47 protein-coding genes and 2 pseudogenes are annotated in these 57,671 nt (G+C 59.4%); 26 read left to right on the top strand and 23 right to left on the bottom strand.

The features are described from left to right. Positions 1-157 precede the first annotated feature (157 nt). Together QRN38_RS16855 and QRN38_RS16850 are read right to left on the bottom strand one after the other, a co-directional pair. Complete coding sequence (locus QRN38_RS16855; protein WP_005767359.1) at positions 158-1,741, bottom strand: aldehyde dehydrogenase (NADP(+)); 1,584 nt, start codon at positions 1,739-1,741, stop codon at positions 158-160. A gap of 278 nt (positions 1,742-2,019) precedes the next feature. Beyond that, positions 2,020-2,910, bottom strand: coding sequence for a LysR family transcriptional regulator (locus QRN38_RS16850; protein WP_024666361.1), 891 nt, complete (start codon positions 2,908-2,910; stop codon positions 2,020-2,022). Between the two features lie 105 nt (positions 2,911-3,015). On the opposite strand from QRN38_RS16850, the gene QRN38_RS16845 reads away from it, so the two are divergent. The 3 genes and pseudogenes from QRN38_RS16845 (at position 3,016) to QRN38_RS16835 (ending at position 4,562) form a co-directional block, all read left to right on the top strand. Further along, the gene (locus tag QRN38_RS16845) at positions 3,016-3,561 is read left to right on the top strand and encodes a GNAT family N-acetyltransferase (protein WP_057417789.1); all 546 of its coding nucleotides are present in this window, start codon (positions 3,016-3,018) and stop codon (positions 3,559-3,561) included. A 46-nt stretch (positions 3,562-3,607) separates the two neighbouring features. After that, positions 3,608-3,859 (top strand): annotated as a pseudogene (locus tag QRN38_RS16840) (hypothetical protein); the annotation flags it as partial. A 58-nt stretch (positions 3,860-3,917) separates the two neighbouring features. Continuing rightward, on the top strand, positions 3,918-4,562 hold the full coding sequence (locus QRN38_RS16835; RefSeq protein ID WP_005767352.1) for a TetR/AcrR family transcriptional regulator: 645 nt from the start codon (positions 3,918-3,920) through the stop codon (positions 4,560-4,562). A gap of 39 nt (positions 4,563-4,601) precedes the next feature. Here the strand turns inward: QRN38_RS16835 and QRN38_RS16830 are convergent, their stop codons facing one another. Next, a complete protein-coding gene (locus QRN38_RS16830; RefSeq protein WP_005767351.1) occupies positions 4,602-7,343 on the bottom strand; it encodes a beta-glucosidase in 2,742 nt (913 codons plus the stop codon). 495 nt (positions 7,344-7,838) lie between these two features. Between QRN38_RS16830 and QRN38_RS16825 the strand changes: the two genes are divergently transcribed. From QRN38_RS16825 to QRN38_RS16765, 13 genes are all read left to right on the top strand, one after another. Next, entirely contained in the window at positions 7,839-8,066 is a 228-nt protein-coding gene (locus tag QRN38_RS16825) for a hypothetical protein (RefSeq protein WP_057417788.1), read from the top strand. An 83-nt stretch (positions 8,067-8,149) separates the two neighbouring features. Next, positions 8,150-9,874 carry a type II secretion system ATPase GspE gene (gene gspE / locus QRN38_RS16820; RefSeq protein WP_024666356.1) on the top strand — a complete coding sequence of 575 codons (1,725 nt, stop codon included), beginning with the start codon at positions 8,150-8,152 and terminating at the stop codon, positions 9,872-9,874. Beyond that, positions 9,871-11,073, top strand: a complete 1,203-nt coding sequence (gene gspF, locus QRN38_RS16815; protein WP_005767347.1) for a type II secretion system inner membrane protein GspF — start codon at positions 9,871-9,873, stop codon at positions 11,071-11,073. The genes gspE and gspF overlap by 4 nt, the downstream gene beginning before the upstream one ends. A gap of 25 nt (positions 11,074-11,098) precedes the next feature. After that, positions 11,099-11,530, top strand: coding sequence for a type II secretion system major pseudopilin GspG (gene gspG, locus QRN38_RS16810; protein WP_005618920.1), 432 nt, complete (start codon positions 11,099-11,101; stop codon positions 11,528-11,530). Positions 11,531-11,538: 8 nt separating this feature from the next. Next, entirely contained in the window at positions 11,539-11,973 is a 435-nt protein-coding gene (locus tag QRN38_RS16805; protein WP_007246056.1) for a prepilin-type N-terminal cleavage/methylation domain-containing protein, read from the top strand. Then, complete coding sequence (locus tag QRN38_RS16800) at positions 11,973-12,356, top strand: type II secretion system protein (protein WP_024666355.1); 384 nt, start codon at positions 11,973-11,975, stop codon at positions 12,354-12,356. Before QRN38_RS16805 ends, QRN38_RS16800 begins: the two co-directional genes overlap by 1 nt. Continuing rightward, the gene (locus QRN38_RS16795; protein WP_005767344.1) at positions 12,353-12,985 is read left to right on the top strand and encodes a type II secretion system protein GspJ; all 633 of its coding nucleotides are present in this window, start codon (positions 12,353-12,355) and stop codon (positions 12,983-12,985) included. The genes QRN38_RS16800 and QRN38_RS16795 overlap by 4 nt, the downstream gene beginning before the upstream one ends. After that, positions 12,982-13,716, top strand: coding sequence for a general secretion pathway protein GspK (locus QRN38_RS16790; protein ID WP_007246058.1), 735 nt, complete (start codon positions 12,982-12,984; stop codon positions 13,714-13,716). The genes QRN38_RS16795 and QRN38_RS16790 overlap by 4 nt, the downstream gene beginning before the upstream one ends. After that, entirely contained in the window at positions 13,713-14,783 is a 1,071-nt protein-coding gene (locus tag QRN38_RS16785) for a type II secretion system protein GspL (protein WP_057417787.1), read from the top strand. Before QRN38_RS16790 ends, QRN38_RS16785 begins: the two co-directional genes overlap by 4 nt. Further along, the gene (gene gspM, locus QRN38_RS16780) at positions 14,758-15,369 is read left to right on the top strand and encodes a type II secretion system protein GspM (RefSeq protein WP_003381177.1); all 612 of its coding nucleotides are present in this window, start codon (positions 14,758-14,760) and stop codon (positions 15,367-15,369) included. Before QRN38_RS16785 ends, gspM begins: the two co-directional genes overlap by 26 nt. Continuing rightward, the gene (locus QRN38_RS16775) at positions 15,366-15,893 is read left to right on the top strand and encodes a general secretion pathway protein GspN (protein WP_007246060.1); all 528 of its coding nucleotides are present in this window, start codon (positions 15,366-15,368) and stop codon (positions 15,891-15,893) included. The genes gspM and QRN38_RS16775 overlap by 4 nt, the downstream gene beginning before the upstream one ends. Further along, on the top strand, positions 15,893-18,220 hold the full coding sequence (gspD, locus tag QRN38_RS16770; RefSeq protein ID WP_007246061.1) for a type II secretion system secretin GspD: 2,328 nt from the start codon (positions 15,893-15,895) through the stop codon (positions 18,218-18,220). The genes QRN38_RS16775 and gspD overlap by 1 nt, the downstream gene beginning before the upstream one ends. Before the next feature lie 75 nt (positions 18,221-18,295). Continuing rightward, the gene (locus QRN38_RS16765; RefSeq protein WP_044391569.1) at positions 18,296-19,018 is read left to right on the top strand and encodes an alpha/beta hydrolase; all 723 of its coding nucleotides are present in this window, start codon (positions 18,296-18,298) and stop codon (positions 19,016-19,018) included. Between the two features lie 50 nt (positions 19,019-19,068). On the opposite strand, the gene QRN38_RS16760 is transcribed toward QRN38_RS16765, so the two are convergent. The 10 genes from QRN38_RS16760 to pncA form a co-directional block, all read right to left on the bottom strand. Then, a complete protein-coding gene (locus tag QRN38_RS16760) occupies positions 19,069-19,815 on the bottom strand; it encodes a hypothetical protein (RefSeq protein ID WP_024666348.1) in 747 nt (248 codons plus the stop codon). A 224-nt stretch (positions 19,816-20,039) separates the two neighbouring features. Then, on the bottom strand, positions 20,040-21,236 hold the full coding sequence (locus tag QRN38_RS16755; RefSeq protein ID WP_057417786.1) for an MFS transporter: 1,197 nt from the start codon (positions 21,234-21,236) through the stop codon (positions 20,040-20,042). Positions 21,237-21,582: 346 nt separating this feature from the next. After that, positions 21,583-24,618, bottom strand: coding sequence for an efflux RND transporter permease subunit (locus QRN38_RS16750; RefSeq protein ID WP_057417785.1), 3,036 nt, complete (start codon positions 24,616-24,618; stop codon positions 21,583-21,585). Continuing rightward, positions 24,615-25,715, bottom strand: a complete 1,101-nt coding sequence (locus QRN38_RS16745; RefSeq protein ID WP_007246068.1) for an efflux RND transporter periplasmic adaptor subunit — start codon at positions 25,713-25,715, stop codon at positions 24,615-24,617. The genes QRN38_RS16750 and QRN38_RS16745 overlap by 4 nt, the downstream gene beginning before the upstream one ends. Continuing rightward, positions 25,712-26,899 (bottom strand): efflux RND transporter periplasmic adaptor subunit, encoded by a 1,188-nt coding sequence (locus QRN38_RS16740; RefSeq protein ID WP_032621359.1) that lies wholly within the window; start codon positions 26,897-26,899, stop codon positions 25,712-25,714. The genes QRN38_RS16745 and QRN38_RS16740 overlap by 4 nt, the downstream gene beginning before the upstream one ends. Before the next feature lie 98 nt (positions 26,900-26,997). Continuing rightward, complete coding sequence (locus QRN38_RS16735) at positions 26,998-27,924, bottom strand: alpha/beta fold hydrolase (RefSeq protein WP_010205407.1); 927 nt, start codon at positions 27,922-27,924, stop codon at positions 26,998-27,000. 420 nt (positions 27,925-28,344) lie between these two features. Continuing rightward, entirely contained in the window at positions 28,345-29,742 is a 1,398-nt protein-coding gene (locus tag QRN38_RS16730) for a sensor histidine kinase (RefSeq protein ID WP_007246072.1), read from the bottom strand. Then, positions 29,720-30,403 carry a response regulator transcription factor gene (locus QRN38_RS16725; protein ID WP_003381155.1) on the bottom strand — a complete coding sequence of 228 codons (684 nt, stop codon included), beginning with the start codon at positions 30,401-30,403 and terminating at the stop codon, positions 29,720-29,722. Before QRN38_RS16725 ends, QRN38_RS16730 begins: the two co-directional genes overlap by 23 nt. A gap of 86 nt (positions 30,404-30,489) precedes the next feature. Continuing rightward, the gene (locus tag QRN38_RS16720) at positions 30,490-31,425 is read right to left on the bottom strand and encodes a formate/nitrite transporter family protein (protein WP_005767320.1); all 936 of its coding nucleotides are present in this window, start codon (positions 31,423-31,425) and stop codon (positions 30,490-30,492) included. 134 nt (positions 31,426-31,559) lie between these two features. After that, positions 31,560-32,210 carry a bifunctional nicotinamidase/pyrazinamidase gene (gene pncA / locus QRN38_RS16715; RefSeq protein ID WP_005767318.1) on the bottom strand — a complete coding sequence of 217 codons (651 nt, stop codon included), beginning with the start codon at positions 32,208-32,210 and terminating at the stop codon, positions 31,560-31,562. Positions 32,211-32,406: 196 nt separating this feature from the next. On the opposite strand from pncA, the gene QRN38_RS16710 reads away from it, so the two are divergent. Then, entirely contained in the window at positions 32,407-34,542 is a 2,136-nt protein-coding gene (locus QRN38_RS16710; protein ID WP_057417784.1) for a TonB-dependent siderophore receptor, read from the top strand. A gap of 112 nt (positions 34,543-34,654) precedes the next feature. Here QRN38_RS16710 and QRN38_RS16705 read toward each other — a convergent pair whose 3' ends face one another. Both QRN38_RS16705 and QRN38_RS16700 read right to left on the bottom strand, forming a co-directional pair. Continuing rightward, the gene (locus QRN38_RS16705) at positions 34,655-35,905 is read right to left on the bottom strand and encodes a cellulase family glycosylhydrolase (protein ID WP_057417783.1); all 1,251 of its coding nucleotides are present in this window, start codon (positions 35,903-35,905) and stop codon (positions 34,655-34,657) included. Positions 35,906-36,355: 450 nt separating this feature from the next. Next, positions 36,356-37,570, bottom strand: a complete 1,215-nt coding sequence (locus QRN38_RS16700; RefSeq protein WP_011104480.1) for a cellulase family glycosylhydrolase — start codon at positions 37,568-37,570, stop codon at positions 36,356-36,358. 601 nt (positions 37,571-38,171) lie between these two features. On the opposite strand from QRN38_RS16700, the gene QRN38_RS16695 reads away from it, so the two are divergent. Continuing rightward, on the top strand, positions 38,172-39,800 hold the full coding sequence (locus QRN38_RS16695; protein ID WP_057417782.1) for a methyl-accepting chemotaxis protein: 1,629 nt from the start codon (positions 38,172-38,174) through the stop codon (positions 39,798-39,800). Positions 39,801-40,094: 294 nt separating this feature from the next. Here the strand turns inward: QRN38_RS16695 and QRN38_RS16690 are convergent, their stop codons facing one another. Then, on the bottom strand, positions 40,095-41,420 hold the full coding sequence (locus QRN38_RS16690; RefSeq protein ID WP_057417780.1) for an OprD family porin: 1,326 nt from the start codon (positions 41,418-41,420) through the stop codon (positions 40,095-40,097). A 330-nt stretch (positions 41,421-41,750) separates the two neighbouring features. Further along, on the bottom strand, positions 41,751-41,975 hold the full coding sequence (locus QRN38_RS16685) for a hypothetical protein (RefSeq protein ID WP_057417779.1): 225 nt from the start codon (positions 41,973-41,975) through the stop codon (positions 41,751-41,753). Between the two features lie 239 nt (positions 41,976-42,214). Between QRN38_RS16685 and QRN38_RS16680 the strand changes: the two genes are divergently transcribed. Then, positions 42,215-42,544, top strand: a complete 330-nt coding sequence (locus QRN38_RS16680; protein ID WP_005767301.1) for a DUF2790 domain-containing protein — start codon at positions 42,215-42,217, stop codon at positions 42,542-42,544. A gap of 194 nt (positions 42,545-42,738) precedes the next feature. Here the strand turns inward: QRN38_RS16680 and QRN38_RS16675 are convergent, their stop codons facing one another. From QRN38_RS16675 to QRN38_RS16660, 4 genes are all read right to left on the bottom strand, one after another. After that, a complete protein-coding gene (locus QRN38_RS16675) occupies positions 42,739-43,695 on the bottom strand; it encodes a D-2-hydroxyacid dehydrogenase family protein (RefSeq protein ID WP_057417778.1) in 957 nt (318 codons plus the stop codon). Between the two features lie 32 nt (positions 43,696-43,727). Then, positions 43,728-44,381, bottom strand: coding sequence for a DUF1345 domain-containing protein (locus QRN38_RS16670; protein WP_057417777.1), 654 nt, complete (start codon positions 44,379-44,381; stop codon positions 43,728-43,730). 143 nt (positions 44,382-44,524) lie between these two features. After that, positions 44,525-45,877: a glucarate dehydratase gene (gene gudD / locus QRN38_RS16665; protein WP_005767295.1), complete on the bottom strand. Its 1,353-nt coding sequence runs from the start codon at positions 45,875-45,877 to the stop codon at positions 44,525-44,527. Positions 45,878-45,928: 51 nt separating this feature from the next. Beyond that, positions 45,929-47,254: an MFS transporter gene (locus QRN38_RS16660; protein ID WP_057417776.1), complete on the bottom strand. Its 1,326-nt coding sequence runs from the start codon at positions 47,252-47,254 to the stop codon at positions 45,929-45,931. Between the two features lie 469 nt (positions 47,255-47,723). Between QRN38_RS16660 and QRN38_RS16655 the strand changes: the two genes are divergently transcribed. Next, complete coding sequence (locus tag QRN38_RS16655) at positions 47,724-48,437, top strand: FadR/GntR family transcriptional regulator (RefSeq protein ID WP_054090471.1); 714 nt, start codon at positions 47,724-47,726, stop codon at positions 48,435-48,437. Between the two features lie 11 nt (positions 48,438-48,448). On the opposite strand, the gene QRN38_RS16650 is transcribed toward QRN38_RS16655, so the two are convergent. Continuing rightward, positions 48,449-49,540 carry an alpha/beta hydrolase gene (locus QRN38_RS16650; RefSeq protein ID WP_054090479.1) on the bottom strand — a complete coding sequence of 364 codons (1,092 nt, stop codon included), beginning with the start codon at positions 49,538-49,540 and terminating at the stop codon, positions 48,449-48,451. Between the two features lie 228 nt (positions 49,541-49,768). Here QRN38_RS16650 and QRN38_RS16645 point away from each other — a divergent pair, with 228 nt between their 5' ends. The 5 genes and pseudogenes from QRN38_RS16645 to QRN38_RS16630 all read left to right on the top strand — a co-directional run bounded on the left by QRN38_RS16645 (position 49,769) and on the right by QRN38_RS16630 (position 55,284). Further along, complete coding sequence (locus QRN38_RS16645; protein ID WP_057417775.1) at positions 49,769-50,860, top strand: sugar diacid recognition domain-containing protein; 1,092 nt, start codon at positions 49,769-49,771, stop codon at positions 50,858-50,860. 110 nt (positions 50,861-50,970) lie between these two features. Beyond that, positions 50,971-52,110 carry a glycerate kinase gene (locus tag QRN38_RS16640; protein WP_057417774.1) on the top strand — a complete coding sequence of 380 codons (1,140 nt, stop codon included), beginning with the start codon at positions 50,971-50,973 and terminating at the stop codon, positions 52,108-52,110. A 180-nt stretch (positions 52,111-52,290) separates the two neighbouring features. Then, a pseudogene (locus QRN38_RS28335) lies at positions 52,291-53,061 on the top strand (MCP four helix bundle domain-containing protein); the annotation flags it as partial. Beyond that, a complete protein-coding gene (locus tag QRN38_RS28330) occupies positions 53,053-53,916 on the top strand; it encodes a methyl-accepting chemotaxis protein (protein WP_370737340.1) in 864 nt (287 codons plus the stop codon). The pseudogene QRN38_RS28335 and the gene QRN38_RS28330, both read left to right, overlap by 9 nt. Before the next feature lie 123 nt (positions 53,917-54,039). After that, the gene (locus QRN38_RS16630) at positions 54,040-55,284 is read left to right on the top strand and encodes a D-mannose isomerase (protein WP_005767284.1); all 1,245 of its coding nucleotides are present in this window, start codon (positions 54,040-54,042) and stop codon (positions 55,282-55,284) included. Between the two features lie 27 nt (positions 55,285-55,311). Here the strand turns inward: QRN38_RS16630 and QRN38_RS16625 are convergent, their stop codons facing one another. Further along, positions 55,312-56,397 (bottom strand): AbrB family transcriptional regulator, encoded by a 1,086-nt coding sequence (locus tag QRN38_RS16625; protein ID WP_010205738.1) that lies wholly within the window; start codon positions 56,395-56,397, stop codon positions 55,312-55,314. Positions 56,398-56,503: 106 nt separating this feature from the next. Here QRN38_RS16625 and QRN38_RS16620 point away from each other — a divergent pair, with 106 nt between their 5' ends. Continuing rightward, positions 56,504-57,406 carry a LysR family transcriptional regulator gene (locus tag QRN38_RS16620; protein ID WP_005767282.1) on the top strand — a complete coding sequence of 301 codons (903 nt, stop codon included), beginning with the start codon at positions 56,504-56,506 and terminating at the stop codon, positions 57,404-57,406. Positions 57,407-57,671 lie beyond the last annotated feature (265 nt).

Raw genomic sequence — 57,671 nt, 5'->3', positions numbered from 1 at the left:
TATGAACAGCTCATGTTTTGCACTTTCATGGTGCTGTAATCCGAGCAGAAAACCGCCTCGCCATAAGCGACTTCAGGCACAAAAGAGAAATATTTTTCAAAAAAAACGCGACCCTTATGGGGTCGCGCTGCTGTGTTGCCGGTTCAGCTGTTCATCATCACGCGACAGGCTGATCGCTCCACTCGCCATTGACCAGGCGACGCAAGCCCAGCGGGTTGGCGTTCTGCAGGGCAGGTGGCAATTGGCTGTCGGCCAGGTTCTGGTAGCAGACCGGGCGCAGGAAGCGATCGATGGCCAGGGTGCCGACCGACGTGCCGCGTGCATCCGACGTTGCCGGGTATGGGCCGCCGTGGACCATGGCTTCACAGACTTCAACACCGGTCGGGTAGCCGTTGAACAGGATACGGCCGACTTTTTCTTCCAGGATCGGTTGCAGCCAGCTGTATTGGCTGAGGTCTGCAGGTTCGCCGATCACAGTAGCAGTCAACTGCCCGCGCAAGGCTTGCAGGGCGTCTTTCAATTGCGCATCGTCGGCGACTTCGATCACCAGAGTGGTCGGGCCGAAAACTTCCTCCTGCAACAACTGATCGCCATTCAACAACAGGCTGACATCGGCCTTGAACAGTTGGGCCTGAGCCTGTTTGCCTTCCTGTGGCTTGCCGGCCAGGTGAGTGACGCCAGGATGCGCCAGCAGGTGCTCGACGCCTTTGCTGTAGCTGCGCAGGCCACCCGCGTTGAGCATGGTTTGCGGTGCCTGAGCGCCCATCTGTTCGGTCAGTTGCTCCAGAAACGCCGAGAACGCTGGCGAGCGCAGGCCGATGACCACGCCCGGGTTGGTGCAGAACTGGCCGGCACCCATCACCACCGAGCCGGCCAATTCCTTGGCCACGGTTTCGCCGCGCGCCTGCAAAGCGCCAGGCAGCAGCACGACCGGGTTGATGCTCGACATCTCGGCAAATACCGGGATCGGTTGCGGGCGTTCGGCAGCCATTTTGCACAGCGCATTGCCGCCGTTCAGCGAGCCGGTGAAGCCAACGGCCTGAATGGCCGGGTGCTTGACCAGACCTTCGCCAACGCCGTTGCCGAAAATCATGTTGAACACGCCTTTGGGCATGTGCGTGCGCTCGGCGGCGCGGATGATTGCGCTGGCCACCAGATCGGCAGTCGCCATGTGACCGCTGTGCGCCTTGAAGACTACCGGGCAACCGGCTGCCAGTGCAGCGGCGGTGTCGCCACCTGCGGTGGAAAAGGCCAACGGGAAGTTGCTTGCACCGAACACGGCAACCGGGCCGACGCCAATGCGGTACTGACGCAGGTCAACCCGTGGCAGCGGCTTGCGGTCCGGCAGGGCGAGGTCGATGCGCGCACCGACGAAGTCACCGCGACGCAGGACTTTGGAAAACAGACGCATCTGCCCGCTGGTACGCCCGCGCTCACCCTGGATGCGCGCCTGTGGCAGGGCGGTTTCCTGGCAGACGATGGCGACGAAGTCGTCGCCCAACTGGTCAAGTTCATCGGCGATGGCGTCGAGGAAGTCCGCGCGGCGGGCCGGGCTCAGTTGGCGGAATTCAGGAAAGGCGGCTTTGGCGGCCAGCGCGGCGGCGTCGATTTCGCCGTCGGTGGCCTGGTGAAAGCTGTAAGGCAATTCTTCACCCGTGGTGGCATCCAGGCTCTTCTGCAGGCTTTGGCCCAGGGCACTGCGGCCGCCTGCGATGAAGTTCTGGCCGAGAATGTTTGGCATCGGTATCTCCTGTTGTTTGATGTTGGAGGCGGGCGCCGAAGGGATCCGGACCGTGCGCTCCTTATGGGTTGCCGAGTTGCTTTGCGGGGTGGCACTGGTGCGGCGTTTAAAAGCAGGCCGGCAATCATGACGCGTGAATCGGTGGGCAGTCATCGTACAACTTGATTCGCTGCTGACGCAACTGCCAGACAGCGTTTAGCCTTTATGTCGCCACTGCTGTTTATAGCGCATCGGTGATTGTGTGTGGAAACGATCGGCCCCTCAATCTAAGCGTGTCTTCATGACCCTTTGAGGTGCTGCAGCGCATCCAGCACCTGGCGCAGCGCGTTGTTGACTGGCTTGTCCTGCCGTAACGCAATGCCCAGCGTACGGCTCAGCCCCGGTGCCAGAGGCTGAACATACAAGCCGCGCCGATGGTGCGGCGCGGCAACGGCCATGCGCGGCACAATGCTGTAGCCCAGCCCCGCAGCGACCATTTCCTTGATTGCCTCGATGCTGCCCAGTTCCATCACCGGCTTGATGCGAATCCCGGCCTGCGAGAACCACTCATTGATTAGCAGGCGCGTGCTGCTCCCGGCCTCGAACACCACCAGCGGCAGTTCGCTGAGGTGCTCGGGCGTCATGTCCACGGGCATCGGTTGCTGGCTGTTGGCGAAAATCGCCACGAAGGCGTCTTCAAGCAATGGCTTGATGTGCAAGCTGCGGCCGCCGGCGGGCAGGGTGACCAGCGCAAGGTCAAGGCGGTTTTCTTCTACAGCCTTGATAATGCTGTCGGTGTTGCCGGTGCTGACCCGCACCTCCAGCTCGGGAAAGCGCCGACGCAGCGCTTGCAACATGGGCGGCAGCAGATGAATGCAGGCCGTCGCGCCGGTGCCGATGGCCACTTGCCCGGCAACACCGCTGGCGTGACTGGACAGCTCCAGCAGGGCGTCCTCGACCACGGCGTCAATGCGCGCGATATGTTCCAGCAGTGTGTTGCCCGCCGAGGTGGGCTTTAGGCGTTTACCAACGCGCTCAATCAGTTTCAGGTTCAAGCGGGTTTCCAGCTGGCGCACCTGCAAACTGACCGCCGGTTGGGTCAGGTGCAGGTGCTCTGCGGCTGCGGAAAAGCTGCCATGCGCGATGACCAGCGAGAACGTGTGCAGGTGATTGAGGTTCAGTCGTTGCATGGCAAAGTATTTCTTATGCTGTGGATGATAAATCATAGCTTTTTTAATGTTATTGCGAGCGGCATGATTGCAGTCATCTACTGACACCTGCACAAGAGCCCCGCCATGACCCCGACCCTAACCCTAACCCTGCGAGATGCTCGCGACGATGATATGCCTGCCGTCCAGGCGATTTATGCAGGCCACGTTCTGCACGGCATTTCCAGTTTCGAGCTGGAACCGCCCACGCTCGCCGAACTGCTTGAGCGTCGTTCACAGGTACTTGCCAAAGGTCTGCCGTATCTGGTCGCCGAGCGCGCAAAGGAAGTGGTCGGCTATGGCTACGTCACTCCGTATCGGCCTCGTGCGGCCTATCGCTTTACCGTGGAAGATTCGGTGTATGTACGCGACGGCATGGGCGGGCTGGGCATCGGTCAGGCACTGCTGAGCGAGCTGATAAAACGTTGCGAGACAGGCGGCTGGCGGCAGATGATCGCGGTGATCGGCAACAGTGAAAACATCGCCTCGTTGCGTTTGCACGAACGCTTGGGGTTTGGTCGGGTCGGCGTCTTTGAATCTGTAGGATTCAAGCACGGCCGCTGGGTAGACACTGTGCTCATGCAGCGAGCGCTGGGCGACGGCTCGGCCAGCGCGCCAGCCGACCTGGCCTGACGGCTGTGGGCCGCGCGGGCTTGCCAAGGTTTATGCCTGGGTGGCGCTGCGGGCCAGTCTGCCGTTTGCGCTGTTTGGCCCTCGACACTATGCACGCCTGCAGGGCCGGCTGCTGGCGCCTGGCTTTCTGCTGTCTGCCGCCGCGCCATGGTTTTTCGCCTGGGTACGGGAACGTTACGCTGATCGCGGGCTGTTGGGGCTGTCGTTGAGCCTCAGTGTGGTGCTGGTGATAGTTGCACTGTTGCTCCAGCGCTATTGTGAAAAATCCAGAAATTGTCCGACAATCAAGGTTCAATAGCGTTGCCAGCGGCGGCCCGAATGGTTAGGGTACGCGGCTGTTCAAGAAGGAGCCTGATATGACCCGGTACGAACCCACGGAAACGGGTACGCCAGTCACCCGACAGCGACGCGCGCCCAAGGGCGAGAAGCGTCGCGAAGAATTGCTCGATGCCGCGTTGCAGGTGTTTTCCCTTGAGGGTTATACCGGCGCATCGGTGGCCAAAGTGGCGGCGATCGTCGGTATTTCGGTGGCGGGGCTGCTGCATCACTTTCCCAGCAAGATCTCGCTGTTGATGGGTGTGCTGGAGCGGCGTGATGAGGTCAATGGCCGGATTGCCGCCCAAGTGCGTACCGACAACACCTTGACCGGTCTGCTCGGTGGCCTGCGCGCGATCAATCGCTCCAATGCCACGGCGCCTGGTGTGGTGCGTGCCTTTTCGATTCTCAACGCCGAAAGCCTGGTCGACAGCCAGCCCGCGTATGAATGGTTTCAGACGCGCTATGAGCGCATTCATGCGCACTTGCTCGGGCAGTTTTCAGGTTTGGTGGAGCGGGGAGAAGTACGGGCGGATGTGGATCTGGACAAGGTGGTCCAGCAGCTTCTGGCCATGATGGATGGCTTGCAGATTCAGTGGTTACGCTTTCCCGATCAAGTCGATCTGATCGAATGTTTCGATGCCTACATTGCGCAGGTCGATGCAACGGTAAGGGCTCGTCCCTGAGCCTTTGTCTTTCCGTGTTTCAATCATTCAGCGCGAGGCTTACTCGACAGTCTGCTGGAACACACCACCGGTCTTGACCGGTGGCTTCTCGACCAGCACCGAGTTCAGCGCCGAACGTGGCAGCGGGTTGCTGGTAGTGGTCGACAGTTCCTGGCGGAACGAGTTGACCAGCTTGGCGTTCAGGCGAATGTCCTGCGACGAGCCACCCAGCGACAGGTTGAACGTGTCGGCGTCAACCACCCACTGGTTGGTTTTCACGTCGAAGTAGGCCAGCGAGCGGTCATTGAGCTCGATGGTCACGCGCTTGCTTTCACCCGGCTTGAGGAACACCTTCTTGTAGCCTTTGAGTTCCTTGATCGGACGCTCGACTTTCGGGTTCTGCTGGCCAACGTACAGCTGTGCAACTTCCGAACCGCCGACCTTGCCGGTGTTGGTCAGGTCGAAGGACACCTTGATCGGCGTATTGCCCACCGCGACGCCTGGCGTGACTTTGATGTTGCTGTAGCCGAACGTGGTGTACGACAGGCCGTAACCGAACGGGTAAAGCGGCTTGATGCCTTTCTTCTCGTAACCGCGATAACCCAGCATCAGGTCATCCTTGTAATCCATTTCAGCCAGCGTGTTCTGGTTGTCGAATTTCGGGAAGGAGGCGTAGGCCGGGTTGTCTTCGATGTTGCGTTCGATACTGATCGGCAGCTTGCCCGACGGGTTGATCTTGCCGAACAGAATTTCGGCCAGGGCCTGACCACCGTTCTGACCCGGGTAGAAGGCGTGCAGCGCTACCGGAACCTGTTCGATCCAGTCGCTCATCTTCAGGCCGGTACCGCCATACATGGTCACCACGGTGTTCGGGTTGACCTTGGCGATGTTCTGGATCAGTTCGTTCTGGAACTCGGGCAGATCGAAGCTGTGGTCGAAACCTTCACCTTCGTATTCGTTGCTGTTACCCACTGCAACCACAACCGCGTCATAACCGGACAGGTCCTGAGGCGCGTTCAGCGAAGCGGAGCTCAGCTGCACACCGACCAGACCACCCATGGTCGACAGGTAGCCGGCGCGACGCGAGTACTCAAGCTTCACGTCGTAGGACTGGCCTGCTTCCAGATTGATCTTGGCGAACTCTGGAATGGTCGGCGGGATGCTGTTGCCCGGCAATGGCTTGCCGTCACCGTTGTCGATGATTTTCTTGCCGTTGACCCACAGGCGCACAGCGCCGTCGGCACGCACCTTGAACACCTGTTCGCCGCTCTGGGTCGGGGTGATCTTGCCGGTGTAGCGGATCGAGGTCGAAGACGTGTCACCGTTCAGCTCACCAGCGGTCGAGCCTTTGGTGGTGTACGGATCGGACGTTGAGGTGTTGCTCTCGAACGGCAGGTTCTTGTCGTTGGCCCAGTCCAGGTCAACGTGCTGCTCGGTACGGGTGACCGCTGCATCGCCAGACCAGTTGGTGTTGCTGAAGTATTCGACCTTCATGCCCTGAACACTGTTGCCAGCGGCGTCAGTGGTGTTCCAGGCAGAGGTGCTTGGGTCCAGCGACAGGCCATCGATGAACTCGACCTTGGCGTTGGGTGCCATTTGCTGCAGGCCGCTCAACTCGCTGACGTAATGGCTGGCCATGACATTGGCGCTACCGAAACCGGTCGGTGGTGCATATTTGGCCAGGGTGCCGACGACGGCGATTTTCTTGACCTTCTGCTTGTCCAGTGGCAACAGATCGCCCTGGTTTTTCAGCAGCACGATGCCTTCACGCGCAGCATTCAGAGCGACCTTGTTGCTGGTCGAGCTGTTCATGTTGTGGGTGGTCAGCGGTGCCTTGCTGTCGAACTTGTACAGGTAGATCTGCTTGAGGATGCGGCGCACCTTGTCATCGATGGTCGCAGCGCTCAGGTCACCGGCGTCCAGATGCGGCTTGAGCACGGAGCTGTTCATCTGGTAGCCCATCATGTCCAGATCGGTACCGGCGCGGGCAGCTTCAAAGCCGTGCACCACAGCGTTGTAGTCGCTCTGCACGAAGCCTTTGTAGCCCCATTCCTTCTTCAGGATCTGGGCGATCAGGTGCTCGCTTTCGCAGGCGAAATCACCGTTCACTTTCTGGAAGGCGCACATCATCATCGCAACATTGCCGTTTTTCGACGACGACTCGAACGCAGGCAGCGACATTTCACGCAGCACGCGCTCGGGCATCTTCTGGTCAAGATTGAAACGGTTGCTTTCCTGGTCGTTGGCCGCGTAGTGCTTGGCGTTGGCCCACACACCACGGGACTGGATACCGTTGATGACACCCGGTGCCAGGCTGGCGCCCAGGAACGGATCTTCACCGGAAAGGTATTCGAATGCACGGCCGCCGTAAGGCATGCGGTACAGGTTTACACCTGGACCTGTGATGAACTGGTAGCCGCCGGTCGCAGTGTCATAACCCAGAGCACGGCCCAGGTCGATGGCGCGACGCGGGTTGAAGGTGGCTGCCAGGTTAGGGCCGGACGGATAGACCACGCCCTGATCGTTGCCTTCGCTGGTGTAACGCACGCCCACGCCGCCGTCAGCGCCGTGAATCTGCGGAACGCCGTAGTTGGTCAGCGGCTTCACATCCCAGCCGCCGGTGCCGCCGATGTAGGCCAGCTTTTCTTCCATGGTCATTTTCGCCAGGGTCTTTTGCGCGGCTTTTTCAGCGCGGTCTTCACGTCCCTGCTGCACAGTCGGATCAGCGGCGTGCACCTGAGAAACGGCCAGTGCCAGCAAGGCCAGCGCCGAGTGCGCGCCTATCATCTTTCGCTTGTTCATATTGCTCTCCAACATCATTTTAATTAACTGTTTGCCCACGCACTTGCACGGGCCTAACGCGTCGTTATTTACGCTGTAGTACTTAATATTTTCTTCAGGAAACAGTTGTCCGGCTTCGCCTGTTCCCGCCATTTTGCGGTCGCGAATGAAGACTGTTTAGTTACTATTTTCTGCGTTGTTTATTATGTTTTTCTGTTGCCAGAGTGCCACTATTTGGCTATTAAGTGGTGGCACTTTGAGTTCGTAAACCGATACAATTAAGTCGAAAACAGGGCATAAATGTCAAATAAAAGCGTATTTTTCTTTCATTTCGTGTTTTTTCTTTACAGTTGAGGAACTCTCGTTAAACCTACTGGTCGATGGGTTTAAGATTTTTCAGGACGAAGAAAGACAGCTCGCAAGTTGCAAGGCGTGCTGTGCGTTAATTCTTGCCCGGTCTTTATCCGAGTTCTGCGTGTTGCCGAATTCACCCTCTTTTCTTGTGGAGTTATTGTGATGAAATTTTCTGTAATCAGTGCAGGTGTCGTTCTGGGTCTTGCCCTTAGTGGTGCAGTAGTTGCTGCTGAATCGACCGATGACGATGCAACTTCCGGCGCGAGCGATTCGACCGTCATGACTCAGACCCAGGACACAAAAGCCGTGCAAGCTGCGCAAAAACAAAAGACCGAAACCACAAAAGGCGGTCGTCCACAGAACGCAACCCCTCAAAAGCAGTCAAATTGATCGTTTGAAGCCTTTGAGCACAGCGCTCTCCATGCGGAGAGTGCTGTAACATGTCCCTCCGAAGTAGCAAAATGCCCTCATCCATGCCGTCAGTTCCCGTCGATGTTTCCCGTCTCCTCATTCCGGATGCCGAACAGGTGTGCGCCTGGCTGATCGAAAATGCCGGTCTGAAGACGGCCGATCTGGAGCGCGCGCAAAGGTTGCAGCAGGAGTCCGAAGGCACTGAGCTGCTCGGGCTGCTGACCCGGCTCGGCCTGGTGTCTGAATTTGAGCTGGCCCGCGCCTGGGCTGCGTTGTTGCAGGCACCGTTGTTGCTGGCTGACGCCGTGCCACCGCTGCTCGATCCATTGCCGCCGCTGACCGAACGCTTCATGCGCCACTATCAAGTGGTACCCGTGGGCTGGAGCGATCAGGGGCTTCAGGTGCTAAGCGCCAACCCCGGCACGCTGTACCCGTTTCAGGCCATCGCTTATGCCTGCGAAGTGCCGGTGCGCTTGTCCATCGGGCCGCGCAACGAGGTCGAAACCCTGATCGAGCGTTATTACGGGCAGGGCCGCTCAGCGATGGGCACCCTGATCGAGAACCTGGACGACGAGGGTGGTTCGCTGGAAGACATTGAACACCTCAAGGACCTGGCCTCCGAAGCGCCGGTCATTCGTCTGGTCAACCTGATTCTGCAACGTGCGGTCGAGCAGCGCGCTTCCGACATTCATATCGAGCCGTTCGAGAGCCAGTTGAAAGTGCGCTACCGCATCGACGGCGTACTGCATGAAGCCGAAGCGCCACCGTCCAGTTCGTCGGCGGCGGTCATTTCCCGTGTAAAGATCATGGCCCGGCTCGACATCGCCGAGCGCCGATTGCCGCAGGACGGCCGGATCATGCTGCGCATTCAGGGCAAGGAGCTGGACCTGCGGGTGTCCACCGTGCCCACCAGCTTTGGCGAATCGGTTGTGATGCGTCTGCTGGACCGGCAGACCATCAACTTCGATTTCCCGAGCCTGGGTTTCGATGGTGAACGGCTGGATGAATTTCTCGATGTGCTGGAGCGTCCGCACGGCATCCTGCTGGTCACCGGGCCGACGGGTTCAGGCAAGACCACCACTCTTTATACGGCGCTGTCACGGCTCAATACCGCCGAGCGCAAGATCATCACCGTTGAAGACCCGGTGGAGTATCAACTCGAAGGCATCAACCAGATTCAGGTCAAGCCCTCCATTGGCCTGGACTTCGCCGGGGCGCTGCGCTCCATCGTGCGTCAGGACCCGGACGTGATCATGATCGGTGAGATGCGCGACCTGGAAACCTGCCGCATCGCCATTCAGTCTTCGCTGACCGGTCACCTGGTGCTGTCGACCCTGCACACCAACAGCGCGGCGGCGAGTATTACCCGTCTGCTGGACATGGGCGTCGAAAGCTACCTGATCGCCTCGACCGTCAATGGCATTCTGGCTCAGCGACTGGTGCGACGACTGGACCCTGCCACCCGTGAAGCCTTCGATGCGCCGCCGGAGCTGATCGCCGAGCACGGGCTGGAGCGTTTTACCGACGAGCGCCCGATTCGCCTGTACCGACCGCGCGCCGATGCACCGGGCGGCGGTTATCGTGGGCGCAGCGCTATCACCGAGTTGTTGGTGATGAACGAAGAACTGCGCAGCCTGCTGATGCGTCACGCTGACGCGTCCACTCTGGAAGAAGCGGCTCGCCGAGGCGGTTTGCGCACCCTGCATGAAGAGGGCCTGCGCCAGGCAGTGGCCGGGGTGACATCACTGGAGGAAGTGCTGCGCGTGACCCGTGGTGATGGCACATGAGCTTATTCAAGTATCGCGCGCTGGACGCCCAGGGCGCAGCGCAGAACGGCACACTGGAGGCCCGGGATCAGGACGCTGCCATTGCCGCGCTGCAAAAGCGTGGCCTGATGGTCTTGCAGGTCGATGTCGCAGGGCTTGGCGGGCTGCGTCGCGTATTGGGCAGCGGCTTGCTGAACGGCGCGGCGCTGGTCAGCTTCACTCAACAACTCGCGACCCTGCTAGGTGCAGGGCAACCGTTGGAACGATCTCTTGGAATCTTGCTCAAACAGCCTGGACAACCGCAGACCAGGGCGCTGATCGAACGTATCCGCGAACAGGTCAAGGCCGGTAAACCGTTGTCCGTGGCGCTGGAAGAAGAGGGAAGTCAGTTTTCGCCTCTTTATATAAGCATGGTGCGTGCAGGCGAAGCCGGCGGCGCGCTGGAAAGCACCTTGCGTCAGTTGAGCGATTATCTGGAGCGCAGCCAGTTGCTGCGTGGTGAAGTGATCAACGCGCTGATCTACCCGGCCTTTCTGGTGGTCGGCGTACTCGGCTCGCTGGCCCTGCTGCTGGCCTACGTCGTGCCGCAGTTCGTGCCTATTTTCAAGGATCTTGGGGTGCCGATCCCGTTGATCACTGAGGTCATTCTCGACCTCGGACAGTTTCTCGGTGACTACGGCCTGGCGGTATTTGCCAGCCTGATCGCGCTGATCTGGGGCATGGCGATCCGCATGCGCGACCCGCAGCGGCGTGAGCGTCGCGACCGCCGCCTGTTGGGCATCCGGGTGATCGGCCCTTTGCTGCAGCGCATCGAAGCAGCGCGCTTGACCCGGACACTGGGCACCCTGCTGACCAATGGCGTGGCGCTACTGCAGGCATTGGTGATCGCTCGCCAGGTCTGTACCAACCGCGCCTTGCAGGCCCAGGTCGGGCAGGCGGCCGAGTCGGTCAAGGGCGGCGGCACGCTGGCCAGTGCGTTCGGCGCACAGCCTTTGCTGCCTGATCTGGCCCTGCAAATGATCGAAGTCGGCGAACAGGCCGGCGAACTGGACACCATGTTGCTCAAGGTCGCGGACGTATTCGACGTCGAGGCCAAGCGCGGTATCGACCGCATGCTGGCTGCGCTGGTGCCCGCGTTGACGGTGGTCATGGCAGGCATGGTCGCGGTGATCATGCTGGCCATCATGCTGCCGTTGATGAGCCTGACCAGCAATATCTGAATTCACGAACGAGGAAACCATCCCGATGACTTTTAGCCGTACACGCTTCAAACCCGCACGCCGACAGGGCGGTTTCACGCTGTTGGAAATGCTCGCGGTTATCGTATTGCTGGGCATTGTCGCGACCATCGTTGTGCGCCAGGTGGGCGGTAACGTTGACAAGGGCAAATACGGTGCAGGCAAGGCGCAACTCGCCAGCCTGGGCATGAAGGTCGAAAGCTACGCGCTGGATGTCGGTTCGCCACCCAAGACGCTGCAGCAGTTGACCGAAAAGCCAGGCAATGCGTCGAACTGGAATGGCCCTTATGCCAAGCCTTCGGACCTCAAAGACCCGTTCGGCCATGCGTTCGGTTATCGCTTTCCGGGCCAGCATGGCAGCTTCGACCTGATTTTCTACGGCCAAGACGGTCAGCCGGGTGGCGAAGGTTACAGCGCCGACCTGGGCAACTGGGAGTAAACAGCGGTATGAGAACGTCTGTCGCAAGCCGGGGTTTTACTCTCATGGAAATGCTGGTGGTGCTGGTGTTGATGAGCATTGCCGTCGGTCTAGTGGGTTTCGGTCTGCAACAGGGTTTGAGTACCGCCAGCGAACGGCGGGCGGTAGGTGACATGGTCGAAGCGCTGCGGGCCACCCGAGTGCGGGCGATTGTCACCGGTCAACCGGCGCGCACCGAATTCGACCTGCACAAGGCGACCTTCAAGGCGCCCGGCAAGCGTGAGATGCACTGGCCGCAGAGCTTGCGCGTGACGATGCAGACCTCGTCGGACCTCGGCTCTTCGGTGGAGTTTTACCCGGACGGCGGTTCCAGTGGTGGCAACGTGGTTGTCGCTGATGGCGATCGGCGCTGGCGCATTGATATTGGCTGGCTGACCGGCAGCGTCCAGATACGGTCGCTTTAATGAAAACATCGCAGTCGGGGTTCACCCTGCTGGAGATGCTGGCTGCATTGACCGTCATGGCGGTGTGCAGCGGTGTTCTGCTGGTTGCCTTCGGGCAGAGCGCGCGCTCCTTGCAACAGGTCTCGCGCAGTGACCGGCTCAGTCATGCGGCACGCACGATAATGGACCAGGAAAGCGCAGGGCCGCTGGAAAACGGTACGCGTCAGGGCACGCTCGCCGGCATCGAATGGACGCTGGATATCCATCAGCTGCCAGGTGCCAATGGCCAGACGAGGATGTTTCGCCTCGACCTGATGGTCAGTGAACATCAGCGCAAGGCGCAGTTCAGCACCCTTAAACTACGCGGCGCCGTCAGTGGCGCTGCGGGTGGGGCGGGGTCATGAGGCGCACCCAGCGTGGCTTCACGCTGCTGGAAGTGTTGTTGGTGATCAGCCTGCTGGGCGTGTTGCTGGTACTGGTTGCCGGCGCGCTGCTGGGGGCCAACCGCGCGGTGCTCAAGGCTGAGCGTTACACCGTGAACCTGGACGAGACCCGCGCCGCGCAGGCATTCCTGCGCAGCTCGATCAGCCAGGCGCTGCCGCTGGACACGTCCGCCGAAGATGACGTCAACAGCGGTTTTTTTGAGGGCTCGGCTCAGCAGTTGCGTTTTGTCGCCACGCTGCCGGGTGAGTTGGGTGGCGGCATTCAGGTGCACAGCCTTGAACTCAAAGGGCCGCAAGGTCATCGGGCGCTGCAGGTGTCCTTTGCTCAGGTTCAGTCCGGGGCAAATGGCGTGGCGCTCAAGCCGTGGGGCGAGCCTCAGGTATTGCTGCAAAACGTCGAGTCACTGACGTTCAGTTACCGGGGCCTTAACCCCAAGGGCAAGCCGACAGGCTGGGTGCCCGAATGGCCCTGGCCGAATCGTTTGCCGGGCGCTGTACGCATCGACATGCAGACCAGGGGGACGGTCAAGTGGGTTCCCGAAGTGGTGGCACTGCGTCTGGACCTGTCCGGTGGGGCGGGCGGCGAATGACGGCGTCGAATAAAAAGCAGCAGGGCGTTGCGTTGCTGGTGGTGCTTTGGGTGCTGGCGCTGTTGAGCCTGTTGCTCGGCGGGCTGGCCGGCTGGGTGCAACTGGAAAGCCGACAGGCCCTCTGGTTGCGGCAAAACACTCAGGCGCTGCTGGCCGCCGAGGCTGGCATGAATATGGCTGTGCAGGGTTTGCTTGATCCTGCACAGCGCAAACGCTGGATTGCCGATGGGCGTCTGGTGTCGTTGCGCATGGATGACGCGCAGTTGGTGGTCAGCATCAGAAGTGAACGAGGCAAGCTGGACCTCAACAGCGCACCGGTCGCCGATATATCCCGCCTGTTGCAGGCCTGTGGCGCGACCAGAAATCAGGCCAGCGGTATCGCTCAGGTGCTGGAGGCTCAGCGCAATGGCGGTCAGTCGCCCTTGCGGGTGGTCGAGGAAGTACGCCAGTTGCCGGGCATGAATCAGGCGCTGTATGCCCGGTTATTGCCGGAAATTACATTATGGAGCGGGCTGGACCGGCCTGACCCTGCCTTCGCTTCGGCGTTGTTGCGCCGGGCCTTGAACCTGCCGAACCAGAGCGCGGTGGGGGCCGATCCCGGTGAGGTACTGGCCATCGATAGCCGCGCAGAACAACCGGGCGGTGTGATTGCCCTGTTACAAACTACTGTTTTATTGAGCCCATCGGAGGGAAGCGCACAGCCCTATAGGGTGTTGCGTTGGCAAGAATGAATTCATCAGTTTCTGCACGTCTGGCACCGGTGTACGCGTTACGCGAGCAGGTTGCCCGGCAGTGGCGTGGCAGTCCGGCGCAGCACGGTTGGCAATGGTGGGTCGCGGAGCTTCGCGCCTGCTTGCCGCCACGCCTGAGTCGCTGGCTGGGCCGCGAAACCCTCGAACACGTCAGTGCCTGGCCGCTGGTCGAGCCGCTGCCCGCTGCATCGGGCGAAATGCGGCGCGTCTTGTTGTTGCCGGCCTCGGCTGTACTGGTGCAAACCCTGCAATTGCCAGCGGCCGCTGCGCGCAATCTGTCCACTGTGGTCGGCTATGAGCTGGACCGCTTTACCCCGTTTGACGCAGGCCAGTTGTATTTCGTTGCGCGTCAGGACAGCCGCAGCGCGAGCTTTGTGCAGGTCACGCTGGTGGCAATATTGCGCGAGCGGCTGGACGCGATACTCAGCGAATGTGCGGAGCGAGGTCTGCGTCCCGATGCGGTCGATGTCGGCAGCGAAGGGCTGCGCATGGGCATCGACCTGCTGCCGATGCCGCTGCGCCCGCAACAATCGCGGTCCGGTCATCGTTTGCAACGCTGGATGGGCTGGCTTTGCGCCGCTCTGTTATTGACTGCCATGTTGCTGTGGCTCAATGACCGGCAGAGCCTGCTCGATGACATGCAGGCCAGCGTGAAAGCGCAAAAGGCTCAGGTTGGCGAGATTCAGCAATTGCGCCAGCAATTGACCAACACGTTAGGCGCGGCCAATTACCTGCTGCGCCGCAAGGCCACGCAACCGCCGCTCTCGGCGCTGCTCAGTGAGCTGACCGCCTGCCTGCCTTCGGACACCTGGATCGAGCATCTGGAAATCAGCGACAGCGCCGAGGTGGCTTTTTCTGGGCAGAGTGCCAAGGCCAGCGCGCTGATCGGCCGGGTCAAAGACTGCCGCAGTCTGGACAATGCGCAATTTCAGGGCGTGATCCAGCCCGACACCAAGACGGGCAAGGACCAGTATTCCCTGCGTGCGCACTTGCACCAGAACCTGCATCAGGAGAACGCCGATGCGCCGTCCACTGACCAGCCGTGAGCGGCGGGGCGCAGCCCTGATGATTCTGGCCCTGGTGCTGTGCTTGGCTTACTGGCTGTTTATCGACAGCTGGTTCGCCGGACCATTGCGTGACATCAGCGAACAGACCGAACAATTGCGCGAGCAACAGCAGCGCTATGCTGGCCTGTTGCAGCAGGGTGACTCATTGCGCGAGCAACTGGAGCAAGCACGCCGTGACCCGGCCAGCAGCACCAGCCTGTTGCCCGGCGAAGACCCGAGTGCCGTGGCGGCCGATCTGATGCAGCGTATTGCCGACCTGATCAGCAGCCAGGCCAGTACCGGTGGCGGCTGCGAGCTGACCCAGCGCATGCCTATCACCCCCGAGCAGGACAGCGCCGAGCCGTATCGTCAGGTCAAGGTCAGCCTGACCCTGAACTGCGCCATCGAACCGCTGACGGCCATCCTGCATGCGCTGGAGTACCAGCGCCCGTTTCTGTTCGTTGACGAGATGAGTATGCGTCGTGATGCCAATGCTCCCGCCACTGGCGCTGCCGGCAAACTGGTGGTGCACCTGTTGGTGCGTGGCTACCTGCAACCGGCCAGCGCCGGGGAGGGCGAGCAATGACCGGCTCTTTACGCCCGCTGGAGTGGTCGCTGTTGGCGCTGGCCGCGCTGCTGACGGGGCTCATCGCCCTGATTTTCAGCGGCGCTGCGCACTCGCCCGACTGGCTGCCCGAGCAGGCGCCGCGCAATCCGCTCGATCAGAAAGCCCAGGTGCACAGCGCGCCTTCGGCAACCCTGGACAGCCTGGCCAACACCTGGAAAACCCCACTGTTCAGCCCTGATCGCAGCCCGGACGCGGCGGTGCGCAAGGCCGAGCAGGCCACCAGTCTGGCCGGCCTGACCCTCACCGGGGTGATCATGGACGGCTCGCTGCGTGTCGCATTGATCAAGCAGGCCAGTGGTCCGGCGCTGAAAATTCGTCAGGGCGACCGTTTGCCCAATGGCTGGACGCTGGACCGCCTGGAGCCCACTCAGGCCACTTTCAAACTCGATGAGCGCACGCAAATCCTGCGTCTGCCTGCGCTGCGCCTGCCGCCGCCGTCGAGTACACCGCCGATTACCTTAACCAACGATTCCACCCTGTGATGGGTACCTTTTCTGGAGTTTCTGCCATCGCTACCTTGCGCACACCCTTGCTTTGCCTGGCCACCGCCGTCGCCCTTGGCGGCTGCGCGTCACAGCCAGACACACTCGACCCCGACAATGGCATGCTGCAGGAAGCGCTCCAGGGAACCGGTTCACAACGCCCGCCGGTAGACCCGCGCAGCGAACGACCGCCAGTCGAGCCCCCTTCACAGCAGACGGCGGCCTCGCCGCAGCGCCAGATCATCAAGGGCAATCAGCGTTTCATCCGCCAGCCCGCGGCGGCTCCGGCAGCGCGCCCGGCGGAGGCTGGCGACATTGTCTTCAACTTCACCAATCAGCCGATTCAGGCGGTGATCAACAGCATCATGGGCGACCTGCTGCACGAGAACTACAGCATTGCCCAAGGCGTGAAAGGCGATGTGAGCTTCTCGACCTCCAAGCCGGTCAACAAGCAGCAGGCGCTGTCGATTCTCGAGACGCTGTTGTCGTGGACCGACAACGCGATGATCAAGCAGGGCAATCGCTACGTGATCCTGCCCTCGAATCAGGCTGTGGCCGGCAAGCTGGTACCGGAAATGCCGGTGGCGCAACCGGCGGCGGGCATGTCGGCGCGGCTGTTTCCGCTGCGTTACATCTCGGCCACTGAAATGCAGAAGCTGCTCAAGCCGTTCGCGCGGGAAAACGCGTTCCTGCTGGTCGATCCGGCGCGTAACGTACTGAGCCTGGCGGGCACGCCCGAAGAACTGGCCAACTATCAGGACACTATCGACACGTTCGATGTGGACTGGCTCAAAGGCATGTCGGTCGGCGTATTTGGTCTGCAACGTGCCTCGGTTGGCGAGCTGATGCCTGAGCTGCAGAAAATCTTCGGCCCGCAAAGCGGCATGCCGCTGGCGGGCATGGTGCGTTTTCTGCCGATCGAGCGGACCAATTCGGTGGTGGCGATTTCCTCGCAGCCCGAGTACCTGCGTGAAGTCGGCGAATGGATTCACACCATCGACGAAGGCGGCGGCAACGAGCCGCAGATGTACGTGTACGACGTACGCAACATGAAGGCCACCGATCTCGCCAAATACCTGCGACAGATCTATGGCACAGGTGCTATCAAGGATGATTCGCCCGCCAAGGTTGCGCCGGGCCTGCGCACCACCACGCTGTCGTCACTCAATTCCAGCGGCGGCGGTGGCTCTGGCGGCATGAGCAGCTCCAGTGGCTTGGGCGGCAACAGCAGCGGCATGAGCAACGGCGGTGGCTTTGGCAACAGCCAGGGCATGAACAACAGCCAGAACAGCGCCGACAGCGAATCCGAAGGCGACGATCAGAGCGGCAGCGAAGCGGATTCTTCCAGTCAGGACGACAGCGGGTCGAACGCCGGCAGCAAGTCGCTGGATGCCAGCACCCGCATCACCGCACAGAAGAGCAGCAACCAGTTGCTGGTGCGCACGCGTCCGGCGCAGTGGAAAGAGATCGAATCAGCGATCAAGCGCCTCGACAATCCGCCGCTGCAAGTGCAGATAGAGACGCGAATTCTGGAGGTCAAACTCACCGGCGAACTGGACATGGGGGTGCAATGGTACCTGGGCCGTCTGGCCGGTAACTCGGGCACCACCGGCAATGTCACCAACACCCCTGGCAGCCAGGGTTCGCTTGGCACTGGCGGCGCAGCGCTGGCCGCCACCGACTCGTTTTTCTATTCGTTTGTCAGCAATAATCTGCAGGTCGCTCTGCGTGCACTGGAAACCAACGGTCGTACTCAGGTGCTGTCGGCACCGTCGCTGGTGGTCATGAACAACCAGCAGGCGCAGATTCAGGTGGGTGACAACATCCCTATCAGCCAGACCTCAATCAACACCAACACGGCTACCAACACCACGTTGAGCAGCGTCGAATACGTGCAGACCGGTGTCATTCTCGACGTCGTGCCGCGCATCAATCCGGGCGGCCTGGTGTACATGGATATTCAGCAACAGGTGAGCGATGCTGACACCGGCACTGCCTCCACTGACCTGAACGGCAATCCGCGTATTTCGACCCGTTCAGTGTCGACGCAAGTCGCCGCGCAGAGTGGTCAGACGGTGCTGTTGGGCGGGTTGATCAAGCAGGATAATTCCGAGACGGTCAGCGCGGTGCCTTATCTGGGGCGTATTCCAGGCCTGAAATGGCTGTTCGGCAACTCCAGCAAATCCAAGGACCGCACCGAACTGATCGTGCTGATCACGCCGCGAGTCATCACCAGCAGCAGTCAGGCGCGTCAAGTGACCGATGATTACCGTCAACAGATGCAGTTGCTCAAACCCGAGGTTTCACGGACCAGCATGCAGAACTGAAGCGGTGTCAGTTTCTGCCGCGACGTCCACTCACGACGCTGTCCACAGGCAGCGTCCAACAGAGGTCATGAACCGATGCTGAAGTTTTTCGCTGCCTTGTTGTTTGCCGTCGCCACAATGGCGCAGGCGCAGGACAACACCTTGCATACCGACCTGCCGCTGGACTACCTGGCGCAGGCCAATGTCGAAACGCCAGACCGGCCGCTGGTGATCTTCATTCATGGCTATGGCAGTAATGCGGCTGATCTGTTCGGGCTCAAGGAACATTTGCCTGCGGGCTACAACTACCTGTCGGTGCAGGCTCCGGTGGAGTTGCAGGCAGACAGCTACAAGTGGTTCACCCAGAAGAAAGGCGGTACCGATTACGATGGCGTGACCGAAGACCTGAAAAGCAGCGGTAAGCGACTGACCGATTTCATCACCCAGGCCACCGAGAAATTTCGCACGCAGCCAGGCAAGGTGTTTCTGGTCGGGTTCAGCCAGGGCGCCATGATGAGCTACGAAGTCGCTTTGCGTCAGCCGACGCTGGTCGGTGGCTTTGCGGCGTTGAGCGGGCGGTTGTTGCCGGTGGTTAAATCCGAAGTTAAAGCTTCTGATGACCTCAAGGCGCTGAAGGTTTTCATCGGTCACGGCGTGCAGGATCGCCAGGTGGCCTACGCCAGCGGCCCGCAAGCCGAAGCAACCCTCAAGTCGCTCGGCCTGGCGCCGCAGTTTCATGGGTATGAAGGCCTGGGGCACAGCATCAACGAGGCTGAAGTGGTGGACCTGGCGAACTGGCTGCAGCAGTCAAGTCGGTAGCGGATACGTGCGTCGTAACACCCGCGAGGCGACGCACGATCCACGGTTAACTAGTTGACCTTGACCTCGTTGAACTTGAGTACGTTGTCTTTATTCTCGCGATCACGGAAGGACAGCTTCAAGGCGGGCGACTGCTTGACCTTGCCCTTGGCCGCTTCAAACGTCAGTGTCACGCGGGTAGGGACGTTGCGGATCAGCTGGAAATTGTCCCAGCGGTCGGACTTGGCATCGCCGACACGCATTTGCGAAAGGCCCAGCGCGCCACCGGTTTCCTCGAACAGGCTGATCGGGTTCACAAAGCGGAAATCCCGGTCTGCACTCCTGTTGGTCAGCTCCAGCGTACAGGTCGGCGATTGGCCGTTCTGGTCACAGCCCAGCAACTCGATGTCCAGGTTGTCCACGTTTTCGGAACGTTTTCCGAATATGTTGGCGTTGTCATTCTCGGTGAACAGCGTCTGGCTACGGGCGAAATCGATCGAGGGCTTGGCGTATTCGCCGCCCAGTTTAAAGAACACCGCGCAGAGAAACAGTGCAAGTGCCAGCCAGACGCCAAGCTTGAGCGCCGAGGGAAGCTTTCTGGCGAGGAACGCGATGTACAGGCCGCAGAGCATCATGGCAGTGCTAACGATAATGATCAGGGTTTTCCAATTGATGAAATCAACCCTGAGGCCAAGAACAGCAGGGTCTGGAAAAAAGTACGTGAAAATACTCCACATGGCCCCGATCATGCCGGTAACGCTTATCGATATTTTGGCTAGAATTGCGTAAAACTTGCTTGTTCGTGGTGCTGCGTCCATTGCTGTTTGCCTTGTTCGGGTTACGGAAATGCGTACCGATGCGCTTGAACAGCAGTATCGGCGGGTTGGGGGCCTTGGGATGAGGCGTCTGTACAATCCGTGTTCAATCGCGCAGATCCAGAGGTGCCGGATACGCGAGCCTTGAGGTGCGAGAGAGCCAGAAGGGCGATGGGCTATGCCATCGCCGCGGCATTATCCTGCAATTGGATCACAAAGTGCAGCGTTTACGCATTCTGCCTGGATCGATCCCTGAGCAACGCCAGCAATGCAGTCAGCGGCAGCAGCGTGCCTGCGATCAACACCCAGGTCCAGCCGCCATGATCAAACAGCGGGCTGGCCACCGCCGAGCCAATCGCGCCGCCGATGAAAATGCTGGTCATGTACAACGCGTTGAGTCGGCTGCGGCTCGCGGCATCCAGTGCATAAACGGTGCGCTGGCCCAACACCATGCTGGTCTGCACGCAGAAATCCAGCACCACGCCGGTTATCGCCAGGCCGATCACGCTGTATACCGGATGAACAAGGCCCGGAAGAAAGCTCAATGCCCCTAACAACAGTGCACCCAATGACGCTATCCGCGTATAGCCTGCGTCTGCCAAACGGCCGCTGATGGGGGCCGCGATGGCACCAATGGCACCGATCAAGGCAAAAAGGGCGATCTGGGTTTGCGATAGCCCGTGATTGCGCGACAGTTCCAGCGGTACGGCGGTCCAGAACAGGCTGAACGTCGCAAACATGCAGGCCTGATAAAAAGCACGCTGGCGCAGCACAGGCTGGGTCCGCAACAGGGTCCAGAGCGAGAACAGCAACTGGCCATAGGACGCACGGTGTTCAGGCAGGCGTTTGGGCATGGTGGTCGCCAGCACCACGCTGATACCGATCATCACCACGGCCGCCGAACCGAACACCGCACGCCATCCGAAATGGTCAGCCACCAGACTGGCGATGGGCCGCGCGAGCAGAATCCCCAACAGCAACCCGCCCATGATGCTGCCAACTACCCGGCCGCGCGATTCTTCCGGCGCCAGATGCGCCGCCAGCGGGATCAGCATCTGTACCGACACCGAGCTGAAACCGACCAGCAACGAGACCAGCAGAAACAGATTCGGCTGCTCGGCAAATGCAGCGCCCAGCAGGCTGAGCACCGCAACCACCGTGGTGACCAGCATCAACCTGCGGTTCTCCAGCAAATCGCCCAGCGGCACCAGAAAGAACAGGCCCAGTGCATAACCGATCTGCGTCAACGAAACAATCAGACTGGCCGCCGTACTCGACAGCCCGATGTCTGGGGCAATCAGCTCGATGATCGGTTGCGCGTAATAGATATTGGCGACAATCGCGCCACAGCAGAACGCGAACAGCATCACCAGACCGGGCGTCATGGTGACGGTGTTATGCGCAGATTGGGCCGAGTGGGGCATGAAAAGTCTCGCTTGAGCTAAACCTGGCAAGCACGCGACGTGCGTCTGTCAGATGGGTTATTGACCGATGGCAAGCAGGCTAACGGTTTTGTCGGGGGATAAGTAGGTACGGCGAGTTGATACAGGATATTTCTTGGAATGATGATTTGATTTGAGTCGTTTTATGGCGAGGTCTTCACGGGGAGCTCAGGAGTGCCATAATGCCGACCGTCATTGTGTTGTGGATCAATCCCCTCAGGGACTTTCATGGAAATCAAAAGCTTCAGGCTTATCAATGTGGGACGTTTCAGTGATCTGGAGGTCGCACTGGCGCCTACCCAAAGGCATGCGTCGAAGCCTACGTCGCTCAAGTGGGCCGCCTGATCCCATAACTCACCACATACAACGCCGGCAGAAAAAACAACGTCAGCAGGGTAGCGATGGCGATGCCGCCGATCATGGCGATGGCCATCGGCCCCCAGAACACCTCGCGGGCAATCGGGATCATGCCCAGGCTGGCGGCCGCTGCCGTCAGCAGGATCGGTCGGCAGCGATGTTCGGTGGCTTTGACCACGGCTGACCAGGCGCTTTCGCCGGCGGCGATGAACTCGTCTATCTGCGTCACCAGGATCACCGAGTTGCGAATGATGATACCGATCAGCGCCAACACGCCGAGAATTGCCACGAAGCCCAGCGGGTAGCCGGACATCAACAGCGCGGCGACCACGCCGATCAGCCCCAGCGGCACCACGCTGACGACCAGCAGGAGCTTTTTCACGCTGTGCAACTGAATCATCAGAAAGCTCACCACCAACAGCAACATCAGCGGCACGACCTTCAATATAGGCCCTTGCGAACGAGCGCTGGCCTCGACTGCGCCGCCGGTGGCGACCGAATAGCGCAAAGGTAAACCGGCGCTGAAGGCCTCGACCGCCGGCTTCAGTTGCTTGACCAGTGCGGCCGGTTGCAAGGTGCCCAGTACGTTGGCTTTAAGGGTGATGGTCGGCAGCCGGTCGCGGCGCCAGACCAGCGGCTGTTCCTGTTCGTAACTGAGTGTGGCGAATGCCAGCAGCGGTACCGTCGAGCCATTGGGCGTCGGGATTTGCAGGTTGCTCAGGGTCTGTATCGAGCTGCGTTCGTCGCTTTCGGCGCGGCCTACCAGATCGACCAGATAAGTACTGTCGCGCACCTGCGTGATGGTCGTGCCGGTGACCAGGCTGTTGAGGATCTGCGCCACGTCTTCGGACGACAGGCCAAACTGGCGCACCTTGTCCTGGGCGATGTCGATTTTCAACACCTTGCCCGGTTCGTTCCAGTCGTAGATGACCTGACCGATATTGGCGTTGGCGTCGAGAATGGCGGCCAGCACCATGGCCTGACTGCGCACCTGTTCGATGTCCGGGCCGCTGACCCGGTACTGCACCGGCCAGCCGACGGGCGGGCCCATGTTCAGCGGCTGAACGTAGCCGCCCACCCCAACGTAGTCATCACGAAAGCGCTGGCGCAGGCGTTCGATCAGGCGATCCCGCGCTGCGCCGCCCTGGCTGACGATCACCAGTTGCCCATAAAAGGGGTTGCTCAGTTGCTGGTCCAGCGGCAGGTAGAAACGCACCGCGCCTTTGCCGACATACGAACTCCAGCGCAGCACGTCGGGATCGTCCTTGAGCGTTTCTTCAAAGCGGTCCATGGTCTGGCGTGTGCCTTCGATGGAGCCGTTTTGCGGCATGTAGATATCCACCAGGATTTCCGGGCGGTCGGAGTCCGGGAAGAACTGATTCTGCAGCAGCTTGCCCGCAAACAGCGAGCCGACGAACATCAGTAACGTGATGCCGATCACCCACCAGCGCTGCTCCAGCGTCTTGATCAACAGGCGGCTGAAACCGCGCATCCAGCGCCCCGGCGCAGCATGCTGTGCCGACGCCTTGAGAATGTGCACGCCGATCAGTGGCGCAAACAGCACCGCCACCAGCCAGGACAGCAGCAGCGCCACGGCGATGACCGCGAACATGGTGAACACGTATTCGCCCGCTGAGCTGGAATTCAGGCCGATGGGCACGAAACCGGCAACCGTCACCAGCGTGCCGGTCAGCATCGGGAAGGCTGTCGAGGTATAGGCAAAGGTCGCGGCTTGCTGCAAGGAGTCGCCGCTTTCAAGGCGCGTGACCATCATTTCGACGGTGATCATGGCGTCATCCACTAACAGCCCGAGGGCGATGATCAGCGCACCGAGCGAAATGCGTTGCATGGTGATGCCGCTGTACTCCATGAACACGAAGACCAGCGCGAGTACCAGCGGAATCGAGCAGGCAACGACTAGGCCTGCGCGAACCCCGAGGCTGATGAAACTCACCACCAGAACGATCAGGATCGCCTCGAACAGGGCGTGGGTGAAACCGCCGATGGCTTTTTCGACCACTTCGGCCTGGCTCGACACCAGGTGCACGTCGATGCCCAGCGGCAGCTCGGTGGTCAGGTCGTCGATGCGCTGCTGTAGTTGCGTGCCGAACGCCTGAATGTTGCCGCCCTGTTTCATGGCCACGGCAAGGCCGATGGCGGGCTGGCCGTTGAAGCGGAACAGCGAGGAGGGCGGGTCGGCATAACGGCGTTCGATGGTTGCCAGATCGCTGAGGCGAAAGAATCGGTCGCCGAAGCGCAGGTTGATGGCTTCAAGGTCTTCTTCACTGCTGAACTGACCGCTGGCCCGCACGGCGATACGCTCAGGACCGGCTTCCATGACGCCTGCGGGCGTCACCGAATTTTGCGCTTGCAGGCTTTGCAACACCTGACGCTGATCGATGCCCAGCGCCGCGAGCTTGCGAATGGAGAAATTCAGATAAATGACTTCGCGCTGCGCGCCGAGCAGTTCGATCTTGCCCAGGTTGGGCACGCTGCGAATGTCGGCGCGCACTTGCTCGACGTAGTCGCGCAGCTGACGAAACGACAGGCCGTCGGCGGTGAACGCATAGATGCTGCCGAACACGTCACCAAACTCGTCGTTGAACGCCGGGCCCTGAATACCGCTGGGCAGTTCGCTGCGCACATCGCTGATTTTTTTGCGCACCTGATACCACGCCGCGGGGATATCAGCGCTGCGGGTTTCGCTTTTGAGGAACACGAAAATCGTCGATTCACCGGCCAGCGTGTAACTTTTCACGTAGTCCAGCGCGTCGATTTCCTCAAGCTTCTTTTCCAGTCGGTCTGTGACCTGTTGCAGGGTGTCGGGCAGTGTCGCGCCCGGCCAGCGGGCCTGGATGACCATGGTCTTGATGGCGAACGAGGGGTCTTCCTCGCGGCCCAGGTTCAGAAACGACCAACTGCCCATCAGCAGTGAAACGAACATCATGTACCAGACCAGCGTGCGGTGTTTAAGCCCCCAGGCCGACAGATTGAAGCGCTCCCTCACAAACTGACCTCGCGTTGCATGCGTATTTTCTGTCCGGACTGCATGCCGTTGACGCCGGCAGTCACCACTTTCTCGCCTTCGTGCAGTTCGCCGCTGACCTGTACTTTGCCGCCCTTACGCGCCAGCACCTGCACCGCGCGCGGGCTCAGTGTCGAGGTTGAAGGGTCGATCACCCACACCTGATCCTTGCCGTCCCGCGCCAGCACGGCGCTGGCCGGCAGCTCATGAAAGGCCGGGGCGTTGCCGCTTATTTCAACGGTCACTGTGGAGCCCAGACGCAAGCTGTCCGGTATGTGCTGCAAGGCCAGGCGGACGCGCTGGGTGCGCGTGCCCGCATCGATCTGCGGGGCCAACTGGCGAACACTGGCAATCACCGACACCTGCTTATCAAGCTGGGAAATCACTCTGATCTGCCGACTGTCATCCAGCGAGGCCAGCAGCCCGACCGGCAGGTCGACCACCGCTTCGCGGCTTTCCGGGCGGGCAAGGCTGACCACCGCTTGCCCGGTGGCCATGACCTGGCCCACTTCGGTTTGCCACTGGGTGACCAGGCCGTCGAATTCGGCGGTAAGCCGGGTGTAGGCAAGGTGGTCACCGGCTTGTTGCACCGCTGCGCTGGCCTGATCGAGGAGTGCGTTCTGGCTGCGCAGGTCGCTGTTCAACTGATCCAGGCGCGCCCGCGAGCCGACGCCTCGGGTATATAGCTGCTGGTAGCGCGTTTGCTCGTCGCTCAACTGCTGCCAGGCAGACCGGGCTCTGCTCAGTTCTGCCTGACGGGCACGTAGGCGGTTTTGCTGGTCGCTGGGGTCGAGGGTCGCCAGCAGGTCGCCTTTGCGCACCCGATCACCCATCTCGGCATGCCGGGTGGCCAGGCGTCCGGCGATGCGAAAGCCCAGTGCAACCTCATGCTGCGGCTGGATACTTCCGGCAAAACGACCATAGGACGCACTTTGTGGATCAGCTATTTCGGTGAACAGCACCGGGCGATCAATCACTTCGCGCAGCGGTTTGTCGCGACAGCCCGGTAGCGCCACGATCAGCGCGCAGAGTAGCCAGTGAAAATGTGACGATCGTGGTCCTGTGGCGGTGCCGTTCATTGCGCAGGCTCCGATGTTGCCAGCGAGACGGCGGGCTTGACTGACGCTTGCTCGGCCACCTCGACCTGTTGTCCGGGATAGAGAAACTGCAGCCCTCGGGAAACCACCCGATCGCCTTCGTTCAGCCCTTCGGAAACGATCACTTGGCCCTGTTCGTAACGCAGCACTTTCACGCGCGTCAGGCGGACTTTCGACTGGTCGTCCAGCCGCCAGACTGCCGGCTGACCCTGGGTGCGGCTCAACGCCGACCAGGGCAGGGCGAATGCCCGCTGCGATCGGGTCTGCAAGCGTGCGCTGACCACCGAGCCCAGCGCCGGTGCGATGGCGGCGTCCGGCAAGGCAACGCGTACCCGTAGTGTGCCGCTTGCGGCGGAAACAATCGGTGTGATCTCGCGGATGGTGCCGCTCAATTGAATGCTCGGTTGCCCCAGTGGGCTGATCGTTACCGTGCCTTCGGTCTGGTCGGCACCCAGCAGCGATTCATACGCCGAAAATACCGCCTCGCGCTGGCCGTCATGGGCAAGGTTGAAAACCGGCGTGGCGGCTTGTACCACCTGACCTTCCTCTGCATGGCGCGCAGTGATGACGCCATCGGCTACCGCGAACAGCTCGGTGTAGCCCACCTGGTCGCGCGCGTTGGCCTGCTGCGCTCGCAACGCCGCCAGATCCCCCCGCGCACTGTCCAGGCCGGAACGTGCTTTCTGGTATTCACTGAGGTTGGTGTAGCCCTTGGGCAGCAGTAATTGCTGACGCTGATAATTCTGCTCGGCAAGGTGCAAGCGTGATTCCCGCACGGCCACTTCGGCATTGGCCGACGCCAGGTCGGTTTTCTGTTCTCGTGGGTCGAGTCTGGCAAGTACTTGCCCGGCCCGCACCCGGTCGCCGACATCCACATAACGTTTGACCAGCTTGCCGGACACACGGAAGGACTGTTCGGTGACTTTTCGCGCCTGAATATCGCCCGTCAGCATTACGCTGCTGGCCACGTCTAGCGATGCAACCGGTTGCACCGCGACCCGCACCAGCGCCTTTTCTGCGGGTTTCCCTGCGGAGCAAGCGCCGAGCGAGAGCAGCGAGATGAAACCCAGCACCAGACCGGGCTGGAAGGAATTGAAGCGCTGTGACCGAATATTTCCGGGCACACGGCAGCACGAACGCAAAAGCGTCGCCAAGCAAAGAGTCATCAACGAATAGCACTGCCCAGTCAGATAAGCCGACACCCACGAACCACAACGTCACGCCGGAAAAGCTGTGCGGCTTTCCGGACGCAGGCGAGGGTGCTTCAGGCCATTGCAGTGACGCTTGGCCATACCTGTTGGCTGGCTTCTGTCCCCAGGAAGGACAGTGCAGTCTTTTGCGAGTGGTGCCAGGCAGCTTTGCTTTCCAGATCAAGAAAGTGTCCGGTGTCCGGAACTACGTTGAAGCTGCTTTTGGCAATGTAGTTGGAAAACATACGCGCATCTTCAACCGTGGTGTATTCATCTTTTTCACCGTTGATGAACAGCACCGGGATCTTGATCGAGGAAAAACGCTCGACGTAGTTGCTGGCGCTTAGTGTGCGGATCTGGCTGATGTGAAAGTCGATCTGGCCATATTCGTGCTCGGCAAGGCCGATCAGATGCTTGTAGTTATAGAGTTTGAAAAGGCGCGGCAGGTGCTTGCCGACGGTGTCGTTGAGCAGCGAGCCGATCTTGCGTTTCTCGCGTGCTGCCAGGTAGACCTGAGCCTTGTCGATGTAGTCGAGCATCGGTTCGTTGAGCACTGGAGAGAACGAGCTGATGATGGCTTTTTCCACCGAAGCCGGGCATTGCGCCAAGGCCAGCAGGGCCGATACACCGCCCCAGGAGACCGAAAGCAGGTAGTTGACCTGATACAGGTCGATGAGCTGAAGGAGGATCTGTACTTCATCTTCCTTGCTGACGATCATCTCGTCGGGGTTGTGCGCCCGGGATTGCCCCGAGAACGGCAGGTCGAACAACACGAGGTTGTAGTGCGGTTGCAGGTACTTGACCGTCTGCCCGAACGAGCCTGTAGTTGAGAGCGCACCGTTGACCAGCAAGATGGTCTTCGCGTCACTGCTTTTCCAGTAAGTCTCGGTGTAAACCTTGTACTCACCCACGCTTAAAATCTTTGATTGTGCGCCCATAACAGCCTCCCAGCCGATGTTGATCCAGTAATGTAGTGCCGCGTTCTCTGCCTTGGCAGCCATGCCAAAGCCTCGCCTGGTTAATGGCGAAATCCGGTGAGTTATTATTTGGGGTGACGCAGGTACAGGAGTTGCCCGTTATAAATAACGCAGTGCTGACGGACCGACAAGTCACTGACGTCATAAAAATGTCTAGCCGTTCACATTTTGTACGAGGGGCGATGCTGTGAAGTGAATGCACGGAATGGATTTGTTCGGGGAAAAGCGCAATATCGAGGCGTAAAAACGCATTTTTTGAGTGGAACTTGCCAGCGCTGAAACGGTCAAGCTGTATGCTTTTTTGTAACATCTAGTTACAATTTAACGCTTGGCAGATCGCGCCAGATTAATATCTAAACCTCTGGAACCATCGTGCCAGACGCCTTAATCTCGTCAAAAAGCAGGCACGACGCATATGTAACCATCACATTGTGCGCGTGAACTTCAGGTAAGCGTGTTGGCGACGCGACATTCCAGCAGCAGGCTTGCGCCGCCATATTCGCTGGTGCCGATCTGCAACGAAAAGCCATGTAAATTGACGATCGCCGCCACCACCGACAGGCCGAGACCAAAGCCGCTCTGCTCGTTGCCGGTTTCGCTGCGATAGAAGCGCTGGAACACCGCTGCGCGTTCGGCAACAGGGATGCCGGGGCCGGAATCCTGTACGTCGATGCAGGGCGTTGCAGTGTCCTTGCCCGGATAGGCGCTGATTTTCACGATGCCGCCAGGCGGGGTGAATTTGATAGCGTTACCGAGCAAATTGGTCAGCGCTTCAAACAGCAGGGCGCGGTCGCCCACCAGCGTAGGCAGCGGGTCCTGCAAATCCAGCAGCAGGGTAATCTGGTCTTCTTCGGCCAGAGGCAAATAGAAATCATGCAGCTCCTGCAGCAGTGGTCGCAACTGCAGCTCGACGAATGCCGAACGTCGCTGACGGTCCTCCAGCTCCGAAATCCGCAGCAGCCCACGGAAGCGCGCCATCAGCGTGTCGGCTTCACTGATAACCTGCGCGATCTGTACGGCATGGGTCGAGTCGTGTGCTGATTGTTGCTGGATGCGATAAAGCTGGGCGCGCAGCCGGGTCAAGGGCGTGCGCAGGTCGTGGGCGATGTTGTCGCAGACGCCCTTGACCTCGTTCATGAGTTTTTCGATGCGGTCGAGCATGGCATTGACGATCACCGCCAGCATGTCCAGTTCGTCACGCCGGTTCGACACCGGCAGGCGGCCAGCCATGTCGCCGGCAATGATCGATTCAGCGCTGGCCTGAATGGCGCGGATACGGCGCAACGGGCGCCGACGCAACCAGTGCCAGCCGGCCACGCCAGGAATAATGGTCAGCGAAATCCCCCACAACAAGGCGTGCAGGATCAGCGTGCTGACCGCCAGCAGTGAGCCATTCTCGCGCACCAGCACCAGCCAGCGGCCGTCGGAGGTACGATTGACGATCGCATCGCAACTGCCTTGCGGCATGCCCGGATCTTCCGACTCGATACAGTCGTTCAGCACATGGATCAGGCCATCAATGGGCAGGTTTTCCGGCACGCTGGTGATGGGGCCGGCGACCGGGCGGAAGTTCTGGTCGAACAGGCCGTAGGCGTCTACCGCACGGGTATCGAAGGTCATGCTGGTGGCCAGAGCATCGACCAGTGCCTGACCTTCGAAGCGCGAGAACAATTGCTGGCGGTGGGTGAGTGACTCGCGGGCGAGGGTGTCCAGATAGGAGTTGACCTCCCAATAGAGGACGCCCAGAAGAATCACGCTCCAGGCGACAAACAGAGAACTGTACAGCGCCAACAGGCGGCTTGTTGAAGATCGCCAGCCCTTAGACGGGTTCGGCAATGACATAACCTGACCCTCGCACGGTCTGGATCAGCTGTGCGGTGCCAGGTTGATCGATCTTCTTGCGCAGACGGCCGATGTGCACATCGATCAGGTTGGTGCCCGGGTCGAAGTGATAGCCCCATACTTCCTGGAAGATCATCATGCGCGTGATGATTTGCCCGCTGTTGCGCATCAGAAATTCCAGCAGCTTGAACTCGGTGGGCAGCAGGATCAACGGCTCACCCCCCCGACAGGCTTCGCGGCTGATCAGGTTCAGCTCCAGGTCGGCAACCTGCAACACGGTCTTGGCCGCGCTGACCGGGTTGCTGCGGCGCAGAAGGACCTCGACGCGTGCTGCCATTTCGTCCGACGCGAACGGTTTGGGCAGATAATCATCGCCTCCGGCCCTTAGCCCGCGTACGCGTTCGTCCACATCGGACAGCGCGCTGATCATCAGGATCGGCGTGGAAATGCCCTGGGCACGCAGGTGGGTGACGATGGTCAGGCCATCCATCTCCGGCAGCATGCGGTCCAGGGTAATGAGGTCGTAGTCGCCGCTCACTGCACGCGCCAGGCCGTCACGGCCGTTGTCCACCCAGTCCACTTCCAGCCCGTGGCTGCTGAGTTCGGTGACAATTTCCTTTGCGGTGATGGCATCATCTTCGATTGCCAGAATTCGGGTCATGGTCCCTGCCTGAATAGGTGCGTTCAAAGGCTTATTCTGCCTTTAAAACCCGTCACGTTTCCTGAAAGAAAGTTTAATGACGAGGATCATATCTCTTTCTGTGCCCCTGTATCAGCGTCCTTGAGCGCGCGTTCCTTCTCCAGCCGACGTTTTTCGGCCTTGGCCTTGCGGTCGCGTTCCAGTTTGGCGGTGGTGTCTTTTTCGCTGCGGATCTGCGCATGGCTGATCAGGGCGAAGATAAAGCTACCGCCGATGATATTGCCTGCCAGTGTCGGCCCGGCAAAGGCAAACCAGAAGTCTTTCCAGGCTATCTCACCCGCAAAAACCAGATAAGACACTTCGGCCGAACCCACAACAATATGAGTGAAGTCGCCCAGCGCCATCAGGTAAGTGATCAGCACGATGATAGCGATCTTGGCGTTTTCCATGGAGGCAATCATCCAGACCATGGTCGCGATCATCCAGCCGGACACAATGCCCTTGGAAAACATCTGACCGAGGTCGTTTTCCATGACCTTGCGGCCGATCTCCAGAAACGCCTTGTCGGTGCTGGTATCGAAAATCGGCAGATTGAGCATGACGTACGCTACCAGCAGCGTGCCGGCCAGGTTGCCGGTAAGGACCACAGCCCACAGGCGCAGCAGCCGACCGATATTGGCCAGGTTCAGCTTGCTCATGACCGGCAGCACAGCCGTGATGGTGTTTTCGGTGAACAGCTGCTGACGTGCCAGAATCACCGCGAGAAACCCGGCCGAATAACCCAGGCTGCTGATGACATGGCTGCCCGGAATGCCTTCAAGGCGCGATTTCAGCAAGCCCATCGCCATGAGCGACAGGCCCATGGTCAGGCCGGCCGCCAGTGCCGACCACCACAGGGCGGCGACGCTGCGCTCCAGTTCGTGGTCGCCCTGAATACGGATAGTCTCGTGCAGCACCGCCGCGCGCGGCGGCTGGTTCTCATCAATATCGCGCTCTTCCTCAGCCGACAGGCCGGGGGTCTTGCCTTCTACTTCGTGGTCCATACAACGTCCTCAGCGCCAGTGATGAAATGGACCTGCGCGGGCAGAGCCGGTCCGATGGTTCAGACAGGCGCTGCACGCCGTCGTTCGCCATCGGTGTTATGCATCGAGAATTGTGAGCGCGAGTTGGCACATTCTCAGGCCTGACCCAGCAGATCGGCGCTTTGCACGCGCTCGACGCCCATCTCCAGTAGTGTCTTCCAGGCGTGCTCCAGCGAGCCGTTCATGTCGATAGCGCGACAGGCGTCTTCAATGACATACGTATTGAAACCGGCACTGCGCGCATCCTGAGCAGACCACGCGACACAGAAGTCCAGTGCCAGGCCGACCACGAACAGCGTGTCGATACCGCGCTCCTTCAAATACCCGGCCAGCCCGGTGGTGGTTGACCGGTCTGCCTCCAGAAACGCCGAGTAGCTGTCTATGTGCGCATTGCAGCCCTTGCGCAGGATCAACTGCGCGTGAGGCAGATCGAGGTCGGCATGCAATTGCGCACCGTGGCTGCCTTGCACGCAGTGATCCGGCCACAGGGTCTGCGGACCGTAGGGCAGGGTGATGCTCTCGAACGGCACGCGCTGCGCATGGCTTGAGGCAAACGAGATGTGCCCGGCCGGGTGCCAGTCCTGAGTGACGATCACCCGTGCAAAGCGCGCACCCAGACGATTGATCAATGGCAGCAACGCATCACCGTCAGCCACCGCCAGCTGCCCGCCGGGCATGAAGTCGTACTGCATGTCGATCACCAGCAGGGCGCAGCGAGGATCGGCAGGCTGGTTGGAAAGCGGCATCGGCGGTTCTCTCATCAAAAGGGCTGTGGTGTATCGCAGTTTGCCTGTTTGTCCCCGTGTTTGCTAAGTGCGATCGACAGCGGTGGGAAAGGTATTTTTGCGATTTTGTATCAAGTGGTAATACGAATCTGTACTATTCGCGAAAAATCCTGCCGGGTCCCAAGAGGCCTGGTTTCTTGCCAAGGGCTGCACGTCGATGCGTCGTACTCTCGTTTCACTTTGTGTCATTCAAGCTATCTCCCAGGCCGCCTGGGCTGACCAGGTTACTGCCGGGCAACCTTCGAGCGATTCGATAGAGTTGCAGAACATCGACATTCAAGGCGCCGCCAGTGCCGAAAACGCACAAGGGCCGGTTGACGGCTATCGGGCCACACGCTCCGCCAGCGCCACACGTACCGACACCTCTTTGCATGAAACCCCGCAGTCCGTCAGCGTCGTGACCCGCGAGGCAGTGGAAGACATCGGTGCTACGCGCCTGCAGGATGCTCTCGATTACGCAGGCGGGGTCGGGCGGGCCAACAACTTCGGCGGCCAGGGCCTGACCACGTTTACCGTGCGCGGCTTCACCACGGGCGAGTTCTATCGCAACGGCTTCCCGATCAATCGCGGTTATCCGAACATGCCGGACGCCAATACCATTGAGCGCCTTGAAGTGCTGCGCGGTCCTGCCACCACGCTGTACGGCCGTGGCGATCCGGGAGGCACTTTTAATGTGGTCTCCAAACAACCGCTGGCCGAGCGCAAGGTCACATTGGGCAGCCAGCTTAATGATCAGGGCATGAAGCGCGGTACGCTGGATGCGTCCGGCCCGCTCGATGATGAAGGGCGTTTTGCCTATCGACTCAATGTCGTGGGCGAGGGTGGCGATACCTTTCGTGATCACGTCGAAACCGAGCGTTATGGCGTGGCGCCGGTCTTGAGCTGGCAGGTCAACGACGCCACGCGCATCACCTTCGAGGGTGATTTCATGCGCAACAACGCACCGCTGGATCGGGGCCTGACGCGCTATCCCGCCCAGACACGCACCGCTTCGCGCGACACCTTCTTCGGCGAAAAGAGCGTGGGCAAGCTGCACAATGACAACAACATGGCGCAACTGCGCTTTGATCACGATCTGAACGCTGACTGGAAGCTGGGCGGTGGCATGCAGATGCTCGACGGCTCGCTGCAAGGCGATGCTATTGAGGCTAACGGCCTGGCCGCCGACGGTCGCACCCTGGGCCGTAACTTCAACTACCGCAAGCTGGAGTGGACTGACCGCGATGTGCAATTGAACCTGACCGGGCATTTCTCCGCGGGCGGTTTCGAGCACACGCTGCTGACCGGCGTCGAGTACGAAGACTACGACTACAAATCGATCATCCAGCGCTCCAGCGGCGCAGTCAGTGCCTACCCCATCGACATCTTCAATCCGGTCTATGGCCAGGCTCGACCCGCACTGACCCGAACCACCACCCACGACAAGGAAAATCTGAAAACCTGGGCTGCCTTCGTACAAGACCAGGTAACGCTGACCGAGCGCCTGAAACTGGTGGGCGGCGTGCGTCTGGAGCGCTTCGAGCACGACTACGATTCTTTCCTGCCCGGCACCAGCAGCTGGACCGCCAGCGATAACGCCGTCACACCGCGTGTTGGCCTGAGCTACGACCTGACCGACAGCGTCGCGGTCTACGCCAACACCGCGCGTTCATTCAAACCCAACAGCGGTGCCAGCCGGCTGGGTGGCGGCTTCAAACCGGAAGAGGGCAAGTCATACGAGATTGGTACCAAGTGGGAAACGCTGGAAGGGCAGTTGAGTGTCGACGCGGCGATCTACCAGATCGAGAAACGCAACGTGCTGACCACCGACCCGGTTGACTCCACATTCAGCGTGGCGGCAGGCGAAGTACGGAGCCGTGGCCTGGACCTCAACGTGGTCGGCAACCTGACGCCCGAGTGGCGGATGATGGGCAGCTACGCGTACGTCGACGCCGAGGTGACCAAAGACAACACGCTGCGCTCCGGCACACGTCTGATGAACATCCCCGAACAGACGTTCAGCCTGCTTAACGTTTACGAATTTCAGGACGGTGCGTTGCGTGGCCTGGGGTTGGGCGCCGGCGGCCGCTACGTCGATCAGCGCGCCGGGCGTACCGCCAACGTCGCCTTCTCGATGGACAGTTACACCGTGTTCGACCTGCTGGCCTTTTACAAGGTCAACCCGAACGTCAAGCTCAACCTCGACCTGAAGAATGTTTTTAACACCGAGTATGAAGAAGGCGCGTTTGGCAACGTCTACGCGTATCCGGGGGCTCCGCGGACGGTGCAGGTAGGGATCGCCTATACGTTGTAAGGCTGTACGTATCTGCCATTGGCATGGATAGATAGAAAGCCTGACCCTTTTCAGGGTCGGGTTCAGCGGCGCGTATCAATGACATCGAGCCCCGATCACTCGGGGCATCGAATCATGAGTACTGGTCTGACTTAGAAAATCCGACACGGCGGCGAAGTTTGCCGTCCTGGAACTGGTCCTTGCCGGGCAAAATATCCGCTCCCGCTGCTTTAAGAGCGGCCATGTTATCCGTCATGGCTTTGGTGGCATCGTCCTTTTGCCGGAAGGTGCTCCCTATCAGCAAGCTGGCATTGCCCACTTCGCCAATCTGCAATTTATAGCCAGCCTCTTGAAGCGCCTTGATCTGTTTTCCGAGCCGGGAAGACGCTTCGCTTTCTCTGGCATACACATGAAAACCGCCAATCAGGGCAGGGTTGCCTTCGCCATTGGCGGCCTTCAATTGATCGGCAAACTTGACCAGGCCGCTCTGCGGGCCAGCGGTCAGGCCACCCCCCCAGTTACTGTCCTCGACAACAATGCTTCCTTTAAAGCCGGCATTGCGCGCGGACTTGATCAAGGTGGTCTGCATGTCGGACCACTCCTGACTGGCGCTGTTACCGCCCTGATGGAAAGTGTCGAGCACGAAGCCTGGACGACTGCCGAACTTTTTGACCACACTGCTGATGTCGGCCGCAGCCTGCTTCAACTTGTCTCCCGTCAGCACGTTGCCGCTGCCCTGGTTCGCATTGTCACGAAACGTGAACTGAACCTTTACATCCTGTTTGCCACCTTCATTGAGCAGTGCCCTGAGCTTGTCCATCTGCTTGACGTCCCGGATCTGATCATGCGTCATCTGGATGCGTAAGGTTCCGCCTCCAATCGCTTTCAGGTCCTGAATCATCTTGGTGGCCGCAGCCGGTGTGGCGATGTCATCAGGATTGACGTTGGCGCCCCCGCGCGCGACGGTCTGGGCAGTTTTTGCTGCCTCTGAAGAGGCGGCCTTTTCTGCTTCCTTGGCTTTTTTTTCTGCGTCCGAAAGGGCCGTGCTGTCCTTCACCGCGGCCACTTCGCTGCCAACAGCCTTTGTATCGTTCTGGCTGACAAGCGCTTTTTGACTGGCAAGCAAAGCCGTGTCTGATGAGGAAGCTTCGCTTTCCTGCGACCGGGTATTTCGGCTGAGCATCATCCTTGTGTAAACAGGGGACCCTTCCGCTGTCTCGGCGGAGCGGCTGTCGGAGGCCGTATAGGTGTCGAGTTTCGCCTGCTTTTCAGGGGTCGGCTCAGTAGCGCCAGCGTCCACGGCCCGCGTGGTTCTGTCTGCCGTTGCAGGCTTTTCACTGGTGGCCATGAGGGGGTCATAGGACCTGGCGGTGTGGATGTTCATCGAATGTCTCTGTGGGCTCTGTGCGAAAAGTGGCTGCGCTCGGTGAAACAGAAAAATGAGTCGCCAGGGAAGCGATAACTTATTAAATGACAGTGTTCAGCTAGATCATAGGGGACGTTGCGATGACGCTTTTATTAACGTTTCGCTTTTTCTGTTCTTTTTAGATGGTTTTTTGGCGAAATCGTGTTTTTAGCGTTATCTGTCTGCGGGCAGGTTCGCATACATGCAGCGTGTAGGGCAACAAAAATTCCAATGGCTGATGTTTTAGCTTTTCCTTAGGGGGCGGCGGTCATCGACGCTCAACAAGGGTTTGCTATCAGGATAGTTGGATTTTCAATGTTGGCACCGGGTCGCCTCATGAGGTGCTGGCTCCTGATAAGAATCGGGAGCACAGCATCACGTTTCAATGGCGGGTCTGGAACATGAAGTTCATTAGGTACTTATGAAGGGTCAGTATTGATCTGACTTTGAAAATCCGACATGGTGGCGAAGTTTGCCATCCTGGAACTGATCCTTCCAGGGCAATATATCCGCACCCGCCGCTTTCAGTGCGGCAAGATTATCCCGCACGGCTTTAGTGGCGCCGTCTCTTTCTTCAAACTTGTCGCCTCCCAGCCAGTTGGCATTACCCACTTCGCCAATCTGAGGTTTATAGCCTGCATTTTGCAGTGCTTTTATCTCGTTGCCCAAGCGGGCAGAGGCGTCTGCCCCACTGGCATATTCATGAATGCTGCCAATCAAGCCGGGGTTGCCTTTGCCGTTGGCCGCTTTTAATTGATCCGCGTATTTCACCAGGCCGCTCTCGGGGCCTGCGGTCAAACCACCTCCCCAGTTGCTGTCCTCCACAACGATGCTTCCCTTGTAGCCGGCGTTGCGTGCCGATTTGATCAGCGTACTTTCCATGTCAGCCCAGCCCTGGGTGGCTGATGTGCCACCTTCATTGAAAGTGTCCAATACGAAGCTTGAGTGACCGCCGAATTTTTTGACCACATTGCTGATGTCGGTCGAGGCCTGATTCAACTTGTCACCCGTCAGTACGCTTCCGCCACCACCGTTCGCGTTGTCACGAAATGTAAACTGGACTTTTACGCCTTGTTTATCCCCTTCATTAACCAATGCAGTGAGTTTATCCATCTCCTTGGTGTCCTGGATTTGATCGTGTGTCATCTGGATACGTAACGTTCCGCCGCCAATCCCTTTCAGGTCCTGAATCATTTTAGTGGCGGCTGCAGGTGTAGCGATGTCACCCGGATCCACATTGGCACCGCCGTGCGAGCCAGTATCCGCATTGCTGGCATTTGGGGTCGGCCCCGAAACTTTCTCTTCGACAGTTACCGCGTTGCTCTGAAGTGCGTTTTTAGTCACTGCCGTTGCAACCTGCTGTTGACCGGCCGGAGCCGTGTCCGACGGGGCGGCTGATTTCTGCAGTTGGGCGTTGCGGTTAAGCAGTGCTTTTGTGTAAACCGGAGCAGTTTCCGGCGCCTCTGCGGGGCGGCCTGATGAATCGTATTTATGGCTGGCGGTATAGGTGTCAAGTTTTGACTGTCTGGTCGTAGGGGCATCATTGTTGCCAGCGTTCACGGGCAATGTGGCTTTGTTCGTTACAGCAGATTTTTCTGGCGCGGCCATCGAAAGGTCATAGGACCGGATTGAATTGATATTCATCGAGCGTCTCTTTCTGAGCGGGGGTTAAGTTCGGTGGCGATGCTAGAGATGGCAAAGGGCTATTTCAAGTGGTTAAAAATGAAACATGCAAGTTACGAGTGTGGTCGGCATGGTGAATGTCGGTAATCATTTAAAGAACTCGGGCGGGGATTAAATCATTGATTTTATTAGTGCTTGTGCGTGTTTTTCTTTTGATTTTTCAACGCTTGATAGCGTGCGCTTGGACGTGATGTTATTTACGGGGTGAATGGATACTCATAAATAAACTGCCCGTGGCGAATGAAAAGTCTTACTTTTTAGTGTGTTGAATTTTTGTTTTATTGATCAAAAGCCTGTGGCTTAATTGTCAGGGTTCTGGGTTGATTGTCGAAAATATTGCGCTGCGCTATTTGCCAGGATGCAGGGGGGGTGGTCGCACGGATTGCTGAATCGCTAGTGTAAGCAAAAAAGTATCGATCACTTTGTTAAAAAGTACCGGCACGTTGCGTGTGAGGTTAAGTGCATCGTCGATGATTGAACCGTTGAGTAAATTTTTCTGGCATCACGGTGTGGTTGTTATCCCCGTGTGTGTCTTGTGCAGGCTGCATCAAGAGGAAGTTCTATGTATTTACGACGTTTTAAAATAGCCACGCGAACGTTGGCATGCTTTGCTGTCATGGTTTTGCTGGTCTTGGGTTTGGGTATTTTCAGCCTGGCACAGTTGTCCAGTATTCGTGCCAAAGGCCTTGAGATCGAAAACGACTCATTGCCCGGAATTGCCTTGGGCGACGCCATTGCTCTGGCGTTTTCAAACACGCGCTACGACGTAATGAAAATGTTATCCGCTCGCAGTGCCGATCAACTGGTTCAGGCGCGCGACGAGTTAATGCAGCGCGAATCAGTGTTCGCAAAAGCCATAGAGGCGTACCAGCCTTTCATCGATTCGCCGGGCGAGCGGGAGTTGATTGAGGGCGTGGACACGACGTTTAAAGACTACGCGCGACATGCCGAACAGGTTCACGCACTGATCACGGCAGGCCAGGAGGACGCAGGCCGTCTGCTGGCCTGGAATGAGATGGCAGGTATCGCAAAGTCCCTGATGGCGCAGCTGGAAGGTCTGAAACAGCTCAACGATGCGTCGCAATCAGAAGCCAGCACCGGCGCCAGCCATACCTATGCCACTGCCAATCGGGTCACGTTGTTTACGATGGGGGCGGCGCTGCTGGTCACCCTGATCCTGGCCTGGCGGCTTACTGTCAGCCTGTCGGGGCCGATTAGACAGGCGTTGGCGGCATCCGAAATGATTGCGGCGGGCGACCTTCGCATCGCGCACATTGAAAGCCTTGGCAGGGATGAGGCGGCCCTGTTACTGCAGTCGATAGTGCGGATGCGTGAAAACCTCAGAAACACGCTGAGCCATGTCGGGCAGGCGGCCGGACAAGTGTTCACGGCGACCGAAGAACTGAACATATTGATGCGCGATAACAACGCTGACCTGCGTGTTCAGAATAGCGAAATAGAGATGTCTGCTGCTGCGGTGACCGAGATGAGCCAAGCGGTACAGGAAGTCACGCGCAATGCTGTTTCCACTTCAGAAGAGTCAAAGGCGTCGGCCCGTGCTGCGCAAGAAGGGCAGGGGGAACTCGGTCTTACAGTCGGCTCAATCAAGCAACTGACCGAGGATGTGCAGCAGGCTACCGATCAGGCACAACTGCTGGCCGTCAGAACACTGGAAATTTCAAAAGTTCTGGAGGTTATAAGGTCTGTTTCCGAGCAGACCAATCTGCTTGCCCTGAACGCAGCGATTGAAGCTGCCCGTGCGGGTGATGCCGGTCGAGGGTTTGCCGTTGTTGCAGATGAGGTGCGCGCGTTGGCTCACCGTACCAGTGATTCGACGCGGGAAATCGAGAGCATGATCGAGCACGTACAGCAAGGCACCCAAAACACCGTAGCGGCATTGTCGCTAAGCCGCGAGCAGGCGCATCGCACCAAAGCGCAGGCAGAATTGGCCAACGCAGCGTTGGCCTCTATCGCCAACTCGGTGATGATCATTGATGATCGCAACCTGGTAATCGCCAGCGCCTGCGAAGAGCAAACGCAAGTCGCCCGTGAGGTCGACAGCAACCTGGTGCGTATTCGAGACCTGGCGGCCCAGTCGGCAACTCGCGCGGACAAGACCGCCCACGCCAGTCAGCTACTCGCAGAACTTGCCAACGGCCTGAACGAAAGGTTGAGGCATTTTCAGTTGTAGCAAAACATAGTCTCGGCGCAGGTGCATTTCGGGTTTATGTTCCAGCAGGCGGCTGTTGGATTCGTATTCGTAACTGACTTCACCGCGCAGTTGTCGAGGGTGCGGCCCAGTTCACAGGCAGGTCGTATTTGTGGTGGCGATGGATTAAGTTGTAGGCGTGCTTGACGGCTCGCCTGGCAACCAGAGGGCATCCTTTCAGCCAGAGCGACTTTTTCAGAAAAGCCCTGGCGAAAAAAGTGCCCTCAAAGACGCTTTCCTGCCTATACATGAACCGACAGCGTCGCCTGCAAAATGTCACAACACACTCAACGGGTACTCCACGATAACGCGCACTTCATCCAGGTTCTGCTCGAACTCGGTCGCTCGGGTCGTGGCCTGGCGGACGCGTACTGACAAGTCCTTCAGGGTTCCGGTCTGAAAGGTGTACCTGGCTTCGATGTTGCGCTCCCAGCGTTTCTGGTCGGTCAGCGGATTGCCTTGTGCGTCACGGCGCATGTAGGTGTTGTTGGCGTTGGTATAGTCAGCGTCGGTACCTTTGCCGTAGCGGGTCATGAACGTAAGACCGGGCACGCCGTAGGGGGTCATGTCCAGGTTATAGGTGAGCATCCACGAGCGTTCTTTCGGCGAGTTGAAGTCGCTGTACTGGAGGGAGTTGGTCAGATAAATCGAGTCGGACAATCTCAGGTAGTCGAAGTCGTCATCGCCCTGGTTGCGCTGATGGGAAAGCGCCAGGCTGTGTGCGCCGTATTTCAGGTCGACACTGGCGCTCCATATGTCGTTGTCGAACTCGCCGAGCAGCCGTTTGCCTTCGTCGGTTGCGTTGTAGTAATTCAGGCTGCTGGTCAGCGACAGGTCGTCGTTGATCGGCAGCACGTAGGACACAGCCCCGTATTTCTGGTCCCACGCATCTTTCAGTCGGCTGGTGTATAGAGATAGATTCAGCCGGTCAGTGGCTTTGTAGTCACCGCCGAAATAGGCGAGCCAGGGTGAGTCGACCGGACCGGCATAGAACGTGGAAAAGCCTTCTTTCATGTCGCTTGAAGCAGGCTGACTCATCCCGTTTAGGCGACCGCCTTGTAAGGTCAGGCCCTTGAAGCTGTCGTTGATAGCGGTCACGCCGCGAAAGCTTTCCGGCAGCAGACGGCTATCGCCGAAAGCGACAACGGGGGTTGTCGGGAAGACATCGCCTGCTCTGACGACAGTGTCGAACGCTCTGGCTTTCAGCGCGCCGCCGACTTTGGTGTATTCATTGCGGGCGTTGCCATCCGAATTGACGGGCATCACCGAGAAGGGTGTTTGAAGGCCGTTTCGGCCGTCGCCCGTATCCAGCTTGATACCGACCATCGCGAACGCATCCAGACCTACGCCGAGGGTGCCTTGGGTGAAGCCCGATTCAAAGCGCCCCATGATGCCGTGCGCCCAGGCTTCAGAGTAGCCGCTGCCGGTCGGGCTTGACTCACCATGACGATGGTCACGGTTCATGTAGAAGTTTCGATTGAGAATGTTGAGCGAGCTGCCTTCGACGAACCCTTCTTTCTGCTCTTCTGCGAAGGCGGCAAAAGGTGTAATTCCGGCGAGGGTCGACCATAAGGCGAGGGAAAGTCTTTTGCGTTGAGTCATGTGCACTCCGTTCATTGGGCAGATCATATAAACGTCTCGGTCTGGCATATTTTTATAACTCGATGGCTGCCAGTGAGGCCCAATCTTGAAGAGGCGAAGATAACGCGAAGATGACGACTGCATTACAAATCTGAAAGAAGTACGCGTCACGCCAGTCGCGGCATTTAGATCGGAAAACGAAACTCAGATCAATATGCCAGTTGGCATATTGTATTTTGAGGATCTATAAAAAAAGCGCCCCGAAGGACGCTTTAATTTTCGCCTCAACCCAATATTCCGGAACACTACCAAAGGCGAAAAGGGTAGCTGCTTGTTGTAGGCCAAAAGGCGTTAGCCTTCGGATTTAGCGGAAGTCTCAGACCTGGATTTTTCGTCCGAGTTTACATACTGCTCGTTCTGTCGGGCGCTCTGGCCCTCCCGGAAACGCTGCTCCTGAGCCATGCGCATCTTGTCGGAAGCCGTGCTGGCGAATTCGTTGCCGTCGTCGGCAAAGGCACTTGTAAAGGACAGGGCGGCTACTGCAAAGACCATCGATTTAATCACTTTCATCGTCATTTTCTCTTCTCTGGTTAATGTTTGGATCCTGTTTGCGTCGTGCGTTTTTCAGGAATGAGCCAAGCTTAAAGTCGGGCAACTAACAGGAAGGTGAGCAAAAAATTACAAATTCGTCATAAATAAAAAAGTGTATGAAAAACAGGTAATCTCCAAGCTCGCAAGCCGTAAAAGCCCAGCGATCTTCGCGTTAAGCGTGGAACGTTAATTCAGACAATATTCAAACAGCGGAGTCATCTAATATGCGTACTGCCCAATCCTTACTGCTCGCTCTGGCCATTCTTTCTCCCCTGAGCGCTTTCGCTTACACCACAGACGAAGTCAAGGCAGAAACCTTGATCAAGAATCACCAGGCCGCCGTACAGAAGTACGCCACCACCCATAAAAAGGCGATGCCTGCGATCGAAGAATACAAGTACGGTATGAAGCTGGACGTTGCCAAAGTGATCCGCAAGTCGCCGGACCTGAAGACCTGCAGCGTCATGCCTAAGCTGATGACTTACCAGAACTCCAAGGGCGATCTGAAGACTGTTCAGTACCAGGTGCTCAGTGGTTGCCTTAACAGCCAGTGATTCCAGACCTGCCAGGAGGCACCCCCTCGCTTCACCCTAACCTTCAGCCCGGACAGTCGTCCGGGCTGATTTTTTGTGCGTGAGAATCGTGAGCGCCATCCCTTTTTCAAGGCTCTTGCAACGCGCGCACGTTGAGAGATTTACCTGCTTCACTGCGCTGCTGACGTCCTCGAATGGGGCAGCAACAGCAACCCTCAGCCAAACACTCGAATCGGCGACCCCGCATGCCAGGCCTGAATAGCTTCAATCATCTGCCCGTAAAAAGTCCGATAGTTGTTCTCGGTGACATAGCCGATATGTGGCGTTGCCAAAACGTTGTTCAACGTGCGGAACGGGTGGTCAGCGGGCAGCGGTTCGATGTCGAACACGTCCAGCGCGGCGCCAGCGATGTGGCGCTGTTGCAGGACCTTGATGAGCGCAGCCTGATCGATGATCGGGCCGCGGGACGAGTTGATCAGGTAGGCGCTTGGTTTCATCCAGCCCAGCGCTTGTGCATCGACCAGCCCTCGGCTGCGGTCGCTGAGCACCAGGTGGACCGACAGCACATCGGCTTGCTCGAACAGTTGCTGTTTGCTGACGTAGGTGACGCCCGATTCGGCGGCAGCTTCGGCAGTCAGGTTCTGGCTCCAGGCGATGACGTTCATGCCGAACGCCTGCCCGTAACGGGCGATCCATTTGCCGATGCTGCCCAGGCCGAGAATGCCCAGGGTCTTGCCATGCAGGTCGCTGCCCAGCCCGACCTGCCAGTTGCCTGCGCGCAGTGAGTTGGCCTCGGCCACCAGGTTGCGGGTGATGCCCATGATCAGCGCCCAGGTCAGTTCCGGCGCTGCGTTTTTGTAGCTTTCAGTGCCACATACAACAATGCCCTGACGCTCGGCAGCCGCTGTATCGATGGCCGCGTTGCGCATGCCGCCTGTCACCAGCAAACGCAGGTTTGGCAACTGGCTGAGCAGCACGTCATCGAACAATGTTCGCTCGCGCATCACGCAGAGGACATCGAAGCCTTGCAGGCGCTGGACCATGGTCGCGGTGTCGGCCGGGTAGTCGTGCAGAAAGCTGATTTCACCTACCGAGTCGAGGGCAGACCAGTCGACCACGCCACTGGCGACGTTCTGCCAGTCATCGAGCACTGCGATTTTCAATAGGGTCATGGTCTGCGGTCCTCTTGATGGGGCTGAAAAGGTTAGTTGAACAGGCTGGCGGCAATGTTGATCGAAAAACCCAGAATGGCGGTGTTGAAGACAAAGCAGATCAACGACTGGCCCAGCACGACCTTGCGCATTTCATGGGTTGCTACGCCCACGTCGGAGGTCTGTACTGCCACGCTGAGGGTGAACGAGAAGTACAGAAAGTCCCAGTAGTCCGGATGCTTTTCGCCGCCGACGAAGGCCAGTGCCGGCTCCTTGCCGTTCCAGGTGTAGAACATGCGTGCGTAATGCAGGCTGAAGATCACCCCGATCATCAACCATGAGCCGATGACGGTCAGGCCGGTGAAGGCGTGATGGAGCATTTTGGCGTCGCTGGAAAGGCCCTTGCTGCCAGCGACCTCGAAAATGATGGCGGCCAGGCTGGCCAGTGCTGCGACGCACACCGTGACAAGGATGACGCCGGCGTTCTCATCTTCCATCAGTGCGACTCGCCGGACATCGTCGGCATTGCTGCGCAGTGTGCGGACGAAGATCAGAATCAGATAAAGCCACACGCCTGTGTCCCAGCCCGTCAGCAGGCTTTGCGTGAGTGTTGCGTGGGGGATGAGCCAGGCCCAGGCGATGCCTGCGGTCAAGCCAACCAGGGCTGCGAGAGTCAGGCGAGGGCGGGTGCGGGCAAGATGGCGCATGCGGTCTAGTCGTTACTGGATGTTGCGAGACAGTAGCATGCCAATTCCGCCTGCCAAGCCGGATTTGAAAAAAACGGCGCGCAAGGGGGTTGCGCGCCGTGTGCCAGCATTGTGGCCAGTCAATTAATGAGTGAACGTCAGGCTCAGCGCACCAGGCAAGGCTGCTTGTTGTTGAATTTCCAGTCCGGGATCAGAAACTGCATCGCTGCGGCGTCGTTACGCGCGCCCAGCCCCATGCCTTTATAGAGTTCATGAGCCTTGGCCAACTGGTCGGTGTCCAATTCGACCCCCAACCCCGGCTTCTTCGGTACGGCGACCTTGCCGCCGATGATTTGCAGTGGGGCCTTGGTCAGTCGCTGACCGTCCTGCCAGATCCAGTGGGTATCGATCGCCGTAATGTTGCCCGGCGCTGCGGCGGCAACCTGGGTGAACATCGCCAGCGAAATATCGAAATGGTTGTTGGAATGCGAGCCCCAGGTCAGGCCCCATTCATTGCACATCTGCGCCACACGCACCGAACCCTGCATGGTCCAGAAGTGCGGATCGGCCAGCGGAATGTCCACCGATTGCAACTGAATGGCATGGCCCATTTCACGCCAGTCGGTGGCGATCATGTTGGTGGCGGTTTTCAGGCCGGTGGCGCGGCGGAATTCAGCCATGACTTCGCGACCGGAAAAGCCGTTTTCCGCACCGCACGGGTCTTCGGCATACGCCAGCACGTGATGCTGATCGCGGCACAGGCGGATGGCTTCCTTGAGCGACCAGGCGCCGTTGGGGTCCAGCGTGATGCGTGCCTCGGGAAAGCGCTCGGCCAGTGCGGTGACGGCTTCGATCTCCTCGTCGCCGCTCAACACCCCGCCCTTGAGTTTGAAGTCCTGAAAGCCGTAACGCTGTTGCGCGGCTTCGGCCAGACGCACCACTGCTTCTGGGGTCAGCGCTTCTTCATGGCGGAGGCGGAACCAGTCGTTGTCAGCCTCGGGTTCGCTGCGATAGGCCAGGTCGGTCTTGCGCTGATCGCCGACATAAAACAGGTAGCCGAGCATCTCGACCTGATCGCGTTGCTGACCTTCACCGAGCAGGGCGGCAACCGGTACGTCCAGATGCTGACCGAGCAGATCAAGCAGCGCGGCCTCCAGTGCGGTGACTGCGTGAATGGCGATGCGCAGGTCGAAGGTTTGCAGGCCTCGGCCGCCTGAATCGCGATCGGCGAAGGCTTTGCGTGCCTCATTGAGGATCTTCTGGTAGGTGCCGATGCTGCTGCCGACCACCAGTGAGCGCGCGTCTTCAAGGGTCTGACGAATCAGTTCGCCGCCAGGCACTTCGCCGACGCCCACATGCCCGGCGTTGTCTTTGAGGATGACGATGTTACGCGTGAAATAAGGGCCGTGCGCGCCGCTGAGATTGAGCAGCATGTCGTCATGGCCGGCCACCGGTACAACCTGCATGTCGGTGATGACAGGGGCCTTGCCGGTGATGTTGGAGTGCTGAATATTCATGACTGATCCTGTAAAAAGTGTGGCCTGTAAAGGAATGGCTGCACAGGTGAATCAATGGGTGGCCGGGGTCTGGATAGCGGCCACCGGAGTGGCGCCAGCCTTGGGGGTGTTGCGCGCGGCGAAGACGATGATTGCCGCGATGATCGATGTTGCAGTCAGGCCATACAGCCCGCCCTGAATCGAGCCGGTGTGCTCTTCGAGCAAGCCGAAGGTGGTCGGCGCGACAAAGCCGCCGAGGTTGCCCACCGAGTTGATCAGCGCAATGACCGCAGCGGCGATACGTGCATCCAGATACGCCTGCGGAATAGGCCAGAACAGCGACGACGCGGACTTGAAACCCAGCGCCGCAAAGCAGATGGCAACGAAGGCGAAGATCGGGCTGCCGGTGGTGGACATGAACATCCCGGCAGCGGCAATCAGCAGGGCGATGGCGACCCAGGCCTGCTGACGCTTCCATTTGGCGGACAGTGTGGCGAAAGCGTACATGCCGATGATCGACAGCAGCCACGGAATCGAGTTGAACATGCCGACTTCAAAGTCAGTCATGTTGCCCATCTTCCTGATGATGCTCGGCAGCCAGAAGGTCGCTGCGTAGATGGTCAACTGAATGAAGAAGTAGATCAGGCAGAACAGGATGATCTGGCTGTCCTTGAGCAGTTTACCGAGGGTGGCCTTGACCGGTGTTGCGGCTTCGCGAGCAGCCTGTTCGGCATCGATTGCGTTGACCAGCGCGTCCTGTTCTTCGCGGGTCAGCCACTTGGCGTCGTGCGGCTTGGAATCCAGCCAGAGCCAGACGAAGAAGCACAGCCCGACCGAGAACATGCCTTCGATGAAGTACATCCACTGCCAGCCTTTCAGGCCAAAACCGGTGATTTGCAGCAGCAGACCGGACAGCGGGCCGGAGATCAGCGAAGCGATGGCCGAGCCGCTGAGAAAAATGGCAATCGCCTTGCCGCGCTCGACGCCGGGCAGCCAGCGGGTGAAGTAGTAGATTACGCCCGGAAAGAAACCCGCTTCGGCCACGCCGAGCAGAAAGCGCAGGATGTAGAAGTGTGTTTCGTTCTGGATGAAGGCCATGCAGGCGGCAACGATGCCCCAGGTGAGCATGATTCGCGTCAGCCAGATACGCGCCCCGACTTTCTGCAGCAGGATGTTGGAGGGGACTTCAAACAGCGCGTAACCGATGAAGAACAGTCCGGCACCCAGCCCGTAGGCGGCAGCGCCGATACCGAGGTCGTGCTCCATGTGCGAGCGCACGAAGCCGATGTTCACCCGGTCGATGTAGTTGACGATAAACATGATCACGAAAAGCGGCAGGACGTGACGTTTGACCTTCGAGACGGCTGAACTCAGAACCGAATCTGTGCCGTCGGCCATCCTGGAATTGGATGTGCTCACAGTTGAATCTCCCACTCGTTGTTTTTATGCGGGTATGTGCGAAGTGTGTCCCTCGCATTGTCGGTCATCATACAAGTAAAAGGCGTTTGCGCAATCCCCCGTTACGCCTCGTTTTGAACATTTTTGGAAGCGGGCCGGCCAATGAAAACGCTTCGAACAAGGTCGGCAAGCTAGCGCTGATGGACGGCTAAAGCCTTTGAATTCGGGGTTTTTTGGGTTTTTAGATCAGCCAAAGGGAAGTTTGATGGCCACTATTTGATCCAGGTCGGCGGTTGTTGAAGCCTTGGGTCAAGAAATAATTTTTTTGACAGCGCTGAACAGCTTGTAATACAAGTCAGACAACTGCGCAGGCCTGTGAAAATCGGCCTTTGCGTGCATCCACCGGCAGGCGTCCGCCAGCAAGGGCGTGATAAAGCTGCACAATCAGACAAGTCAGGACTCACTCGCCATGCAGGAATCCGCCAGCGCAGCCCCCAAACGCCGTCAGCACAGCCTGGCCACAGATCTGGTGACCGAACTGAGCCAGCGCATTCTGCTCGGCAAGATCGCGCCGGGGCAGAAATTGCCGTCCGAGAACCAGATTGTTCGTGAACACGGCGTCAGTCGTACCGTGGTGCGTGAAGCCATTTCCAAGTTGCAGGCGTCCGGGCTGGTGGTGACCCATCACGGTATCGGCACGTTCGTGCTGGAACGCAGCGACCAGACAGGCCTGCGCCTCAAGGTTGAAACCGTGTCACGCGTGCGCGACATCATCGAGTTGCGCATCGGCCTTGAAACTCAGGCCGTGGCCTTGGCTGCGGTGCGTCGCACCGATGAACAACTGGCGGCTATGCGTCAGGCGCTGGATGACTATCAGGACCTGCTGGCCAATGACGACAGCTGTGTCGAGGCCGACAAGCGCTTCCACATGCTGATCGCCGAGGCCACCGGCAATCCGTATTTCATGGAGATCATGCAGCATCTGGGCAGCGCGATCATCCCGCGCAGTCGCATTGCGTCCAGCGAGCGTGCTGGCAACAACCTCGCGCATCAGGGCTTCCTGGCCAATCTGGAACACGAAGCATTGCTCAGCGCCATTCGCCGCAAGGACCCTGACGCCGCGCGTGCGGCGATGTGGACGCACCTGAGCAACAGCCGTGAGCGACTGGTGCCGCTGGAGTGAACCGTGCCGCTTTATCGGACTTCGCTTAATACGCCGAGCATCACATGGGTCTGCCACTCGAAGTAGGGGTTGAAGGTCAGGCGTGCATGGACTTTGCCGGGCTCGTTGTAGCCCCAGTCCGAGTACCACACCGGCCCTTCAGCCATGCATTTCGCGGTGTCCGATGTGCTCTGGCCGTTCCAGCAGATTCGTTGACTGCCCGCCACGCCGTAAAGCGGGTTGTCCGGCGCGAACAGGATGCCCATGTGCGAAAAGCGGCTGATTCGGTATTCCGGCAAAGAGTCCGTGCGCACCTCGACGCGGGGCATGTCAGTGGTCTTGCCGGGGAGGTCGCCGTACCAGATCAGCCGACTGGCCGGGTGGCTGAAGCGCTGGTTGAAGTTGTCCAGTACGTACTCGGTATCCAGCACCGAATCGTGTTCGGCGATGACAATAAATACCGGTTTTTCGTAGCGGCGCTGATGCAACCGGTCCTGCGCCAGCGCGCTGCTGCGGTAGAACTGGGCAAAGCCGTTGGTGGGCATATTCATGTAGCGCAGCGGCGTCTGCATCGGGCGCAACCCGTCGTTGGGTGCGGCGAGCCAAGGCTTGGCCCAGCCGATCCACGGTGTCAGCCAGGCGTAGCCGCTGTTGGAACGAAACGCCGGCGAGAACAGCACCAGCCCGGCGATCTCGTCATGCTCATAGGCATAGTCCAGGACCAGATTGGCGCCGGTCGAGAAGCCACCCAGATAGACTTTCGGCACCTCGCGGCTGAGCAGTTGCGCTTGTTCGCGCACTACCTGCTGCCACTGTTCCAGGCGCACGTCGAGCATGTCTTCGGGTTTGGTGCCATGCCCCGGCAGCAGCACGGTACGCACCAGGTAACCCTGAACGGCGAGTTTTTGCGCAACATCATGAAAAGACCACGGTGAATCGCCGAGCCCATGCACCAGCAGCACGCCGCCTTTCGGTGTGCCGGTCGGGGTCCACTGGCGCGGTGCGTTCCAGCCCAGTTCGGTCGCGTGGTCGTCAGTCTGGAAGGTGCGTTGGTTGCGGATCAGCTCGACCGTCCGTTGCCGGTAGTCTTCAAAGCTTGTGTTGGGTGTCTGGTTTTCGGCCATCGACGTGCAGGCTTGCAAGGTCAACAGCGACAGCACACTGGCGAGTCGGAATCTGATCAAGTTCAGGGGGCCTCTTGCAGATGGCGGTTCAAACGTTCAAAGCAGGCACTCTGCCACGCACATCGCGCGCTTTACCACTTTCAGGCACACTCGGACGCTCTATAACTTCAACAAAATGTATCCACATGCCCAACCATTACAAGCCTTGCCCCGCGTCGGGAGCCTTTCATGTTCGCCCTTGATCGAGCGCTGGCTCAGGACATCGTCGACCGGGCGATGGCCATTCTGCCGTACAACGTCAATGTCATGGACTACTTGGGCATCATTATCGGCAGCGGCGATCCAGAGCGTTTGTGCACCCGCCACGAGGGGGCACAACGGGTGTTGGCCAATGGTCAGGTGGTCGAGATCGATTCGCTGGCGGCGATGCGCCTGGGCGGTGTAAAACCGGGCGTCAATCTGCCCTTGATGCTCGACCATCAATTGGTGGGCGTGCTTGGCATCACCGGCGAGCCGGACGAGGTCCGGGTCTATGGCGAATTGGTGAAGATGACGGCTGAAATGCTCATGGAGCAACGTCGTCAGCAAGCCGACCTGCAATGGCGCGCGCAACGCAGTGAAGACCTGCTGGCTCGGCTGCTGTTGGCTGATTGCCCAGAAAGTCTGGTGGACGAAGCGCGGCAATTGGGCCTGCAACCGCATTTGCCGCGTCAGGCGGTGCTCATCCAGCTGGACGCACCAGGGGCGTTCGCCAGTCAGATTGCAGCCTGGCTTGGCTCGCGTTACGCCGACAGCTGGTGCGTGCTGCGTGAGCCCACGTTGCTGTACTGGTGCCGCACGGTGGGCAAGGAACGTGACGACGGCGTGCTGCTCAGGCAATTGGATGAGCACGGCTGGCCAGTCCTGCGCATGGCCACAGTGGGTCAATCTCCGGATTTGCCCACATTACGCAATGCCTGCGCGGCGGCGCGCGATCTGCTGGACTACGCCACTCAGGCCAGACCCGGGCAACGCATTCTGCGTCTGGAGGCGCACCGTCTGCCGGTGCTGTTCTGGCGCTACCGCCATGACTGGCTGGCCGAAGAAGTGGCCGAGCCGATTGGCCGTTTGCACAATCATGCGCAACTGCTCGACACCCTGTGCAAATGGTTCGAGTACAGCGGCGAAAGCCAGGCCTGCGCCGAGGCCCTGGGCATTCATCGCAACAGCCTGCGCTACCGACTGGAGAAAATAGCCGAACTGACGGGCTGCGATCCCTACAAGACCGATGACCTGCTACGCCTGTATCTGGGCGCGCAGATGATGACTCGTCATGAATAAAAAGCTTTTTTGGTCAAATGCCCGATTGCCGATGCTGATCATTGTGCGCAGGGCAGGCGGCGAAACCGGGCCGGGATGAGAACATTCGGTATCGGATATGGAGAACAACAATGAAAATAGTCATCGCCCCCGACTCGTTCAAAGACAGCCTCAGCGCCCAAGCGGTGGCCGACGCCATCGCCAGCGGCCTTGCCGAAGTCTGGCCGCACGCAGAATTGATCAAATGCCCGATGGCTGACGGCGGGGAGGGCACCATCGAGGCATTGCTGGCGGCTTGCAACGGCGAACTGATGAGTGCCAGGGTCAATGGCCCGCTGGGGCAGCCGGTCGAAGCACAATGGGGATGGCTGGCAGAAAGCCGGACCGCAATCATTGAAATGGCCATGGCAAGCGGCTTGCAATTACTCACCCTTGAGCAGCGCGATGCCTGCGTCACCAGCACCGCAGGCACCGGGCAGTTGATTCTTGCGGCGCTGGACGCCGGAGCCCGGCGCATCATTCTGGCAATCGGTGGCAGCGCAACCAATGACGGCGGCAGCGGCATGCTCGCGGCATTGGGCGCACGCTTTCTCGATGCCGACCACCAGCCGTTGCCGCCCGGCGGCCTGGCGCTTGCGAATCTCGCCCGCATCGACCTGAGCGGTTTCGATCCACGTCTGTCCGGGGTGCGCGTCGAAATTGCCGCCGATGTCGACAATCCGCTGTGCGGGCCCAACGGCGCTTCGCACATCTTCGGCCCGCAGAAAGGGGCATCGCCCGAGCAGGTTATCGCGCTGGACGCAGCGCTTGGCTGTTTCGCCGATCATTCGGCGCATATCCTCGGCCTGGACCAGCGCAACAGCCCCGGCAGCGGTGCGGCAGGTGGAATGGGGTTTGCCGCTAAAGCGTATCTGAATGCCTCGTTTCGCCCCGGCGTCGAAGTGGTTGCCGACCTGACCGGGCTGGAGCAGGCGTTGATCGGTGCCGATCTGGTGATTACCGGCGAAGGTCGTTTCGACGCGCAAACCCTGCGTGGCAAGACGCCTCTGGGTGTGGCGCGGGTTGCGCAGCGCCAGCGCGTGCCGGTGCTTGTGCTGGCCGGTACGCTGGGCGAGGGTTACGAGCAGCTTTACCAGCACGGCATCAGCGCAGCCTTTGCGCTCACCAGCGGGCCAATGAGCCTTGAGCAGGCGTGCCGCGATACCCGTCGTTTGCTGCATGACCGCGCACGTGATGTGGCGCGGGTCTGGCAACTGGCGGCTCGTCACTGAGTGCGTCCCTGGAGGCACCGTCTGCACAGGACAATTCGGCAAGCGCGCGTGGTTTGTCGAGTAAAAACCCTAAATGATTGCTGACCGCTCTCAAGAATTGTAGGACATGGGCGATACGCTGGCGGTTGTCTGACAACTTCCCGTCAAACACTGCCCTCCAAATAAAAAAGAGCCTTGGCCATGAACTTACGCAAACTCACTATCGCTCGTCGTGCCGGTCTGGGTTTTACCCTCATTTCCCTGTTGGTCGCATTGCTCGGCTGGTTTGCGTTGGCGCAGATGTCGACCATTCGCCAGAGCGAAGTGGCCGTCGAAACCAATTGGCTGCCAAGCATGCGAGTGGTCAATGATATCCGTGAAATCATGCTGCGCATTCGGACTATCTCCCTGCGCATGGCACTGGACACCGACCCTGCGAGCATTCCGACCTATCGCGGGCAACTGGACGTGCGTCTGGGCGACCTGAACAAGAAGCTGGACACCCTCAAGACCTTCGTCGACACCCCTGAAGAAAAGACCCTGAATGATCAGTTTCTGGTGACCATGGGCCAATACCGCACGGCGCTGGATCGCTCTTTCGTGCTGGCAGGCCAGGGCGACAGTGCCGGGCTGAACAAGCTGCTGCTGATCGACATGAAGCAGATTGTCGACGGCTCCGGCAAGCAGCTCAATGACCTGGCCGATTTCTATGTCACCAAGGTCGATGCCGAAGGCAAGTCGGCCGAGGCCCAGTACGACAAATCGCGCGATATCGTGATTATCTTCGTGGTCCTCGCTGCGCTGTGCACCATTGGCCTGGCGCTGTGGCTGACGCGCAGTATCGTCAGCCCGTTGCAGCGCGCAGTGACCGCCGCCGAGCAGGTTGCCGCAGGTGATCTGACGCACAGCATCGAGGTCGACGGCGAAGATGAAGTCACTCGCCTGTTGCGTGCCCTGGCATTGATGCAGGGCAACTTGCGTGACGCCATGCGTCATATCGGCAGTTCGGCCACGCAACTGGCCTCGGCCGCCACAGAACTCAACTCGGTCACCGAGGACAGCTATCGCGGGCTCAACCAGCAGAACGCCGAGATCGATCAGGCAGCCACTGCCATCAATGAAATGACTTCGGCAGTGGAAGAGGTGGCACGCAACGCAGTGTCCACCTCGGATGCTTCCAGCCAGTCCAGCAACTCGGCGCAGGCGGGCCAGACGCGGGTGATCGAGACCGTGCAGTCGATCGAGATACTGACCGATAACGTGCAGGCCACTTCAACGCTGGTGCAAAACCTGGCCAATCAGTCGCAGGACATTGGCAAGGTGCTGGATGTGATTCGTTCGATTGCCGAGCAGACCAATCTGCTGGCACTCAACGCAGCGATCGAAGCGGCGCGCGCCGGTGAGTCGGGGCGGGGCTTTGCGGTGGTGGCCGATGAAGTGCGGGCACTGGCGCATCGCACCCAGCAGTCAACGCTGGAAATCGACTCGATGGTCAATGCCATGCGCAGCGGTTCTGCCCAGGCGCTGGAATCGATGAACACCAGCCGCGAGCGCGCCAGCTCGACATTGTCGCTGGCCAAGGGCGCAGGCGAATCGCTGAGTGAAATTACTTCATCGATCAATCAGATTTCCGAGCGCAATCTGGTGATTGCCAGCGCGGCTGAAGAGCAGGCGCAAGTGTCGCGTGAAGTTGACCGCAACATCGTCAATATTCGTGATCTGTCCATGCAATCGACCCAGGGTGCCAATCAGATCAGCGCATCAAGCCATGAGCTGTCGCGTCTGGCAGCGGACCTGAACCAGGTGGTCTTACGCTTCAAGGTGTAAAACCCTACATTGATACAGGTTGTGTCCGCTTGCCGACGAACGACCGGACGCGCATTATGCCCTCGGTCAAAACGACCTCCGGTACAGTCGGCACAACCTTATCGAAGGGGGCGGCATCGCGTCATGGACAATAATAATCACACTTTCAGCAGTTGGCTGCGCTCGCCAGCCCATCATCAATGGCTGGCACTGGAAGGCAACCGCCTGTTGGCCTTCGCCAAGGCATCCAGGCTGGAAAACGGCTTTGGCAGTCTTGACGACTACGGACGTCTGATGGTTGGTGCCACGGCCGAAACCATGAACACGGCACGCATGACTCACTGTTTTGCCATGGCCCATGCGCAAGGCATACCCGGCTGCGCCGCGCTGGTCGATCACGGGGTCGCCGCACTCAGCGGTCCGCTGCGCGATGCCGAGCACGACGGCTGGTTCAGCGCCGCGCCCGAAGACGGCGGCAAGACCGACAAGCAGGCCTATCTGCACGCGTTCGTCGCGCTGGCCGCCAGCTCTGCGGTGGTGGCGGGGCGCCCTGGCGCTCAGGCGCTGCTGTCCGACGCCATTCAGGTCATCCAGACGCATTTCTGGAGCGAGCAGGAAGGCGCCATGCGCGAGTCGTTCGCGCAGGACTGGAGCCATGAAGAAGCCTATCGCGGCGCCAACAGCAACATGCACAGCACCGAAGCCTTTCTAGCGCTGGCCGACGTGACCGGCGATGCACAATGGCTCGATCGGGCGTTGAGCATTGTCGAGCGAGTAATCCATCAGCAGGCCGGGGCGAACAACTTTCAGGTCATCGAGCACTTCACCCAGGGCTGGCAACCGTTGCCCGACTACAACCATGACAACCCGGCCGACGGTTTCCGGCCTTTCGGCACCACGCCGGGGCATGCGTTCGAGTGGGCAAGGCTGGTGTTGCATCTTGAGACGGCGCGTCGTCACGCCGGGCGTTCCAGCCCCGACTGGCTGCTCGAAGATGCCCGTCAACTGTTCGCCAACGCCTGCCGCTACGGCTGGGACGTGGACGGCGCACCAGGCATCGTTTATACCCTCGACTGGGACAACAAACCGGTGGTTCGCCATCGTCTGCACTGGGTTCACTGCGAAGCCGCTGCGGCTGCCGCTGCGTTGTTGCAACGTACCGGCGAGCAACAGTATGAAGACTGGTATCGCTGTTTCTGGGAGTTCAACGAAACCCTGTTCATTGATCAGGAACATGGCAGTTGGCGTCATGAACTGAACGAGCTTAATCAGCCCAGTGCGGACATCTGGCCGGGCAAACCTGACCTGTACCACGCTTATCAGGCAACGTTGTTGCCGGTCCTGCCGCTTGCACCCAGCCTAGCCAGTGCTTTGGCGGGGCTAGAGTGATCATCAGGTAGCCTGGGCGTTCGAGTCTTACAGCGCAGGGATGCGCTTGTCAGTCAAGCGAATGATCTGCCGGGCCAGAAAGCTGCCGGTCAGGATCACACCGAACAAGCGCAAGGTCTGCATGGCCAGCACGAAGCCGACGTCGGCATGGGTATCAATGGCGATGATTGCCATCGTGTCCAGGCCACCCGGACTGGTTGCCAGGTACACCGACAGATAATCCTTGTCCATCATCACCGCAATCAGCCAGGCCGAGAGCGCGCACAGCACGATCAGCAGCAGTGACGCGAGAATCATCATCGGCAGGCGTCTCCAGACGTATTGCACGGTCGGCCGGTCGAAGCGCAGCCCGACGTAGCAACCGATAGCGCCGTAACCGATGGGCAGCAGCCAGTCAGGAATGGTGATCTGCATCAGTCCGCTCAATTGCAGTGCGCCGCCCAGCATCAACGGCACCAGCAAGGCACCCGCCGGCAGGCGCGAACCCAGCACCACCCCGGTCACAATGACGGCAAGGCTCAGGCCCGGATCAGCCATGTTGAGGTCCTGCAGAACCGACGCGCTGCTGTGCAAATCTGCAGCAGGCGATGCGCCGATCAGATGACTCACCAGTGCGCCGATGGTCACGACACAAACCACCCGCACGTACTGCATGGTGGCGACGATCCGCGAGTCGGCCCCGTAATCCTCGGACATGGCGACCATTGCCGAGGCCGCACCTGGCGACGTGCCCCAGGCTGCCGTGTTGCTGGGTATACCGGCAAAACGCACCAGCACCAGCCCGACCACTGCGCTGAGCACCACCGTCAGAACGGTGGCCAGTAGCATGACGTGCCAGGAGTGCAGGGCGGTGAGCAGCACACTGACCGACATGGCATGGGCGATCAGTACGCCGACCGTGCCCTGGCCCAGTTGAAAGACGCTCTTGTGCATACGGATGGTGGCACCCGATACCCCAAAGCCGATGGCAACCAGCATCGGGCCAAGGAACATCGCAGCGGGCATATTGAAAAGTTTGAGCAGTTGACCGGCAGTTCCGGCCATCAGGATCAGCGCTGCCCATTGGGCCAGCGGCGAGAGTGTGGATATCGAAAAGCGTGAAGCCTGGGACAAGGACGTTCTCCTTGGTCGGTGTGAATTGCAGGTGGCCATTATCGACACCGTAATTAATCAAGTCTATTTTCTAATAGTCATGAATTGATAACTTTGGTTGATAGATATGGACCTGCGTGATCTCACCTATTTCGAAACCATCGCCGAGCTGGGCCACCTCGGACGAGCAGCCGAAAAGCTCAATCGCAGTCAGCCTGCGCTGACCAAAAGCATCCAGCGCCTGGAAGAATCGTTCGGCACGCGGCTGTTTCAGCGTGACGGTCGCCGAATCAAACTGACGCCGGTGGGCGAGTTGTTGCAGGCGCGAGGCAAGGAGTTGCAGCAAAGCATTGCGCAGACGCAGCGCGAAGTGAGGGATTTTGCCAGCGGCATGGTGGGCAACATCCGTGTCGGCTGCGCTGCGACGATGGCGGAATACCTGATGCCGAAACTGACCTCGGCCTTGTTGCAGCGCACCCCGGACGTCACCTTCAAGCTGGTCATAGGTCAGGATGACCTGCTGCGTGAGTCCCTGCGTTCAGGGCAACTGGACATGATCATCTGCGCCCTGGCCCCCGACAGCGACGACGTCACCAGCTTTGCCGTGCTCAAGGATGAAGCGGTAGTGATTGCCAGCAAGCACCACCCGATCTTCAAGACACCCTTGCAGATGAGCGACCTGTGCGCGTACCGCTGGGTATTGCCGCCAGTCAGCGTGTCGTCACGCAAATGGCTGGATACAACCTTCGCCGCGCACGGCCTGCCGCTGCCGACCGTACAGATCGAGGCCAACTCCATCTCGCTGCTGCCAGGGCTGATAGCGCAGAGCAACCTGCTCAGCTTCGTCGCCCGCGAGTCGCTGGAATTCGGTAAAACCATGCAACACCTGCGCGAAGTGCCCTTGGAACAAACCACCCTGAAACGCACAATCGGCGTCACCCTGCGCAAGGGCGGCTACCTGTCGCCCGCCGCAGAAGGCATGTTGCAAATGCTGCGCGACAACGGCGGGGACTTTCTGGGTTGGGGGTGAAACGCAGCGATTGACCCAGGCCAACTGATTCTCGTGCATGTCGCTCCGCGTCAAGGTGTGAAATTTGTGCTGCAACACAACGGCATGCCTTGCTCGTAGTTACTGCATATAAATAAAAGCGCTTTTTTACCGCGATGGTACTGACGACGCAGAGTGCGACGTAAGTGTCAGGGCGAAGGAACCCGACGAAGTCGGGCCGGAAACGGAGCGGGGATAATGAGATGGTCAGCCCGATCCGAGAAACCCGGAGTGTCTACACTTTCCG

The organism is Pseudomonas sp. CFBP2511 (genome assembly GCF_030209255.1).
Classification (GTDB): Bacteria; Pseudomonadota; Gammaproteobacteria; order Pseudomonadales; family Pseudomonadaceae; genus Aquipseudomonas; species Aquipseudomonas avellanae.
This window is presented reverse-complemented; position numbering and strand designations above follow the sequence as displayed.

Coding starts and splice junctions, on each gene's coding strand:
- QRN38_RS16725 (WP_003381155.1), bottom strand. CDS start 30,403: ATGACCCGAATTCTGGCAATCGAAGATGATGCCATCACCGCAAAGGAA.
- QRN38_RS16680 (WP_005767301.1), top strand. CDS start 42,215: ATGCGTACTGCCCAATCCTTACTGCTCGCTCTGGCCATTCTTTCTCCC.
- gspG (WP_005618920.1), top strand. CDS start 11,099: ATGACTTTTAGCCGTACACGCTTCAAACCCGCACGCCGACAGGGCGGT.
- QRN38_RS16805 (WP_007246056.1), top strand. CDS start 11,539: ATGAGAACGTCTGTCGCAAGCCGGGGTTTTACTCTCATGGAAATGCTG.
- QRN38_RS16790 (WP_007246058.1), top strand. CDS start 12,982: ATGACGGCGTCGAATAAAAAGCAGCAGGGCGTTGCGTTGCTGGTGGTG.
- QRN38_RS16620 (WP_005767282.1), top strand. CDS start 56,504: ATGGACCTGCGTGATCTCACCTATTTCGAAACCATCGCCGAGCTGGGC.
- QRN38_RS16835 (WP_005767352.1), top strand. CDS start 3,918: ATGACCCGGTACGAACCCACGGAAACGGGTACGCCAGTCACCCGACAG.
- QRN38_RS16735 (WP_010205407.1), bottom strand. CDS start 27,924: ATGGCTGCCAAGGCAGAGAACGCGGCACTACATTACTGGATCAACATC.
- gspM (WP_003381177.1), top strand. CDS start 14,758: ATGCGCCGTCCACTGACCAGCCGTGAGCGGCGGGGCGCAGCCCTGATG.
- QRN38_RS16800 (WP_024666355.1), top strand. CDS start 11,973: ATGAAAACATCGCAGTCGGGGTTCACCCTGCTGGAGATGCTGGCTGCA.
- QRN38_RS16755 (WP_057417786.1), bottom strand. CDS start 21,236: ATGCCCCACTCGGCCCAATCTGCGCATAACACCGTCACCATGACGCCC.
- QRN38_RS16730 (WP_007246072.1), bottom strand. CDS start 29,742: ATGTCATTGCCGAACCCGTCTAAGGGCTGGCGATCTTCAACAAGCCGC.
- QRN38_RS16855 (WP_005767359.1), bottom strand. CDS start 1,741: ATGCCAAACATTCTCGGCCAGAACTTCATCGCAGGCGGCCGCAGTGCC.
- gspD (WP_007246061.1), top strand. CDS start 15,893: ATGGGTACCTTTTCTGGAGTTTCTGCCATCGCTACCTTGCGCACACCC.
- QRN38_RS16640 (WP_057417774.1), top strand. CDS start 50,971: ATGAAAATAGTCATCGCCCCCGACTCGTTCAAAGACAGCCTCAGCGCC.
- QRN38_RS16660 (WP_057417776.1), bottom strand. CDS start 47,254: ATGGCCGACGGCACAGATTCGGTTCTGAGTTCAGCCGTCTCGAAGGTC.
- QRN38_RS28330 (WP_370737340.1), top strand. CDS start 53,053: ATGCAGGGCAACTTGCGTGACGCCATGCGTCATATCGGCAGTTCGGCC.
- QRN38_RS16720 (WP_005767320.1), bottom strand. CDS start 31,425: ATGGACCACGAAGTAGAAGGCAAGACCCCCGGCCTGTCGGCTGAGGAA.
- QRN38_RS16685 (WP_057417779.1), bottom strand. CDS start 41,975: ATGACGATGAAAGTGATTAAATCGATGGTCTTTGCAGTAGCCGCCCTG.
- QRN38_RS16700 (WP_011104480.1), bottom strand. CDS start 37,570: ATGAATATCAATTCAATCCGGTCCTATGACCTTTCGATGGCCGCGCCA.
- QRN38_RS16825 (WP_057417788.1), top strand. CDS start 7,839: ATGAAATTTTCTGTAATCAGTGCAGGTGTCGTTCTGGGTCTTGCCCTT.
- pncA (WP_005767318.1), bottom strand. CDS start 32,210: ATGCCGCTTTCCAACCAGCCTGCCGATCCTCGCTGCGCCCTGCTGGTG.
- QRN38_RS16675 (WP_057417778.1), bottom strand. CDS start 43,695: ATGACCCTATTGAAAATCGCAGTGCTCGATGACTGGCAGAACGTCGCC.
- gspE (WP_024666356.1), top strand. CDS start 8,150: ATGCCGTCAGTTCCCGTCGATGTTTCCCGTCTCCTCATTCCGGATGCC.
- QRN38_RS16655 (WP_054090471.1), top strand. CDS start 47,724: ATGCAGGAATCCGCCAGCGCAGCCCCCAAACGCCGTCAGCACAGCCTG.
- QRN38_RS16695 (WP_057417782.1), top strand. CDS start 38,172: ATGTATTTACGACGTTTTAAAATAGCCACGCGAACGTTGGCATGCTTT.
- QRN38_RS16630 (WP_005767284.1), top strand. CDS start 54,040: ATGGACAATAATAATCACACTTTCAGCAGTTGGCTGCGCTCGCCAGCC.
- QRN38_RS16670 (WP_057417777.1), bottom strand. CDS start 44,381: ATGCGCCATCTTGCCCGCACCCGCCCTCGCCTGACTCTCGCAGCCCTG.
- QRN38_RS16795 (WP_005767344.1), top strand. CDS start 12,353: ATGAGGCGCACCCAGCGTGGCTTCACGCTGCTGGAAGTGTTGTTGGTG.
- QRN38_RS16740 (WP_032621359.1), bottom strand. CDS start 26,899: ATGACTCTTTGCTTGGCGACGCTTTTGCGTTCGTGCTGCCGTGTGCCC.
- QRN38_RS16850 (WP_024666361.1), bottom strand. CDS start 2,910: ATGCAACGACTGAACCTCAATCACCTGCACACGTTCTCGCTGGTCATC.
- QRN38_RS16745 (WP_007246068.1), bottom strand. CDS start 25,715: ATGAACGGCACCGCCACAGGACCACGATCGTCACATTTTCACTGGCTA.
- QRN38_RS16760 (WP_024666348.1), bottom strand. CDS start 19,815: ATGGACGCAGCACCACGAACAAGCAAGTTTTACGCAATTCTAGCCAAA.
- QRN38_RS16690 (WP_057417780.1), bottom strand. CDS start 41,420: ATGACTCAACGCAAAAGACTTTCCCTCGCCTTATGGTCGACCCTCGCC.
- QRN38_RS16765 (WP_044391569.1), top strand. CDS start 18,296: ATGCTGAAGTTTTTCGCTGCCTTGTTGTTTGCCGTCGCCACAATGGCG.
- QRN38_RS16775 (WP_007246060.1), top strand. CDS start 15,366: ATGACCGGCTCTTTACGCCCGCTGGAGTGGTCGCTGTTGGCGCTGGCC.
- QRN38_RS16830 (WP_005767351.1), bottom strand. CDS start 7,343: ATGAACAAGCGAAAGATGATAGGCGCGCACTCGGCGCTGGCCTTGCTG.
- gudD (WP_005767295.1), bottom strand. CDS start 45,877: ATGAATATTCAGCACTCCAACATCACCGGCAAGGCCCCTGTCATCACC.
- QRN38_RS16710 (WP_057417784.1), top strand. CDS start 32,407: ATGCGTCGTACTCTCGTTTCACTTTGTGTCATTCAAGCTATCTCCCAG.
- QRN38_RS16705 (WP_057417783.1), bottom strand. CDS start 35,905: ATGAACATCCACACCGCCAGGTCCTATGACCCCCTCATGGCCACCAGT.
- QRN38_RS16845 (WP_057417789.1), top strand. CDS start 3,016: ATGACCCCGACCCTAACCCTAACCCTGCGAGATGCTCGCGACGATGAT.
- QRN38_RS16650 (WP_054090479.1), bottom strand. CDS start 49,540: ATGGCCGAAAACCAGACACCCAACACAAGCTTTGAAGACTACCGGCAA.
- gspF (WP_005767347.1), top strand. CDS start 9,871: ATGAGCTTATTCAAGTATCGCGCGCTGGACGCCCAGGGCGCAGCGCAG.
- QRN38_RS16785 (WP_057417787.1), top strand. CDS start 13,713: ATGAATTCATCAGTTTCTGCACGTCTGGCACCGGTGTACGCGTTACGC.
- QRN38_RS16645 (WP_057417775.1), top strand. CDS start 49,769: ATGTTCGCCCTTGATCGAGCGCTGGCTCAGGACATCGTCGACCGGGCG.